General features: G+C 38.6%; 47 protein-coding genes, 2 tRNA genes and 1 pseudogene. 28 read left to right on the top strand and 22 right to left on the bottom strand.

Features of this window, described 5'->3' with window-relative positions:
* A partial coding sequence (locus tag ABJN95_RS05635; protein WP_348369127.1) for a DUF5018 domain-containing protein occupies positions 1-3,100 on the top strand: 3,100 nt, incomplete at its 5' end.
* Positions 3,101-3,171: 71 nt separating this feature from the next.
* Here the strand turns inward: ABJN95_RS05635 and ABJN95_RS05640 are convergent.
* The 4 genes from ABJN95_RS05640 to gcvT all read right to left on the bottom strand — a co-directional run bounded on the left by ABJN95_RS05640 (position 3,172) and on the right by gcvT (position 6,292).
* Complete coding sequence (locus ABJN95_RS05640) at positions 3,172-3,882, bottom strand: YebC/PmpR family DNA-binding transcriptional regulator (RefSeq protein WP_348369129.1); 711 nt, start codon at positions 3,880-3,882, stop codon at positions 3,172-3,174.
* A gap of 110 nt (positions 3,883-3,992) precedes the next feature.
* Positions 3,993-4,280 (bottom strand): 4a-hydroxytetrahydrobiopterin dehydratase, encoded by a 288-nt coding sequence (locus tag ABJN95_RS05645; protein WP_348369131.1) that lies wholly within the window; start codon positions 4,278-4,280, stop codon positions 3,993-3,995.
* Between the two features lie 71 nt (positions 4,281-4,351).
* Entirely contained in the window at positions 4,352-5,200 is an 849-nt protein-coding gene (locus ABJN95_RS05650; protein ID WP_348369133.1) for a sugar nucleotide-binding protein, read from the bottom strand.
* A gap of 6 nt (positions 5,201-5,206) precedes the next feature.
* On the bottom strand, positions 5,207-6,292 hold the full coding sequence (gcvT, locus tag ABJN95_RS05655; RefSeq protein WP_348369135.1) for a glycine cleavage system aminomethyltransferase GcvT: 1,086 nt from the start codon (positions 6,290-6,292) through the stop codon (positions 5,207-5,209).
* Between the two features lie 134 nt (positions 6,293-6,426).
* On the opposite strand from gcvT, the gene ABJN95_RS05660 reads away from it, so the two are divergent.
* A complete protein-coding gene (locus ABJN95_RS05660) occupies positions 6,427-8,043 on the top strand; it encodes an aminopeptidase P N-terminal domain-containing protein (protein WP_348369137.1) in 1,617 nt (538 codons plus the stop codon).
* Here the strand turns inward: ABJN95_RS05660 and thrC are convergent.
* From thrC to thrA, 3 genes are all read right to left on the bottom strand, one after another.
* A complete protein-coding gene (gene thrC, locus ABJN95_RS05665; RefSeq protein WP_348369139.1) occupies positions 8,040-9,335 on the bottom strand; it encodes a threonine synthase in 1,296 nt (431 codons plus the stop codon). The two genes, ABJN95_RS05660 and thrC, sit on opposite strands and share 4 nt — an antisense overlap.
* The gene (locus tag ABJN95_RS05670; protein ID WP_348369141.1) at positions 9,336-10,259 is read right to left on the bottom strand and encodes a homoserine kinase; all 924 of its coding nucleotides are present in this window, start codon (positions 10,257-10,259) and stop codon (positions 9,336-9,338) included.
* Positions 10,260-10,391: 132 nt separating this feature from the next.
* Entirely contained in the window at positions 10,392-12,836 is a 2,445-nt protein-coding gene (gene thrA, locus ABJN95_RS05675; RefSeq protein WP_348369143.1) for a bifunctional aspartate kinase/homoserine dehydrogenase I, read from the bottom strand.
* Positions 12,837-13,142: 306 nt separating this feature from the next.
* On the opposite strand from thrA, the gene ABJN95_RS05680 reads away from it, so the two are divergent.
* Positions 13,143-14,687 (top strand): NAD(P)H-hydrate dehydratase, encoded by a 1,545-nt coding sequence (locus ABJN95_RS05680; RefSeq protein ID WP_348369145.1) that lies wholly within the window; start codon positions 13,143-13,145, stop codon positions 14,685-14,687.
* A gap of 87 nt (positions 14,688-14,774) precedes the next feature.
* Here the strand turns inward: ABJN95_RS05680 and ABJN95_RS05685 are convergent, their stop codons facing one another.
* Entirely contained in the window at positions 14,775-15,176 is a 402-nt protein-coding gene (locus ABJN95_RS05685; protein ID WP_348369146.1) for an STAS/SEC14 domain-containing protein, read from the bottom strand.
* 200 nt (positions 15,177-15,376) lie between these two features.
* On the bottom strand, positions 15,377-17,926 hold the full coding sequence (locus tag ABJN95_RS05690) for an ATP-dependent Clp protease ATP-binding subunit (RefSeq protein ID WP_348369148.1): 2,550 nt from the start codon (positions 17,924-17,926) through the stop codon (positions 15,377-15,379).
* Positions 17,927-18,186: 260 nt separating this feature from the next.
* On the opposite strand from ABJN95_RS05690, the gene gyrA reads away from it, so the two are divergent.
* Both gyrA and ABJN95_RS05700 read left to right on the top strand, forming a co-directional pair.
* Positions 18,187-20,736: a DNA gyrase subunit A gene (gene gyrA / locus ABJN95_RS05695; protein ID WP_348369150.1), complete on the top strand. Its 2,550-nt coding sequence runs from the start codon at positions 18,187-18,189 to the stop codon at positions 20,734-20,736.
* A gap of 41 nt (positions 20,737-20,777) precedes the next feature.
* Positions 20,778-22,040: a tetratricopeptide repeat protein gene (locus ABJN95_RS05700; protein ID WP_348369152.1), complete on the top strand. Its 1,263-nt coding sequence runs from the start codon at positions 20,778-20,780 to the stop codon at positions 22,038-22,040.
* Between the two features lie 54 nt (positions 22,041-22,094).
* On the opposite strand, the gene ABJN95_RS05705 is transcribed toward ABJN95_RS05700, so the two are convergent.
* Together ABJN95_RS05705 and ABJN95_RS05710 are read right to left on the bottom strand one after the other, a co-directional pair.
* Positions 22,095-22,847 (bottom strand): NlpC/P60 family protein, encoded by a 753-nt coding sequence (locus tag ABJN95_RS05705; RefSeq protein WP_348369154.1) that lies wholly within the window; start codon positions 22,845-22,847, stop codon positions 22,095-22,097.
* A gap of 17 nt (positions 22,848-22,864) precedes the next feature.
* On the bottom strand, positions 22,865-24,040 hold the full coding sequence (locus ABJN95_RS05710; protein ID WP_348369156.1) for an acetyl-CoA C-acyltransferase: 1,176 nt from the start codon (positions 24,038-24,040) through the stop codon (positions 22,865-22,867).
* A gap of 180 nt (positions 24,041-24,220) precedes the next feature.
* Between ABJN95_RS05710 and ABJN95_RS05715 the strand changes: the two genes are divergently transcribed.
* The 3 genes from ABJN95_RS05715 (at position 24,221) to ABJN95_RS05725 (ending at position 26,675) form a co-directional block, all read left to right on the top strand.
* Positions 24,221-26,269, top strand: coding sequence for an HDIG domain-containing metalloprotein (locus tag ABJN95_RS05715; RefSeq protein WP_348369158.1), 2,049 nt, complete (start codon positions 24,221-24,223; stop codon positions 26,267-26,269).
* 164 nt (positions 26,270-26,433) lie between these two features.
* Positions 26,434-26,522, top strand: a tRNA-Ser gene (locus ABJN95_RS05720).
* A 78-nt stretch (positions 26,523-26,600) separates the two neighbouring features.
* A tRNA-Pro gene (locus ABJN95_RS05725) sits at positions 26,601-26,675 on the top strand.
* A 623-nt stretch (positions 26,676-27,298) separates the two neighbouring features.
* Here the strand turns inward: ABJN95_RS05725 and ABJN95_RS05730 are convergent.
* Positions 27,299-27,625: a family 16 glycoside hydrolase gene (locus ABJN95_RS05730; protein WP_348369160.1), complete on the bottom strand. Its 327-nt coding sequence runs from the start codon at positions 27,623-27,625 to the stop codon at positions 27,299-27,301.
* 147 nt (positions 27,626-27,772) lie between these two features.
* On the bottom strand, positions 27,773-28,213 hold the full coding sequence (locus ABJN95_RS05735) for a family 16 glycoside hydrolase (protein ID WP_348369162.1): 441 nt from the start codon (positions 28,211-28,213) through the stop codon (positions 27,773-27,775).
* A gap of 649 nt (positions 28,214-28,862) precedes the next feature.
* On the opposite strand from ABJN95_RS05735, the gene ABJN95_RS05740 reads away from it, so the two are divergent.
* The 11 genes from ABJN95_RS05740 to ABJN95_RS05790 all read left to right on the top strand — a co-directional run bounded on the left by ABJN95_RS05740 (position 28,863) and on the right by ABJN95_RS05790 (position 37,603).
* Positions 28,863-29,705, top strand: coding sequence for an AraC family transcriptional regulator (locus ABJN95_RS05740; protein WP_348369164.1), 843 nt, complete (start codon positions 28,863-28,865; stop codon positions 29,703-29,705).
* Between the two features lie 134 nt (positions 29,706-29,839).
* A complete protein-coding gene (locus ABJN95_RS05745; protein WP_348369166.1) occupies positions 29,840-30,373 on the top strand; it encodes an NAD(P)H-dependent oxidoreductase in 534 nt (177 codons plus the stop codon).
* Positions 30,374-30,417: 44 nt separating this feature from the next.
* The gene (locus ABJN95_RS05750) at positions 30,418-30,930 is read left to right on the top strand and encodes a hypothetical protein (RefSeq protein ID WP_348369168.1); all 513 of its coding nucleotides are present in this window, start codon (positions 30,418-30,420) and stop codon (positions 30,928-30,930) included.
* Between the two features lie 18 nt (positions 30,931-30,948).
* Positions 30,949-31,353 (top strand): nuclear transport factor 2 family protein, encoded by a 405-nt coding sequence (locus ABJN95_RS05755; RefSeq protein WP_348369169.1) that lies wholly within the window; start codon positions 30,949-30,951, stop codon positions 31,351-31,353.
* Between the two features lie 124 nt (positions 31,354-31,477).
* Positions 31,478-32,566 (top strand): NADH:flavin oxidoreductase, encoded by a 1,089-nt coding sequence (locus tag ABJN95_RS05760; RefSeq protein ID WP_348369171.1) that lies wholly within the window; start codon positions 31,478-31,480, stop codon positions 32,564-32,566.
* Between the two features lie 24 nt (positions 32,567-32,590).
* Positions 32,591-33,013 carry a nuclear transport factor 2 family protein gene (locus tag ABJN95_RS05765; RefSeq protein WP_348369173.1) on the top strand — a complete coding sequence of 141 codons (423 nt, stop codon included), beginning with the start codon at positions 32,591-32,593 and terminating at the stop codon, positions 33,011-33,013.
* Between the two features lie 21 nt (positions 33,014-33,034).
* A complete protein-coding gene (locus tag ABJN95_RS05770; protein ID WP_348369175.1) occupies positions 33,035-34,039 on the top strand; it encodes an NAD(P)-dependent alcohol dehydrogenase in 1,005 nt (334 codons plus the stop codon).
* A 24-nt stretch (positions 34,040-34,063) separates the two neighbouring features.
* Positions 34,064-34,558 (top strand): hypothetical protein, encoded by a 495-nt coding sequence (locus tag ABJN95_RS05775; protein WP_348369177.1) that lies wholly within the window; start codon positions 34,064-34,066, stop codon positions 34,556-34,558.
* 275 nt (positions 34,559-34,833) lie between these two features.
* The gene (locus ABJN95_RS05780) at positions 34,834-35,904 is read left to right on the top strand and encodes an alkene reductase (RefSeq protein ID WP_348369178.1); all 1,071 of its coding nucleotides are present in this window, start codon (positions 34,834-34,836) and stop codon (positions 35,902-35,904) included.
* Positions 35,905-36,212: 308 nt separating this feature from the next.
* Complete coding sequence (locus tag ABJN95_RS05785; protein WP_348369180.1) at positions 36,213-36,764, top strand: carboxymuconolactone decarboxylase family protein; 552 nt, start codon at positions 36,213-36,215, stop codon at positions 36,762-36,764.
* A 371-nt stretch (positions 36,765-37,135) separates the two neighbouring features.
* Positions 37,136-37,603, top strand: a complete 468-nt coding sequence (locus ABJN95_RS05790) for a DUF3237 family protein (RefSeq protein ID WP_348369182.1) — start codon at positions 37,136-37,138, stop codon at positions 37,601-37,603.
* Positions 37,604-37,669: 66 nt separating this feature from the next.
* On the opposite strand, the pseudogene ABJN95_RS05795 reads toward ABJN95_RS05790, so the two are convergent.
* Together ABJN95_RS05795 and ABJN95_RS05800 are read right to left on the bottom strand one after the other, a co-directional pair.
* Positions 37,670-38,455 (bottom strand): annotated as a pseudogene (locus ABJN95_RS05795) (aminotransferase class I/II-fold pyridoxal phosphate-dependent enzyme); the annotation flags it as partial.
* Positions 38,456-38,536: 81 nt separating this feature from the next.
* Complete coding sequence (locus tag ABJN95_RS05800; protein ID WP_348369184.1) at positions 38,537-38,794, bottom strand: hypothetical protein; 258 nt, start codon at positions 38,792-38,794, stop codon at positions 38,537-38,539.
* Between the two features lie 932 nt (positions 38,795-39,726).
* On the opposite strand from ABJN95_RS05800, the gene ABJN95_RS05805 reads away from it, so the two are divergent.
* Complete coding sequence (locus ABJN95_RS05805) at positions 39,727-41,154, top strand: nucleoside hydrolase-like domain-containing protein (RefSeq protein ID WP_348369186.1); 1,428 nt, start codon at positions 39,727-39,729, stop codon at positions 41,152-41,154.
* Positions 41,155-41,504: 350 nt separating this feature from the next.
* On the top strand, positions 41,505-42,911 hold the full coding sequence (gene cls, locus ABJN95_RS05810; protein WP_348369188.1) for a cardiolipin synthase: 1,407 nt from the start codon (positions 41,505-41,507) through the stop codon (positions 42,909-42,911).
* Here cls and ABJN95_RS05815 read toward each other — a convergent pair.
* From ABJN95_RS05815 to ABJN95_RS05840, 6 genes are all read right to left on the bottom strand, one after another.
* Positions 42,906-43,913 (bottom strand): 2-hydroxyacid dehydrogenase, encoded by a 1,008-nt coding sequence (locus ABJN95_RS05815; RefSeq protein WP_348369190.1) that lies wholly within the window; start codon positions 43,911-43,913, stop codon positions 42,906-42,908. The two genes, cls and ABJN95_RS05815, sit on opposite strands and share 6 nt — an antisense overlap.
* Positions 43,894-44,550 carry a hypothetical protein gene (locus ABJN95_RS05820; protein WP_348369192.1) on the bottom strand — a complete coding sequence of 219 codons (657 nt, stop codon included), beginning with the start codon at positions 44,548-44,550 and terminating at the stop codon, positions 43,894-43,896. The genes ABJN95_RS05815 and ABJN95_RS05820 overlap by 20 nt, the downstream gene beginning before the upstream one ends.
* Positions 44,551-44,754: 204 nt before the next feature.
* Positions 44,755-45,189, bottom strand: coding sequence for a hypothetical protein (locus tag ABJN95_RS05825; RefSeq protein WP_348369194.1), 435 nt, complete (start codon positions 45,187-45,189; stop codon positions 44,755-44,757).
* 405 nt (positions 45,190-45,594) lie between these two features.
* A complete protein-coding gene (locus ABJN95_RS05830; RefSeq protein WP_348369196.1) occupies positions 45,595-45,954 on the bottom strand; it encodes a hypothetical protein in 360 nt (119 codons plus the stop codon).
* A gap of 240 nt (positions 45,955-46,194) precedes the next feature.
* Positions 46,195-46,701, bottom strand: a complete 507-nt coding sequence (locus tag ABJN95_RS05835) for a ClbS/DfsB family four-helix bundle protein (RefSeq protein WP_348369197.1) — start codon at positions 46,699-46,701, stop codon at positions 46,195-46,197.
* Positions 46,702-46,732: 31 nt separating this feature from the next.
* The gene (locus ABJN95_RS05840) at positions 46,733-47,572 is read right to left on the bottom strand and encodes a universal stress protein (RefSeq protein WP_348369199.1); all 840 of its coding nucleotides are present in this window, start codon (positions 47,570-47,572) and stop codon (positions 46,733-46,735) included.
* A gap of 335 nt (positions 47,573-47,907) precedes the next feature.
* Between ABJN95_RS05840 and ABJN95_RS05845 the strand changes: the two genes are divergently transcribed.
* From ABJN95_RS05845 to ABJN95_RS05870, 6 genes are all read left to right on the top strand, one after another.
* The gene (locus ABJN95_RS05845) at positions 47,908-48,993 is read left to right on the top strand and encodes an efflux RND transporter periplasmic adaptor subunit (protein ID WP_348369201.1); all 1,086 of its coding nucleotides are present in this window, start codon (positions 47,908-47,910) and stop codon (positions 48,991-48,993) included.
* Positions 48,990-50,252: an FtsX-like permease family protein gene (locus ABJN95_RS05850; RefSeq protein ID WP_348369203.1), complete on the top strand. Its 1,263-nt coding sequence runs from the start codon at positions 48,990-48,992 to the stop codon at positions 50,250-50,252. Before ABJN95_RS05845 ends, ABJN95_RS05850 begins: the two co-directional genes overlap by 4 nt.
* Positions 50,253-50,254: 2 nt before the next feature.
* Positions 50,255-50,938, top strand: a complete 684-nt coding sequence (locus tag ABJN95_RS05855) for an ABC transporter ATP-binding protein (protein WP_348369205.1) — start codon at positions 50,255-50,257, stop codon at positions 50,936-50,938.
* The gene (locus tag ABJN95_RS05860) at positions 50,916-51,515 is read left to right on the top strand and encodes a hypothetical protein (RefSeq protein WP_348369207.1); all 600 of its coding nucleotides are present in this window, start codon (positions 50,916-50,918) and stop codon (positions 51,513-51,515) included. Before ABJN95_RS05855 ends, ABJN95_RS05860 begins: the two co-directional genes overlap by 23 nt.
* 81 nt (positions 51,516-51,596) lie before the next feature.
* Complete coding sequence (gene pta, locus ABJN95_RS05865) at positions 51,597-53,684, top strand: phosphate acetyltransferase (RefSeq protein ID WP_348369209.1); 2,088 nt, start codon at positions 51,597-51,599, stop codon at positions 53,682-53,684.
* Positions 53,685-53,690: 6 nt separating this feature from the next.
* Complete coding sequence (locus ABJN95_RS05870; RefSeq protein ID WP_348369211.1) at positions 53,691-54,878, top strand: acetate kinase; 1,188 nt, start codon at positions 53,691-53,693, stop codon at positions 54,876-54,878.
* A 5-nt stretch (positions 54,879-54,883) separates the two neighbouring features.
* On the opposite strand, the gene ABJN95_RS05875 is transcribed toward ABJN95_RS05870, so the two are convergent.
* Positions 54,884-55,873 (bottom strand): ROK family protein, encoded by a 990-nt coding sequence (locus ABJN95_RS05875; RefSeq protein WP_348369213.1) that lies wholly within the window; start codon positions 55,871-55,873, stop codon positions 54,884-54,886.
* A gap of 112 nt (positions 55,874-55,985) precedes the next feature.
* Here ABJN95_RS05875 and ABJN95_RS05880 point away from each other — a divergent pair, with 112 nt between their 5' ends.
* On the top strand, positions 55,986-56,255 hold the full coding sequence (locus ABJN95_RS05880) for a hypothetical protein (protein WP_348369214.1): 270 nt from the start codon (positions 55,986-55,988) through the stop codon (positions 56,253-56,255).
* Positions 56,256-57,021 lie beyond the last annotated feature (766 nt).

A 57,021-nucleotide genomic window follows, 5' to 3' on the forward strand; every position in this document is an offset into this window, starting at 1 on the left:
GAATAACAACAACAACATAGAGCTGCGTGTAGAATCAGCTGGGGCCTCAACGGCTGCTAACCAAATACAACTCGCCTTGGGAGCTTCGGGTCAAGATGTTGTTCTAGAGCTTGTTTTAGATCCGATCAATCTTACAGTGACTGCCTATCATACAATCGGGGGTTCTGCGAGAACATTATTAGGTACTTTGCCTGTACCTGCTAATTATTTTATCGGTAGGTCTATTGATGGTACGAACATGAACTTTGGGGGAGTTTATGCCACCCACAGAGGAGGGACGCAATTTACGGCTAGCTTCGATGACTTTAGTGTGCAGCCCGTCTTGAATATCGCGAATGATATTGTTGATTTTACGGTAGCAGGCCAAATAGGCAGTAGTGTAATCGATGCTACTGCACATACGGTTAGTGCTGAGCTTCCTTCGGGAAGTGATTTGACCGATGTTTCACCTGCGGTTACGGTCTCTAGTGGTGCCGCGGTAAGTCCCTTATCGGGAGTATCTCAAGACTTCAGCAATCCAGTAATTTATACAGTTACGGCTGAAGATGGTATCACAATGCAAGATTGGGTTGTTACCATTACCGATGAAGCCGTGCTAAGTACTTCCAATGATATACTTGACTTTACTATAGCTGGGCAAATAGGCAGTAGTGTGATCAATGCAACCGCACATACGGTAAGTGTTGAATTCGCTGAAGGAACCGATTTGACAAATCTATCACCAACAGTTACTATTTCTGACGGTGCCACGGTAAACCCGGCATCGGGTGCCTCTCAAGACTTCAGCAATCCAGTAGTTTATACTGTTACGGCTGAAGATGGAACTCCTCAGCAATGGACGGTTACAACAGATATTATAATAGGTAATGATTCTGTCGATTTAGTTTTAATAAATGCAATTACAGATACGGAAATTGGTCCACTAGTTGATGGTCAAATACTTGATGCAGATGTATTACCTACTTTAGATTTAAATATTAGAGCAATCATAACTTCCCCTGAAGTTAATAGCCTGACATTTTCACTTTCTGGTCCGATAGGAAAGTTCACATTTGAAAATTCTGAACCGCTTACCGTTTTTAATACAGTTGGTAATGATTACCTTCCTCAAAGGTTCGCAGTTGGTGATTATACTTTGACCGTAAATGCCTATAGCGGAATGAATTATAATGAGTCTTTGGTTGAGTCGATAGATTTCAATTTTTCTGTAATTAAAAGTAGCAATACGTGTTGGACCAATTTAGCAAGTTCTAGTTTCGCACGTACTGAAAGTCAAAGTGCTAAAGTAGGTGATAATTTATACGTGTTTAGTGGCTTCACAAGTACCTTCGCATTTGGACCGGAAACGGAAATATATCATGTGCCAACAGACACTTGGAGCTTAGGAACACCTATTCCTTTTCCCGGTAATCATATGGGACTTGTTGTTGTGGGTACTGACGTATGGTTATTAGGCGGTTTTTTAGGGGCAAATTGGCCCGGCTTGGCGACTACAAAAGTCCAAATTTATCATACGTTGACAGACACTTGGTCTGCAGGTCCTGATTTACCAGGTGCTCGAGCGGCAGGAGCTGCAGTTCTTAACGATAACAAAATACATTTTTTCGGAGGCTTACTTGCCGATCGAACTACAGATGTTGGTGATCATTTTGTACTTGATCTTGCTGCTCAAGGAAATGGATGGACTACGGCGGCTGACATGCCGATTCCAAGAAATCATTTGAGTGGTGCAAATGTGAATGGTTTACTATATGCGATAGGAGGACAAATCGGACACGATACAGCACCTCAAGATCAGACATTGGTTCATGCCTACAACCCTGTAACTGATACTTGGTCAAGTGTAGCTGATCTGCCCTACCCACGTTCGCATTTTGAACCCGGTACAGATGTTTATGATGGAAAAATACTAATAGCCGGTGGTAAACAGTGGCCTGGGCCATTTTACGATACGGTTACCGTATATGACCCCGTGCTGGATGAATGGTCAGAACTATGTAAACTGCCTGAACAGTTATTTGCTCCAGCGGCTAAGGTTTTTGGCAATACTTTGATAGTGACTAATGGTGGCCTTAGCGGTACCGATTTTCCAACAAGAGGAACTAGATCTATGATTCTAGATATGGGGGGTACAATGACCTATGACTTGATTGTTAATAATGGTACAGGAGATGGATCTTACGAAGCTGGTGAGGTTGTAGGTATTTTTGCTGATGCTGCAGCTCCTGGTGAGGAGTTTTCTGAATGGACAGGAGATGTAGGAGGCATAACTGATGTTAATAGTCCGAGCACCACCATTATCCTAGGAGCATCGAATACTACGATAACCGCTACCTATTCTCCAATATCAGGGGGTAATGATTTGCCATGGTTGGAGGATTTCGATGATCTTGCGAACGGTACCATCGTTGATAATGGCGATACTGCTTGGAGCTCTACTGTTACCAACGGTCAGTTCCACGTGACTAACGGGGTTTTTAGAACTCATGATGGTCTCAACAGGCCAAGTGGAACGGGCGCCTTTGGAGTTTGGAGTTCAGAAGTAATAAATTTAAATGGTAGTGTGGTTTCGATAACCATAGATATTGATGATATGGACGACAATAAAGAACCGTCAGATTACATCAAGGTTTCTTATGTAATTGACGGTGGAACACCAATAGATTTTGGACAACTACAAGGTAATATTGACCCTCAGACTTTTAACGTTTCTAATATCAGCGGAAATACGCTTCAGATTTTGGTTGAGTCTCAGGTTAGTTATTTTACCGAGAGTTATGTGTTTGATAATGTAAATATATCTCAACAAGGTGGTACAACGGCTAGAAGTTTTGGAGATGCCAAAACCTTGAATGATTTATCGTTAGTCCCTAATCCATCTTCAATAGAAACCAACCTAGTTTTTGACCAGCCAATACAAGTCGCTACAATTCAAGTTTTTGATGTGACAGGAAAGTTGGTTCAAACGATTAATGGTGGTATGATAGATCGTTTAGGAAGGCCACTTGAACTTCTTGAGTATCCTGATGGAGTTTATTTCGTGAAGATTACGAGCAGTTCAGGGGAGCAATTTCAAAAACGGTTGCTTATTAAAAAATAACTCATTTTTGCTTAGATATATTAAAAAAGCCTCGTGAATTCACGAGGCTTTTTTAATTTTTTTCTAACACCTCATTCCTGCATCGTATGATATACATTCTGCACATCATCGTCTTCTTCAATCTTTTCTAGTAATTTTTCCACATCGGCAGCTTCCGCTTCGGAAAGTTGCTTGGTGACTTGCGGGATGCGTTCAAAACCTGAAGAAAGAATGGCTATCTCACGGTTTTCCAGTTCTTTTTGAATGGCTCCGAAACTCTCAAAGGGCGCGTAGATCAAAATTCCGTCGTCATCAACAAAAACTTCTTCGGCCCCGAAATCGATCATTTCGAACTCCAGTTCTTCGGGGTCTATGCCCTCTGCCGGAATTCTAAAATTACAGGTATGGTCGAACATAAATTCTACAGAACCTGAAGTGCCAAGGTTGCCGTTACATTTATTAAAATAACTTCGTACATTGGCCACGGTACGGGTGTTGTTATCTGTTGCAGTTTCGATAAGGATGGCAATGCCATGAGGCGCATAGCCTTCAAAAAGAACCTCTTTATAATCACCCTGACTTTTATCACTGGCTCTTTTGATCGCCCGCTCGATATTGTCTTTGGGCATGTTAACCGATTTCGCGTTCTGAATTACAGCGCGAAGACGTGAATTGGAATCTGGGTCAGGTCCTCCTTCTTTTACAGCAATGACAATATCTTTGCCAATACGTGTAAAGGCCTTAGACATAGCCGACCAACGTTTCATTTTTCGTGCTTTTCTAAATTCAAAAGCTCTTCCCATAGGTTTATTTTAACTATAAATCAAAATTACTAAAATCAAATACAAACCCAAATACCCTAGCATTACAGCTTGAGTTTTCGTTTCTTTTTTGAATTTGTAGTTGAAATCTTCTATTCTCCTTCAATTATTTCTTCAATGGTATGTGCCAATTTGAAATCCTTTTCGGTAACGCCACCAGCGTCATGCGTGTTTAATCTAATATGCAAATTTTTATATACATTGCTCCAATCGGGGTGATGTCCTTGAACTTCGCACTCAAATGCAATTCTGGTCATTGTTGCAAAGGCTTCTTTGAAATTTGCAAACTCAAAAGAAGTTTCAATGGCACCGTCTACATATTCCCAACCATCTAGTTTTCCTAAATATTCATGTATTTGTTGATCTGATAATTTTTCCATCGGTATATATTCGTTTTATCCCCGCGAAGTAGGGAACATTTATTTTGCTTTAAATTAAGGTTTTTCAAACATTAACTCAAAATATGGTGGTCAATGATCTCCTGGTAACTCATTTGTAGGTTTTTGGGAAGTTTGTGGTCTTTGGGGAGTACGGCCAGATATCTATCCTCATTCGTGGTAAATACCCGTTTATAAATAGGATTGAAACTGCCAATGCGTTCCACAACTTCCTTTATAAAATCTTCATGATGTACCAAATCCTTACTTCCTAAATGAAAGATTCCGGTTTTATTTCTATTGATGAGATAGTGAACTTGCTGTGTCAATTTATCATCGTTGGTCACATTCAAAATGAGGTTAGGAAATACTTCAACCGGTTCATTTTCTAGTATAAATTTTTTGATTTCCTTGATTCGGGGAGAACCATTTCCGAAAACCATGGGAACTCTTAAAATTGCTGTTTTTTCTTTCGGAAGGCGCAATAGCATATTCTCTATTCGAATTTTCAATCTACCATAGACACTTTCCGAAAGTGTTTTGTCGTTCTCGTAGGAAGGATATTTACTGTAGGCATCAAATACGTTTGCCGAAGAAATAAAATACAAGGTACAATCGTGCTGAGCCAGATATTCCGCAATGTGCTGATGCGCTTGAATCTGAGCCGCAAAATTTCCACGAACTGCTGATACAATGATACGAGGTTGAATTTTTTCCAATAAAGGAAAAATGTCATCTTCGGTCATATCATACCTAAAAAATTGCTGGTTTTTTTCAAAAGACTTTCTAGCAGTATAGTATGTTCCATAGGTATCAAAATAATTGCAAAGCTCCTTATAGATTGCGTTTCCAATAAATCCGCTTCCTCCTAGGATAAGTATTTTTTTTCCACTGTCATAGTGCTTCCCCCCTTTTTTACTCATGCAGTCCTAAGCTTTATAAAAAGGAAGTTTTACAACTGTTGCTGGCACTGCTTTTTTACGAATCTGAATTTGAATCTTGCTTCCCACTTCTGAGAAGATAATGGGAACATAACCCAGTCCAATACCTTTGCCCATAGATGGAGACATCGTACCTGAGGTTACGATACCGATCTTTTTTCCCTGTCCGTCTACGATATCGTAATCGTGTCTAGGAATTCCCCGCTCATCCAATTCAAAGGCTATCAATTTTCGCTCCGGACCATGCGCTTTTTCTTTGGCAAGCGATTCACAATTAACAAAATCTTTGGTGAACTTGGTAATCCAGCTCAAACCGGCTTCAAACGGCGAAGTTTCATCGTTGATATCATTGCCATAGAGGCAATATCCCATTTCCAAACGCAAAGTATCTCTAGCCGCTAGACCTATGGGTTTGATACCCAAGTCAGCTCCGGCTTCTAAAACCTTGTCCCATACCTGTTGTACTTCTTCGTTTTTACAATAGATTTCGAAACCACCTGAACCCGTATAACCTGTGGCTGAGATGATAACATGTTCAATTCCCGCGAAATCTCCCACCACGAAATTATAGAACTTGATCGCTGACAAATCCTCGGAAGTCAAACTTTGCATGGCTTCAACGGCTTTAGGCCCCTGAATAGCCAAAAGGGAATAATTTTCCGAAATATCACGCATATCCGCCTTGAATTCGCTATTGTATTTTGAAATATGATTCCAATCTTTTTCAATATTTGAAGCGTTCACTACCAATAGATATTGTTCCTCTTTAACCCTATAAACGATGAGGTCATCTACAATACCTCCAGTTTCATTTGGTAAACAACTATATTGTGCTTTGCCAATGGTCAATTTACTTGCATCGTTAGAGGTGACTTTTTGAATTAGATCCAAAGCATTTGGACCGCCAATTAAGAACTCCCCCATATGGGAAACATCAAAGACCCCCACGCCATTTCGCACGGTTTCATGCTCCGCATTTACACCTTCGTACGATACGGGCATATTATAGCCAGCAAAGGGAACTATTTTTGCACCTAAGGCCTCATGGGTTTTTGTAAGGGCAGTATTTTTCATCCTGTCTCATTTTAGATGAGCAAATTTATTGAATTAATTTCCCAAAAAGTCGCTTAGAGTTTGAATAATTTTTATGACTTTATTTTCTACGATGTTCCCCAAAAAGAACTATTTTTCACTTTTAATACATTCCTATGTTACGAAAGATTTTGATTTTTACGGTTTTGATGCTGATAACAGTGCCACTGAGTGGCCAAGGTACACCTACCGATTTTCTATCTGCTGATTTTCACAAAGACAGAAGGCAAGCAGTTAGACAAATGCTGCCATCGAACAGCGTTGCTGTATATTTTGCAAATGCCGAACGAAATCGCGCCAATGATGTAGACTATATTTACCATCAAGATCCTGATTTTTATTATTTAACGGGTTATAAAGAACCCAATGCGGTGTTGCTGGTTTTTTCAGAAGATCAAGTTGACCCTTCGGGTAAGAAATACAATGAAATGCTTTATGTTCAGGAACGCGATCCTAAAGCGGAGCAATGGAATGGCAAACGATTAGGAACTGAAGGGGCCATGAAAGAGCTCGGTTTTGAAATGGCATTTAACGGTAATGAGTTTGCAGATATACCCGTTGATTTTACATCTTTTGACAAGGTCACTTTCTTCGATTTTAAAAATGACTACAGAAATAAAAGAGGAGATGCCGACCTTTTTGACCTGATTAGAAATTTCAAGGAAAAAACCAATTACCCTTCGGATTATAACGCCACAAAGCAGCAATTGTACAGCATGATAAACTCTGCTGACGATGAGAATAGAGCCAATGTGGTTACCACCGTTGGTCGATATCTCGACTACTACGATGAATTGAAAGATGACGAGTTACTACAGAATTTTGTCAAAACCAAGGACGATGGATTGCTAAGTGATATTAAAGAAAAAGTATCTCTTAAATTGGAAGCCAATAACCTTGACTCTAATTTAATTTCTGAAATTATGAGCACTTTACGAGAGACTAAATCGGAGGAAGAGATGCTGCTCTTGAAAAAGGCGGTTGAGATTTCAGCAGTCGGACAGAATGAGGTTATGAAAGCAATGCATCCGAACATGTCGGAAACTGAGATTCAGGGCGTTCATGAGTATGTATATAAAAAATATGGAGCGGAGTATGAAGGATATCCTTCTATTGTTGGAGGCGGAAACAATGGTTGTATTCTACATTACATCGAAAATAACAAAACCAAAGTGGGGAATGATTTGGTGTTGATGGATTTAGGTGCGGAGTATCATGGTTATACTGCAGATGTTACCCGTACTATTCCAGCTAATGGTAAATTTACGCCAGAGCAAAAACAAATTTATGATATCGTATACAACGCCCAAGAAGCGGGGATAAAGGCCAGTGTTGTCGGAGCACCCTTTAGAGCACCTGGAGAAGCCTCCAGCAAAGTGGTTGCCGAAGGCTTAATGGCCTTAGGCATTATCAAGAATACGGCAGAAGCTAGAACTTATTTTCCGCATGGAACAAGTCATTATTTAGGTTTAGATGTACACGATAAGGGTACCTATGGGCCTTTCAAGGCGAATACGGTAATTACTGTAGAACCCGGAATCTATATTCCTGAAGGAAGTGACTGCGACAAAAAATGGTGGGGTATTGCGGTGCGAATCGAAGACGATATTTTGATCACCGACAACGGGCCAGTAAATCTTTCCGATATGGCTCCCAGAACAACTGAAGCCATTGAGGCGATGATGAAACAACCCAGTCCTTTAGATGACTTTAGCTTACCGTCATTAGATTAAGAATCAAGCAAAAATTGCTTTAATTCCTGATATGTTTTAATAGGGGTGGATTTTTTCTCTTTCAGCAACACCTTTTGAATCTGAGGAGGAATCTCCAATTTTTCAGGTATTGTTTCTTCAACAACATCTAGAAACTTCACAGGATGCGCCGTTTCCAAGAAAATGCCATAGGTTTCAGGGTGCGACTCTTGGTATTTCTTCAATCCCAAATAGCCAACAGCGCCATGCGGGTCGGCAATGTAGTTCGAATCGCTGTAAATAAGCTTCATGGCTTCTCTGGTTTCAGCGTCAGAGTAGGTGTATGAAGATAGATTTTTCGACAGGGTTTCAAAGTCATTGTTAAATAAATGTCGTATTCGAATAAAGTTACTCGGATCGCCAACATCCATAGCATTTGAAATGGTAGCCGTTGACGGTTTTGGATTGTATTCACCGGTTTTCATGAATTCTGGAACCGTATCATTAACATTCGTAGCCGCAACAAAATGCGTTACGGGCATTCCTAGTTTTTGAGCAACCATACCAGCACAGATGTTTCCGAAGTTACCGCTGGGCACCGAAAAAACGATTTGCTTTCCTTGAGGTTTTACCTGTTTGTATGCAAATAGGAAATAGAATAATTGGGGCAACCAGCGCGCGACGTTGATAGAATTTGCCGAAGTTAATTGAATATGGCTTTGCAGTTCTTCGTCTAGGAAGGCGTTCTTCACCATTTTTTGACAATCGTCAAAGGTGCCATCTACTTGAAGTGCTGAAATGTTTTGCCCTAGGGTTGTGAGTTGGCGCTCTTGAATATCGCTCACTTTTCCGCTGGGGTAGAGGATTACCACTTTTACTCCCTTAACGCCCAAGAATCCATTGGCTACAGCGCCACCGGTATCTCCTGAAGTGGCTACTAAAACGGTAACTTCTTTCGATTCGCCTTCGGAAAAATACCCAAGGCAATTTGCCATAAAACGGGCACCAACATCCTTAAATGCCATGGTCGGGCCATGGAACAATTCTAAGGTGGCAACATTTTCCTCTATTTTAACCACAGGAAATTCAAAGTCGAGCACATGCGCCAAAATTTCCCGCAATTTTTCATTGGGAATTTCTTCACTTACGAATTGATGAATCGCATTGAACGCGATCTCTTGGTTTGATAAATCTTCAATTCCCTCAAAAAAAGAATCGGGTAGGGGGGTAATACGCTTTGGGAAGTACAACCCTTTATCGGGTGCTATTCCTTTAATTACAGCGTTTTTAAAAGATACTTCCGGCGCCTGTTTATGGAGACTGTAATAGTTCATTTACTCTAAAATCTTAATTCCTAAAGGATTTATTTTTGAAACATGAATTTCATAATCGATTCCTATGTTTTGATATACTTCTCTCATAGCTTGTGCAACTTTCTCTGCTATTTCCTCGCCTTTACTAAATGCAAAAATCGATGGGCCGGAACCTGAAATTCCACATCCTAATGCGCCTGACGCAACTGCTTTTGATTTGACCTTGTCGAATGCCGGGATCAATATAGAACGAATAGGTTCAACAATATGGTCGACCAAGGAGCGACCGATAAGCTCATAATCGTCTGTGAAAAGCCCAGCAACTAATCCACCAACATTACCCCATTGTTGAATACCTTCTTTTAAGGTGATGTTTGTTTTCAATATTTTGCGCGAATCTGAGGTCTTCACTTCAATCTGAGGATGAATAATGGTTGCATATAATTCTCTAGGGCTGGGTATAGGAATAATATCTAAAGGAGCGCAACTACGTACCAAAGTGAAACCGCCAAATAGGGCAGGGGCCACATTGTCAGCATGGGCCACGCCACTTGCTAGACGCTCACCTTCCATAGCGAATTTTACCAATTCTTGAGTTGTAAAGGGCTTGCCTAGCAATTCGTTCATGGCCCAAACGGCTCCTGCGGAACTTGCAGCGCTACTACCGATTCCGCTACCTGCTTTTATCTTTTTGTAGATTTCCATTTCGAACCCACCGTCGTAGTCACTCTTTTCTAAAAGCGCCAAACCGGCTACTCCAGCAACGTTTTTGAGTGTTGCCGTGGGTAAATCTTGTCCCTCTAATTTTGTGATTCGAATACCTTTTTCTGGTGTCTTTCGTACGGTCATTTCATCTCCAACAGCGTCTAAGGCAACACCAAGCACATCGAACCCACAAGAGACGTTGGCAATAGTGGCGGGGCAAAATATTTTGATTTCGTTCATATGTACAATTTCATCGTCTTTGAGATAAACTCATTGAGACAAAGCAATCTGTTGAATAGCTGTTGTTAAGTTACCGATTGCTTCTCCCGTTTGCGATCTGCATCACAATGATGTTATTATCAATTTTTCTCCTTAAAAATTCCCTATTCTAATAATATCTGCAAAGATACCCGAAGCGGTTACATCCGCTCCTGCACCGGCACCTTTTATGATCATGGGTTGATCGGGGTAGCGTTCGGTATAAAACAATACAATGTTGTCACTTCCCTCAAGATTGTAAAAGTCATGCCCTTTTGGTATCTCTTGTAAACCTACACTTGCATTACCTTTCTCAAATTGGGCTACGTACTTCAATTTACTGCTTTTGGCAACAGCATCGCTATACAATTGTTGAAAATCAGACTCGTATTTTACAAGCGAGCTAAAGAAGTCATCATTGTTATCGGTATCCAAACTTTCCTGTGGAAGGAATGACTTATTTTCAATGTCACTGATTTCCAATTGATTGCCACTTTCACGAGCTAATATCAAAATTTTTCGCATCACGTCAACCCCACTCAAATCAATTTTTGGGTCTGGTTCAGTGTAGCCCTGTTCCTGGGCTTGTTTCACTACCTCATGAAAGCTCAGCTCATCGTTAAAATTGTTAAAAACGAAGTTTAAGCTACCTGATAATACCGCTTGAATTTTTAAAATTTTGTCTCCTGAGGCGATTAAATGTTTTAAGGTGTCGATAATGGGTAAACCGGCTCCAACATTAGTTTCAAATAGAAACGGTGCGTTATAGGTTCTTGCTAAATTCTTTAATTCTTGGTAGTTCGAATATGCCGAAGAACATGCAATCTTGTTGCAGGTTACCACTGCAATACTATTACCTAAATAAGAATTGTAAGAGGCAGCCACTTCTGCACTAGCCGTATTGTCAACAAAAATACTGTTGCGGTAATTGAGCTGGTTTACTTTTTCAAAGAAGCGATCTGAATTGGCTTTTTCCCCTGTAGCCAAGTTAGCTTTCCATTCCTTAAGAGGAATTCCATCTTCGGCAAAGACCATTTTCTTTGAATTCGATAAACCAATGATACGAATATTGAGTTTTAAATTTTCGTTTAGATATTTCTTTTGTTGGTCAACCTGGTTTAGAAATTTAGCACCTACATTACCAACGCCCATTACAAATAAATTGAGCTGCTTAATGTTTTCCTCAAAAAACTCCTCATGTAGGGCATTTAGGGCCTTCTTTACATCCTCTTTTTTGATAACGGCCGATATGTTGCGTTCTGACGCTCCTTGGGCAATTACTCGAATATTGACATTATTCTTGCCGAGGGTACTAAACATCTTACCGCTGAGTCCTTGGTGACTTTTCATATTGTCACCTACAAGTGCTATAATGGCCAGATTTTTCTCAGCGATTACGGGTTTTATCTTGCCACGATCTACTTCATACTCGAATGCGGTGTTCACAATTTGAACCGCTTTGTCAATATCATCTTCGGAGATGCCAACACAGATCGAATGTTCTGAAGAAGCTTGTGTAATCAAAACTACGCTTATTTCAGCCTGTGAAAGAACTTCGAAAAAACGTTTTGAGATTCCTGGTATACCAACCATTCCAGGGCCTTCTAATGATAGAAGTGCAATGTTTTCGACATGACTGATGCCACGTACCGTCTTCCCTTGATCGTTCTGATTTTTAGTTATTAAGGTTCCTGCATCTTCAGGATTAAAAGTATTTTTAATTAAGATAGAAATTCCTTTGGCCAATACAGGTTGAATGGTTGGTGGATATAAAACCTTTGCTCCAAAATGAGATAATTCCATTGCCTCTTCGTATGAAATATGCGGTATCGCCTTAGCTTGTTTTACCAGCTTCGGATTAGCGGTATACATGCCGCTGACATCCGTCCAAATCTGCAAGGTTTCCGCATTGATCGCAGCTGCAATGATGGCAGCAGTATAATCTGATCCACCGCGGCCTAGGGTAGTAGGGTTTCCATTCTCGGAGGAGGCGATGAAACCCGCAGCTACGATAACCTTATGTGCGGTGTTGGAAAAAAACGTTTGGCAATTCGTATTTGTAATGTCGAAGTTCACCGTGGCTTTGCCATTTATTTCGTTGGTGATAATGAGTTCTCGGCTATCTACATGTACCGCATCAAGCTGTTGCTGTTGGAAAAACACACTGATGATGTATGAGGCAAGCATTTCCCCATAACTGACAATTTTGTCTGATAGCTGGGCTGTAATCTCCCCGATTAAAAAAGCGCCTTCCAATAAATCTTCAAGTGTATTTAATTCACTTTTGGTTTTACTTAGCACCTCGCTTTGTGCCTGTATCGCAATCAGACTTTTTATGGTTTCCAAGTGGCGCGATTCGATTTTTTTTACTACGGTCTTGTACGCACTATCTTGTTTTGCAGCAAGATGCGCGGCATGTAGCAACGTATCAGTAATACCTCCTAAGGCTGAAACAACGACTATGGTCTTATCAGAATCACTGTTCGCAACGATATTCTTTACTAAAGTTATATTTTGGGAGTTGGCTACAGAAGTGCCGCCGAATTTTAAGACTTGCATGTCATTGAATTAGAAATGGATTTTTTGAAAAGGGCCTAAAAAGGCGGAACGGATGAGAATATAGCAAATTACCCCAAAGGGGTTGTAGTGGCAGTAGTGAAGATAAAGCCATTTGTGCTAGAAAAATTTAACGCTATGTCTGATATAGTATAAAGCATAAGCCTAATAGAGTGGTAAATGTAGTATTTTTGACTTCTCAATCAAATCTTCCGTTGCATTTTTACGGATTCGCTAGCAAAATCGATATTCGATTATTAATTATTAGATTTCAGCTTTAATTGCTAATCAAAACGCAAGAAAAATACCATGAAACTTTTTAGTGGAGAACAAATATATGCTGCCGATAAATTTACTATTGCAAAACAGCAAATTTCAAGCGATATACTAATGGAACGTGCTGCTGTTCAGATTTTTAACTGGATTCACACCCGAATGCAGGGTGCTCCTGTTAAGATTCATTTGTTCTGCGGAATAGGAAACAATGGTGGAGATGGCATTGCGTTGGCTAGGCATTTGCAAGAACACGGATACGACATTGCGGTGTATGTAGTGAACTATAGTAAGACGAGATCCAAAGATTTTCTTATCAATCTAGAGCGATTAAAAGACCGGAAAATTTGGCCTGAGTTTTTAGATGCTGACTCCCCACTTCCCACTATTGGAAAAGATGATATTATTGTTGATGCCATTTTCGGAATAGGACTGAATCGATCTCCTGATCCTTGGGTTGTAAATCTTATGGGGCATCTACACAAAACCGAAGCGTTTATTCTTTCGGTTGATATTCCATCGGGCTTGTTTACAGATAGAGCGCCTTCAGATGAAAACGCGATTATCAAAGCGAATTTTGTGCTCAGTTTTCAAACGCCGAAGTTGGTTTTTTTTCTTCCTGATACAGGAAGCTATATAGATCAATGGGAAGTCTTGGATATCGGACTAGATCCTGAATATTTGATGACTACCGAAACGGCCTATGATTTAATAGGGAAACATGATGTGCTGCCGTTTTACATCCCTCGAAAAAAATATTCGCACAAGGGTACCTACGGGCACGCTATGGTGGTTGGTGGAAGTAAGGGAAAAATAGGCGCGGTGATTTTAGCTTCAAAAGCCTGCCTAAAGTCTGGAGCCGGACTGGTAACGGCATATGTTCCAGACTGTGGATATGTTCCATTACAAACTGCTCTGCCCGAAGCCATGGTTTTGACTGAGGGGGAGGAGGTGATTTCCAGCATAGATTTTGAGATGGTTCCGTCGGTTATTGGAATAGGTGTGGGCTTAGGAACACATGACAATACCACCAAGGCATTTTCTGATTTTCTTGAGAAAAATCAAAAACCCTTGGTAATAGATGCAGATGGAGTGAACATCTTGGGAAAAAATAAAGACCTTTTAAAGAAATTACCATCGCAGACCATTCTCACACCCCACCCAAAAGAATTGGAGCGTTTGATAGGAAAATGGAAAGATGATTTTGATAAACTGAAGAAAACCAAAACTTTTTCGAAAAAATACAATTGCATTGTTGTTATAAAAGGTGCGCATTCGATTACCGTATATGATGATAAAGGTTATATTAACACAACCGGAAATCCGGGTATGGCAACGGCCGGGAGTGGCGACGCACTTACTGGTATTATCACAGGATTAATTGCTCAGGGTTATGCACCTTTAAAAGCTGCCATTTTTGGAGTTTATCTTCACGGGAAGGCTGGTGACATTGCTGTTGAAGAAACAGCGTATCAGGCATTGACAGCTTCCGATATTGTAGGTGGCATTGGTAAGGCGTTTATTGATTTGTTTAAGATGCCAGAGCCACAAGCAACCGCACAAGAGGAAGAAACGGCGTGAAAGACATCAAGAAGTGAGTCAAATACTAAAAAAAGCCCCAAGATTTCTAATCTTGGGGCTTGATGTTGTTCGCCATTCACAACCTTGTTATTTTCCTTTTACCCTTCGTTTTACCCAGGCCAGAGCATTTTCATATTGAATAAAAAACTTCATTGGCTTCTTATAAAAAAGTTTCTCGATTTTAAAATTGTGCATGTCAATCTCCTTCACCGAAACAATTGCGAAAGCTTTTAAATTATCAAGTCCTCTTAAATAGGTATAGACAGTTGGGTCAATTGCATAGGAGTTTTTGCGCAGGCTTATATACCCAAAATCTTTATCTCTAAAGTGTATTTCTGCAATTCCTAAAATTTGGTATGCTCTTTCAAGCGTAAGCGTAGCCCCGTCTTCAAAAACGGATACCATGTAGTTTTCAAAGACCTGTATCTTTCCAACTTCCAACTGGTATTCCCTGACAACAACGGTCTTTTTTGATTGTCCTAACTTCATTTCAATTCGTATTATAGTGTGTCTTACACGAAAGTAGAGTTACCAACCTCTTTTGGGAAAAATAATAGACCAATAGCCCAAATATCGTTCATACTGCTTATTACTGCAGATTAGTTTGTTTTATTTCTTACTTCCGTACTGATTGGGTATAAAAAAAGGAGCCATTTTATGACTCCTTGTGTACTATATTATTGCCTATACTAAGCTTTGGAAGATTTCTTTGCTTTCTTAATCTTTATGGTAAGCTCATCTTTCTTTTTGTCTAAATCCATAAAAATACTATCGCCTTCTTCTAGCTTCGAGTTTACTATTTCCTCAGCTAGTGAATCTTCGATATACTTTTGAATGGCTCGTTTTAAGGGTCTAGCTCCATATTGCTTATCAAAGCCTTTTTCGGCAATATAATCTTTGGCTGCTTCCGTGAGATTTAAATCATAACCGATGTCTTTAATTCTTGCAAATAACTTCGCAAGCTCGATATCGATAATTTGATGAATATCTGCTCTTTCTAGCGGATTAAATACGATTACGTCATCAATTCTATTCAAGAATTCAGGAGCAAAGGCTTTTTTCAAAGCGTTTTCGATAACACCTTTTTGATGCGCGTCTGCTTGCGATTTTTTCGCCGCAGTGCCAAAGCCTACGCCTTGTCCGAAATCTTTCAACTGGCGTGCGCCAATATTAGATGTCATAATGATAATCGTGTTCCTAAAATCAATTTTTCTTCCAAGACTATCGGTCAAATAACCATCATCTAAGACTTGAAGTAACATATTGAACACATCAGGATGTGCCTTTTCAACTTCATCTAAAAGGATGACAGAATAGGGTTTGCGACGCACCTTTTCGGTAAGCTGTCCGCCTTCTTCATAACCTACATACCCTGGAGGTGCACCTACCAATCGTGAAATGGCAAATTTCTCCATGTATTCGCTCATGTCAATTCTGATCAGTGCATCTTCCGAGTCAAACAACTCTTTTGCAAGTACTTTGGCTAACTGTGTTTTACCAACACCGGTTTGGCCCAAGAAGATGAATGAACCAATAGGTTTGTTAGGATCTTTTAATCCTGCTCTATTGCGTTGGATCGCTTTGGCAACCTTAGCTACCGCCTCGTCTTGACCGATAACGTTGGCTTTGATCAAATCAGGCAATTCAGCCAATTTATTACTCTCTGTTTGAGCAATTCGATTGACCGGAATTCCGCTCATCATAGAAACAACATCCGCCACATTATCTTCGCTTACGGTTTCTTTATGCAGTTTACTATCGTCTTCCCACTTCTCTTGGGCAACGGCCAATTCTTTCTCCAGACGTTTTTCATCATCACGAAGCTTTGCAGCCTCCTCGTATTTCTGCTTTTTGACGACACTGTTCTTTAATTCACGAACATCTTCAAGCTGTTTTTCAAGCTCAACGATTTGTTTGGGCACATCCATATTTACAATATGTACCCGCGAACCTGCTTCATCAAGGGCATCAATGGCCTTGTCTGGCAAAAACCTATCGGTCATATATCTATTCGTCAACTTTACACAGGCAACAATGGCCTCGTCTGTATAGTGGACATTATGATGATCTTCGTATTTTCCCTTAATGTTCTCCAGTATTTCGATGGTTTCCTCCACGGAGGTGGGCTCAACAATTACTTTCTGAAAACGACGCTCTAGGGCACCATCTTTTTCAATGTATTGTCTGTACTCGTCAAGTGTGGTTGCACCAATACATTGAATTTCACCTCTGGCCAATGCGGGTTTGAACATATTGGAAGCATCTAAACTTCCAGTAGCCCCACCGGCGCCTACAATGGTATGTATTTCATCAATAAAGAGAATGACATCGTCATTCTTTTCCAATTCGTTCATGACCGCTTTCATGCGTTCTTCGAATTGACCACGGTATTTAGTGCCCGCTACCAGAGAAGCAAGGTCTAAGGTAACAACACGCTTACCATAAAGTATTCGAGATACTTTCTTATTGATAATTCGAAGTGCAAGTCCTTCAGCTATTGCGCTTTTGCCAACTCCTGGCTCACCTATTAACAAAGGATTGTTTTTCTTTCTTCTACTTAAAATTTGAGAAACTCGCTCAATTTCCTTTTCGCGACCAACAACGGGGTCAAGTTTGTTCTCTTCGGCTAGAGCCGTAAGGTCACGTCCGAAATTGTCAAGAACCGGAGTTTTTGATTTCTTGTTTCCCTTTTGACTCGAAGTGGCTCCAAAAGTTCCTTCTTTTCCTTCGTTCGCATCATCATTGTCACTTGGGAAAGATTCTGAAGTGGGTGCATCTACAATATCATCATCACTTGTGATCATAAACTTGAACTGTTCCTTTACGCCATCGTAATCCACTTTTAGTTTGTGAAGTAATTTGGTGGTAGGATCGTTCTCGTTTCTCAAAATACAGAGTAGTAAATGCGCTGTATTGATCGAAGAACTTTGAAACAGTTTGGCCTCTAAAAAAGTAGTTTTTAAAGCGCGTTCTGCTTGCCTGGTGAGGTGCAGGTTTTTTTTGTCTTTTTGTACCCCACTTTGGTTTGGATTCGAAGGACTGAGAATTTCGACCTTACGTCGCAAATGATCTAAGTCAACATCGAGGGCATCGAGAATGCTAATTGCCTTTCCATTTCCATCACGCAGCAAACCAAGCATTAAGTGTTCGGTACCTATGAAGTCGTGACCGAGCCTTAGCGCCTCCTCTTTGCTATAAGCAATTACATCTTTTACTCTTGGGGAAAAATTATCGTCCATATAATTCTGCGTATCAGCATTAAAATTAATAAATCTCAGGCAATCTAAGGCAAATACTATACCTCAATTCGATAAAGTTGTTCGAAATGACGAAAAAAGGTGCTAATTACAAAATAATTAACATTGTAATTGTCAACTAATCACAACGCAAAAAGTGTTAATAAATTGTTGAAGAAAGGTTTTGATGTATGCTTTGAAGGCATCGATTTTCCGTATATTGGCATACTTTTTTAACCTATAAAATATAGCAAAATTTAAAAATGGCAGAAGGCGAAAAATTGATACCGATTAACATCGAAGATGAAATGAAATCTGCCTACATTGATTATTCAATGTCGGTCATTGTGTCACGTGCTCTTCCAGATGTCAGGGACGGCTTTAAACCAGTGCACAGAAGGGTACTTTATGGCATGTATGAACTTGGGGTTCGATCTTCAAGTGCACATAAGAAATCTGCTCGTATTGTTGGGGAAGTCTTAGGTAAGTACCATCCTCATGGTGATACCTCGGTGTATGATTCAATGGTTCGGATGGCTCAAGAATGGAGTTTGCGCTATATGATGGTCGATGGGCAAGGTAATTTTGGTTCAATAGATGGAGATAGTCCCGCAGCGATGCGATATACAGAGGCGCGCATGCGGAAGATCGCGGATGACATGTTGGCTGATATCGATAAAGATACCGTAGATCACCAACTAAATTTCGATGATTCCTTAGAAGAGCCTACCGTGCTTCCGGCAAGGGTTCCTAACTTATTGGTAAATGGTGCATCAGGTATAGCGGTGGGTATGGCAACCAATATGCCTCCTCATAATCTTTCTGAAGTTATTGATGGTACCGTAGCTTATATCGATAATAACGATATTGAAATAGATGAACTTATCACCCATATTAAGGCTCCTGATTTTCCTACTGGAGGAGTTATTTATGGCTATGATGGGGTAAAGGAAGCATTTCATACTGGGCGCGGTCGAGTGGTTATGCGTGCCAAGGCCACTTTTGAAGAAGTTCAAGGACGCGAGTGCATAATCGTTACAGAAATCCCTTATCAGGTCAATAAGGCAGACATGATCAAGAAGACTGCTGATTTGGTCAATGATAAGAAGATTGAAGGAATATCTAGTATTCGAGACGAATCTGACAGAAAAGGGATGCGTATCGTATATATCTTGAAAAGAGATGCTATTCCAAATATTGTATTGAATACGCTTTACAAGTATACAGCGCTGCAATCGTCCTTCAGTGTAAACAATATTGCCCTGGTTAATGGTAGACCACAGTTGTTGAACGTAAAGGAGATGATCCATTATTTTGTGGAACATCGTCATGAGGTTGTTGTTCGTCGTACTAAATTCGAATTGAAGAAAGCCGAAGACCGCGCACATATCCTAGAAGGGCTTATCATCGCCTCTGACAATATAGACGAGGTGATTAAGATTATTCGTGCGTCATCGAATGCCGATGAGGCCAGAGAAAGCCTGATGGAACGCTTTAAGTTGTCTGAAATTCAGGCCAAGGCCATTGTTGAAATGCGATTGCGTCAGTTGACAGGTCTGGAGCAAGACAAATTGCGTTCAGAGTATGACGAGATTATCAAAACCATTGCCGACTTGAAGGATATCTTAGATCGCAAGGATCGAAGAATGAGTATAATCAAGGATGAATTGCTTGAGGTAAAGGATAAATATGGTGATGAGCGTCGTTCTGAAATCAATTTTGCGGGTGGTGACTTGAGCATGGAAGATATGATTCCGAATGAGCAAGTTGTAATCACCATTTCACATGCCGGATATATAAAAAGAACTCCGCTTACCGAATATAAAACCCAAAATAGAGGTGGCGTTGGGCAAAAAGCATCCTCTACACGAAATGAAGATTTCTTAGAACATCTATTTGTGGGTACCAACCACCAATACATGTTGTTCTTTACCCAAAAAGGAAAATGTTTTTGGATGCGGGTCTATGAAATTCCCGAAGGAAGCAAGACGTCAAAAGGTAGAGCAATTCAAAATTTGATCAATATCGAGAATGATGATAAGGTAAAAGCTTTCATTTGTACTCAAGATCTTAAAGATGAGGAATACGTAAATAGTCACTATGTGATTATGGCGACTAAAAAAGGTACCGTCAAAAAGACTTCGCTTGAGCAGTACTCAAGACCGCGCCAAAACGGTATTAATGCCATTGGTATAAGAGAAGGCGATGAGTTGCTTGAGGCAAAACTTACTACAGGAACGAGTCAAATATTCTTAGGATTAAAATCAGGGAAGGCCATTCGTTTTGAAGAAAGTAAAACGAGACCCATGGGTCGTAATGCTTCCGGTGTTAGAGGAATTAGGCTGGCTCATGAAAATGACGAGGTAATTGGAATGGTTTCGGTACACAATTTCGAAGATGAACTTTTGGTAGTTTCGGAGAACGGTTACGGAAAAAGATCTAGTATTGAAGACTACCGTATCACCAATAGAGGTGGAAAAGGTGTAAAAACAATTTCAATAACTGACAAGACCGGCAACCTTGTGGCGATTAAAAACGTATCTGATTCTGACGATCTTATGATTATCAATCGATCAGGTATTGCCATTCGCATGAGTGTAGAAGATCTTCGAGTGATGGGTAGAGCTACCCAAGGAGTGAAACTTATCAATATAAAAGGAGATGATTCCATAGCAGCTGTAGCGAAGGTGATGAAAGATGATGATGATCTTGAAGAGGTAGATATCCTTGATATTGAGGTAACTACCGAAGATGGCACGGCTATTGATAATGGAAGCACGGATGCTACAGAAAGTAGTTCCGAAGAAGAATAAATTAATAATCATTAAACTCTAATTTCTTAATTAATATCGAAATGAAAACTAAATTCTTAATACTGGCGGCCATGTCATTTGCAATGGTTGGCTTTGCCCAAAAAAACGAAATTAAGGCGGCAGATAAGGCCTTAAAAGGTGGTGATGCGATGGCTGCAAAAACCTCTTTAGAAGCTGCTGCTGGTGCTATATCGGGAGCTGATGCCAAAGTGCAGGCGCAATACCATTTCTTAAGAGGTAAGGCGTATGCTGAATTGGCTAAGGCTGGAGATAATGCGGCTTTTGCTGAATCTGTATCGTCTTTTCAAAAGGTTGTGGATATCGAAGCACAAAGTGGTAAAGCAAAATATACCGATGAAACGAATCAAAGGTTAGCGGCAATTACTGCAGATTTGGTTAACTCTGCTGTAGAAGATAACGGCAATAAGAAGTTTAAGGAAGCTGCTGAAAAATTATACATGAGTTACAAGATTAGCCCTAAAGACACTTCTTATCTGTATTTTGCGGCTAGTAGTGCCGTAAATGGTGCACACTATGATCAAGCGTTGACTTATTACAATGAGTTGCAAGAAGTAGGTTATGATGGTAGTGGTGTTGTTTATAAGGCTACCAATAATGAAACCGGTGAGGTTGAAATTATGGATAAAGTACAAAGAGACCTTATGGTTAAATCAGGTACTTACAAAGATCCGTTAGATGAAAAAACACCATCTAAAAGAGCGGAGATCGTAAAGAATACGGCTTTGATTTATTCTCAACTAGGTCAAGATGACAAGGCGCTTGAAGCCTATACTATAGCTCGTGCAAGTAATCCTGATGACGTAAACTTGATTTTGCAAGAGGCAAATCTTCACTACAAATTGGGTGACAAAGACAAGTTTAAAACCTTGATGGCAGAAGCATCTGCAATGGAGCCTGACAATGCTGATTTGCATTACAATATCGGTGTTATTAATATGGAGCAGGGTAATCTTGCCGAGGCTAGAGCTTCTTACCGAAAAGCACTAGAAGTGAACCCGAGTTACACCAATGCGCAGCTAAACCTTTCTACTACCTATGTGAATGAAGGTAATGGCTTGATTGATGAGATGAATACTTTAGGGAATTCAAGAAAAGATATTGCACGCTATGACGAATTGAAGCAGCAAAAAGATGATTTGTTTATGGAGGGGGCTAAAATTTTAGAAGATGCTTTGAAATCGAATCCTGACAACCAGGGTGTTCTTTCACAACTTAAGAACATTTACGGTGCGATGGGAGATAATGAGAACTTCATGCGCGTTAAAAAGTTATTGGGAGAGTAACGAATTTTTTCTCAATTGATATTGACCTCCGTTGTGTATGCAAGGGAGGTTTTTTTATATAATCTTTTTAATTACCCTAAGCGAGTGGGTATAGCTTCTGGTTTCGGCATTGAAAATACCAGTATGGTCTATTCGATCAATACGTACTTTGCCAAAAGCGTGAATAATGTAATTGTCTTTCATAATGATGCCCACGTGATTGATAAGGCCTTCATTGTCGTCAAAAAATGCCAAATCTCCAGGCTCACTTTCTTCTATAAAGCTCAGCGCATCGCCTTGAAGTGATTGTTCCGATGCTTTCCTTTTCAAGGCATAGCCATTGATTTTATATACCATTTGGGTAAATCCTGAGCTGTCTATTCCAAAGGGTGTTCTTCCTCCAGATAAGAAGGGAGCATTCAGATATAATAAAGCCGTTTTTAAAAGATTTGATTTTTCCTTTTTAACGTTTACTGAATTACCTTCAAAAGTATGTGGCAGCACTTTATTTTCACAAACCGTTGAACCGAGAATAATGGGCAGTAAAGCACCTGAATTTCCCGAAACAAAGGATACCAGATCGGCAGCATAGCTGGTGTTTTTTAAGTGCTCTATTTGCGTGTACGCTTCTTCATCAATAAGGCTGATTTGGAGATTGTTTACCCATCCCTCCAAATCATCAAATGCGACCCGAATACGACTCCAGAACTTTCGTTGTTCCAAGATTTTGAAATGTTCTCCATACAAAAGCTGCGAGGTCAGCGCTCCAGCATTATCTGCAACAGACCGAATAGGAATGACACTCAGGGGGCAAATACCGTATTGCATGCTTAGTTGGGAAAGTATTAGTTTCTTTCTACTACAATTGCAGATGCACCACCACCGCCATTACAAATGGCTGCAGCGCCAATTTTTGCGTTGTTTTGGTCTAAAACATGTAGTAGTGTAACTAATATTCGTGCCCCGGAGCATCCCAGCGGATGCCCTAAAGAAACGGCACCTCCATTCACGTTTACATTTTTATCTTTTAACCCTAATAACTTCATGTTGGCAAGGCCAACAACGGCAAAGGCTTCATTGAACTCAAAATAGTCTACATCATCAATTGAGATATTTGCTTTGTCTAAGGCCTTTGGAAGGGCTTTAGCGGGGGCAGTGGTGAACCACTCAGGTTCTTGAGCTGCGTCTGCATAGCTTTTAATGGTAGCCAAGGGTTTTAGATTTAGTTCTTGGGCTTTTTCGCTGCTCATTAGTACCAATGCGGCAGCGCCGTCATTGATGGTAGATGCGTTGGCCGCAGTTACGGTACCCTCTTTTGTAAAAGCGGGTCGCAAAGCCGGAATTTTTTCAAGCTTTACGTTTTTAAATTCTTCATCTTCCGAAACTATAATAGGTTCTCCTCTTCGTTGCGGTACTTCAACGGGAACAATCTCATTTTTAAATTTGCCGCTATTTGACGCGTTGGCAGATCTTTGATAAGATTGAATGGCAAAGCCGTCTTGGTTTTCCCTGCTAAAATCATATTTGGTGGCGCAGGCATCGGCACATACGCCCATGGCGTTTTGGTCGTATACGTCAACCAGGCCGTCTTTTTGCATTCCATCTATTAAGGTGGCTGGTCCAAATTTTTGTGCTGTTCGCATGTGAACGTAGTGCGGAATCAAACTCATGCTCTCCATGCCTCCTGCAACTACTATAGACGCATCACCCAAGGCAATGGCCTGAGCTGCCTGCATAACTGTTTTCATTCCCGAGGCACAAACTTTATTAACCGTCGTGCATGGAACACTATCGGGAATACCTGCAAAAATTGCAGCCTGTCTTGCTGGAGCTTGACCAGTTCCTGCCTGTACAACATTACCCATAAGTACTTCCTCAACCATATCAGGCGCCAGCCCAATTTTATCTAAAGCACCTTTAATCGCAATTGCCCCCAATTTTGGAGCCGGAATCGTTGACAAGGCGCCCATAAAACTTCCGATTGGGGTACGCACAGCCGATACAATTACTACTTCCTTCATACTATAATTTCATTTAAGCTACGGCTGCAAAACTACGAATTTTAAGTCGAACTAGGGCCTAAGGAAAGCATGCTTTTTGGGTCTTCAAATGGTAGTAATGAAGTCCATATTCAAATTGAACAGCTATCGAAAGTCGCCTTAGCTTATTATTTTCTATTTTTGAAAACAGATATCTTCCCTATGAGCAAATCATTGGATACGTTGTACAAAAACCAATCCCGCATTTATAAATATTTTTTATACGGCGTATCGTTATTTCTTATTGTGTTTTTCTTTCCCAAGGGCGGACAGTTCAAATATGAATTCCAAAAAGGGAAACCATGGCAATATGAAAATCTCTATGCTCCTTTTGATTTTTCTATTCGCAAAGATAGAGCCGAAATTTTAGAAGAAGAGGAACGCATTAAGAGCAATGGCATCGATTATTACCAATACGATGCTGAAATAGCGGCCAAGGTATATGCACAATTCGATTCGAATTTTCCTTCTACATTTCCTTCAAATAGCTATAGTTCAAATCAACTGCAGATGCTACGTCAAGCAGGGCAATCCTTACTAGATGAACTTTATGAAAATGGGATAGTAAAAAAGACAATTTCCCAGAATGCTAGCAATAAGGTATATGTCATAAAGAATAATGAGGCTAGGGAAATAGCTGCAAATGCATTTTACAAGGTGCGAGATGTTGAACGCGTTGTCGACCAGGTCTTAAGGAAAAAAGGATTGATAACCTTCAGGGCCGCTTTCCAAGAGTTGTTTTTTAAGCTCACTGCAGCAAACGTTTCCTACGACGCCAACCTTTCTGCCAAAGCCTTAAATGATGAGCTTTCTAAAATTTCGTACACGCGTGGAACCATAGATGAAGGCAAATTGATTATTGCTAGGGGTGAAGTAGTAGAAGCTGAAAATTTTAAAGTGCTGAATTCTTTGAAAGGAGAGTATGAGTCTGAACTATGGACAGCTACAAATCAATATTTTATTCTTTTTGGATATGCGGTTTTGGTGGCTCTTGTTCTAATGATGCTACTGCTTTTTCTAAAAAAGTACAGACCAGAGATTTATGGTAACAACACGAAGGTTACTTTTATCTTTTTCAACGTTTTGTTGATGGTTTTTATCACCACCGTCGTTGTAAAATTCGATGAAGCCTATGTATTTGTAGTGCCACTTTGTATCCTCCCATTATTACTCAAAACCTTTTTTGACGCGCGATTAGGGCTCTTTGTGCATGTACTAACCGTTTTGATTCTCGGTTTTGTGGTACCCAATAGTTTCGAATATATATTTCTTCAGATCATAGCCGGTATAGTTACTATTCTCACGGTTTCAGAATTGTATAAGAGGGCGAATCTTTTTATCTCGGTAGGTCAAATTACCCTGATTTATATAGTAGGATATCTGGCCTTCCATATCATTCATGAAGGTAATTTGGAAAACATAGTGTGGTTTACTTTAGGCTTGTTTTTGTTGAATGGAATGATTACCCTTTTCGTTCAACCCTTGATTTATATTTATGAGAAGGTTTTTGGATTAGTTTCTGATGTGTCCTTATTAGAATTATCTGATACGAATTCCAAATTGTTAAAAGAACTTTCGAACAAGGCACCTGGAACTTTTCATCATTCGCTACAAGTTTCGAATTTGGCTGAAGCGGCAGCCAATGAAATAGGAGCCAATGCCATGTTAGTACGAGTAGGAGCCCTGTATCATGATATTGGAAAGATGTTGCACCCTACTTACTTTACAGAGAATCAAATAACGAATGTGAACCCACATGATGAACTATCACCTAGTGATAGTGCAAAAATTATCGTCGATCATATTATCGATGGTATTGAATTGGCACGAAGGAACAATTTGCCCGATCGGGTTATAGACTTCATTAGATCACATCATGGTACCACCTTGGTATATTATTTTTTCAAAAAGCAGCAAGAAATTGACCCGGAAGCTGATGCTGATGATTTTAGATATCCTGGTCCAATACCTTTTTCCAAGGAAACGGCAATTTTGATGATGGCCGATGCTGTTGAGGCGGCCTCCAAGAGTTTAAAGAACCCTACATTTTTGATTATCGATGAATTTGTGGATAAAATCATAGCGGGTCAGATGACCGCGAATCAATTTCTGAATGCCAATATTACTTTCAAGGAGATTGAAACTATAAAGAAAATTTTTAAGCAAAAGCTTACTAACATTTACCATTTACGTGTTGAATACCCTGAATAGGGCATTAACCAAAAGGCACAGATTTGATTATAAATCAATGCACTGGCTGCAGTAAAGGTCATTAGGTAAATAGGAATAAAAAAATCCGTTTTTTTTTGTGTAATAGCAAGGGAAAAATGTACATTTGCATCCGCATTTTATGCTATAGTTCATTAACAAAATTAGGAGAGGTGCCTGAGTGGCCGAAAGGAGCGGTTTGCTAAATCGTCGTACCCTAACAAGGGTACCCAGGGTTCGAATCCCTGTCTCTCCGCAAGAGTCTGTGTGAGATGGCAGACATTCCAATTTCCCTTTTTTGGAATTTGGATTTTTTTATGAGTTTAATATGCTACGGGGTGTAGCGTAGCCCGGTTATCGCGCCGCGTTTGGGACGCGGAGGTCGCAGGTTCGAATCCTGCCACCCCGACAAACCACTTTTCAGGTGGTATTAAAGCACTGTCTACTATCTGGTTGACAGTGCTTTTTGTTTTTAGTGTGTATGCCAATTGACATTTAGCACTGTATATTAAAAATATAAACAGGCGGAGGCCTGAATAGGATGTTCTTGAGCAACGACCAGACTTCCGGTTTAACTAAGTTATCCCTAACTGCCCTTTCCAATTGTTTTTTGGACCTTGTAAATTCATTATTAGTATGCTTTCTTGAACTAGGATTGTGTTTTGGCAGAAAAATATCAAGATAAAATTGACTAACTCATATTTCTCTTTTACAAAAATCATAATTCAACCTAAGTAGTTAGAAAACTATACACTTAAACTTTGATTGTGGCTTATTTAAAAGAGGAAGAATACACTGTAAGTAGTCAGAATTCTACACGATTGTTCAACTATTAAAATGTATCTAGATTTTTATCTGGTGTAATGCTGTAAATTGAGTTCATTTTTAAAGAAATAAAGATGATTCTAGAAAACTACTAGTAATACCATACGGAACTTAAGATTGAATTGGTAAAATTGCATAAATGACAGTTTGTTTTGTATTTCGGATAAACGTTTTTTAGTGGAAACCTCTTAAATTAATTCAATCGTGCTAGAAATAATTAATGTATTCATTTGAAAGACTTTTAATGGGCTTGATTCTAATGCCTTTAAAAAATAATTCTACGGCTTCACTTTGTAACTGTATCTTGCCTTTGGTCAAAGGAATTTCTTCGCCGTTTTCATTTATATACCTTGAATTTTTTAAGACCATTACGACTTCTCCATTAACAATATGTAGACTTTTTCCATTAAAGCAAATTAAATCCAAGGTGTTCCATTCATCCGGTTTCTTTTCATAATTATTCCTGCGTAAACAATACTTTCCGGCTTCACCTCTTTCCCCAAAACTTAAAAAATATTGACTTTCGTGTGCCATTGGATTCAATCCAGATTCTGAAGCGTAGGCACGAATATCAATTGCTGAAGTGGCCTAACTCCAAAAATCTCCAGTATGTGCTTCCATTATTGGAAATTCCTGTGACATCATCCATGAACGCCAATGTTCTGCTCCAAAAGGACCTATTCAATGGTATAAAATACCAGAATCTTTTAGACGGTCTAATCTTGGGGGCCACTTTTTATCTCCCCACTTAAACTGTAATTGGAAATGATAATTTTCATATTCGTCCTTACTAGCCAAACAACCATAATATTCGCCACTTACCTTAATAACTAACTCATCATCCTCGAATAAAGTTGAGAATACATCAAAATTGGGTTTATTCAAACCAATCGGTTCTATTTGATTCCCTGAGTCATCTCTAGGTGGAGTACCATCGTATCCAGGTTGGTGTTTAAAACTTAGATAGGTATCCCAAGCCGAGAGATTTTTATCAATCAAATAAGACCATTCTGAATCTTCAGTTTGAATCTGCCCTTTTTCATCGGAACAAGAAGAGAAGCATGAAAAAACAAAGACGAATAGAATTGTTCTACTCATCTGGGTTTTAATTATATTTTCCATAAGAATCTAATTTATTTTTAATTGTATTATCAACCTCACTCTATAAAGCATAGGATGCAGATGGGTACCATGATTTTATAGGTAGCATCGCAACTAGCTTTCAAAGGTAAGCGTCTTAAGAATATTATTTTCTTTTTTTTGTGGGATTAATTTTCCGTCAATTCCGTCAATTCCGTCAAAGAATTTTGTTCTTTTCCTAGTTGAATAATTTACAGGAGCATCAGGGCCGCAGCATAGTACTATTTACTTTCATGGATGTTTAAACCCCCGTTGTATCAATAGTATCTTTTTTTAACTTGAATTGTAATTCGATAGATTAGTCTACGACTGTTCTAGAATTAAGATAAAGAAGTAAGTATGCACTGAGTTTTAGAGACTAGAATAAAGATTTTGATTCAATAAGCCGATTATAAGGTTGGTTCCTGGGAGTTTTTAAAAGATACAAACCCCGGTGATTTGAAATATTGCTATTCTTGGTATGAAAATTAAATAGCTATAAAATAAATTTGCACAAGAATTTATCGGTTCTTCTTCTTATTAGTAAACTCGTTCTTTTGAACGGTATGAGGGTCAAGGTAAAGTATGAATTTTACAGGTTTAGCGAGTTGTACTCAGACATTAAGCCTTATGCCTCGAAAAGGGAAAAGAAATGATTTTAGATAGACAAACATTTGAATACGACGGAAGAGTCTTAGTTGAAAAGATAAAAATAGGCACACCTTTTAAGTATGAGGCTATTTTTGAAAACAGTGGTTGTTTTATTTACTACAAAGACAGAGCGCCCAAACTTTTGTCCGCAGACCAAAACATTCAAGTAAATAGTCAAGAAGCGGTATTATTAAAATGCGGGAGTCATTTTTTGGAAATTTTAAAAGAAACTGAAGATGAGGAAGTGGAAGCTATGATAGTTCATTTGTATCCTGAGATTCTCAAAAAATTGTATGCCAAAGAGCTTCCCAAAAACATAGAAAAAAACAATTATAATGAACAAAGTGAAATTGTAGTTTCAAAAGAGGTTATTTCAAGATTTATAGAGTCATTGGAGTTTTATTTCCAAAATCCAGTTCTTATAAATGATGACCTTTTAGAGCTAAAGGTCAAAGAATTGATTTTATTATTAATGCAGTCTAAAAATGTTAGTTCAATACAAGAATTGATATCTGATTTGTATTCAACGCGAAGTGTACAGGTAAAAAAGGTTATTGAATTACATCGGTATTCAAATTTGGGACTTGATGAGTTGGCAAAATTATGCAACCTTAGTTTGTCTTCTTTTAAGCGAGAATTTAAAAAAGAATTCAATGATACCCCCAATAATTATATCACCGACCAAAAACTGAAAAGGGCCAAAGAACTTCTTCGTATAACAGAAATGCCTGTTAGTGAAATTGCCTATGGCGTAGGGTTCAATGACCCGCTGTATTTTACAAGAACCTTTAAAAAGAAAATTGGTCTTTCTCCTACCGTATATCGTCAACGCGAAACCACCTGAACCTATAATCCATATTTAAGAACTTTTACTCCATTTGCAAGGTATTTCTTCGCTATACTTTTGTATCAGAAATATTTTGTAGAACAAATAATATGCTAATAAAACATTTTTAGCATATTGAAATAATAGTACAAATGGAGAATACATTGGTTATAGTAACACATCCAAAACTGGGGTGCTCTAGAATTAATAAACGTTGGATTGAAGAGCTGAACAAACACTCAGAAAGTATTACTGTTCATGATTTACACGCCGCCTATCCTTCTTGGGAAATAGATGTTCAAAAAGAACAAAAATTACTAGAAGCTGCAGATAAAGTAATACTTCAATTCCCTTTTTACTGGTTTAACTGTCCACCTTTTTTAAAGAAATGGATTGATGATGTTTTGGCACATGGTTGGGCTTACGGTAAAAACAGTGGGTACAAACTTGCAGGTAAGAAATTTGCATTGGCAATCACAGCGGGAATCAAAGATGAGGATTATACGGCTACAGGAAGGTATGATTATACTCTTGAAGAATTAACAAGGCCGTTTGCAACAACTTTCAAATATGTAAAAGCAGATTATAGACCACTCTATGCATTCTATGGAGAAGAACACAATCCTACAGAAGAAGACATCAATACAAATGCCAAAAACTATATCGATTTTATAGAAAAATTATAACAAGTTCAATAGTAATATAAATTAATCAGTAAAACAAAAACAAAATGAAGAGAATATTTTTAATAGCATTAACAGGAGTATTAGTAGCATCTTGCTCAAACGAAAAAAAGTCAGAAAAACAAGGAAAAGAGATTGCAGCTCTAACATTGACTGACACAAAACAAGAGTTAGCAAGTTTAATGGAAGCCAATCGTAAATGGGCAAAAGCTGCCAGTCCTGAAGATTTTTTCAGTTTTATAAGCAAAGATGCTTTAATGATGCCACCAGATAAAGGTGTAATCAAAGGTCATGAAGGTATTGGAAAAACATTACAAGAATTTCAATCATTGCCAGGTTTCAAAATCACGTGGGAACCACAAGAAGGCTTTGTTTCAAAGGCCGGTGATTTAGGATATACCGTAGATCGAATATTGGTAAATTTTGATGGAGAAGATGGAAAACAAGTCGACGTATTTGAGAAAGGAGTGACCGTCTGGAAAAAGAATGAAAGTAACGAGTGGAAAATGGTTGTCGACATCTGGAATGTTGATCCAACTATCAAGTCAATATTTAAGTAATAATTAAAAAAAGAGAAAATGGAAACAATAACAAAAGAAACAGCACAGGACGAAATTCAAAATTTCAATGCTTATAACGAAGTAGAAAAAGCACTTCAACCATATATTGATAGTGCACGTTTAGGCGACGGAGAATTAACAAGAACTGCTTTCTATGACCATGCGCATATTGTAGGTTCTATAGAAGGTACCTTTTATAACGTTGATGCCGATACTTTTAAAGGAATAGTACAATCTGGTGGTCCAGCCGAAAATGTTGAAAGTCGTATTGCATGGATTGATATTTCGGGTCCTGCTGCCGCCGCTAAAGTAGAATTTCTAGATTGGAACGGATTTCGCTATACTGACTTTTTCGTGCTTTACAAAAAGGACGGGGAATGGAAGATTAGTGGTAAGGTGTATGATGCACACGCCAGGAATTAAGTGTTATTAATAACAGTAGAGCTAAATGCTGCTAACTTTTCAGCATCTAAGCTTCTTTGTAAAACACATGTCTAAAAGCATCAATTCCCCAGCTCGATAGTCTTGAATAAGCACATTTTACATAATGAAAATCAATCTAAGTAAGCCCCATAAAGCGCTACGTTTTCCTTCAGGTAAGGAAATGAAAAATCGTTTTATGTTGGCTCCGCTCACCAACAAGCAAAGTCATGCTGACGGAAAACTGTCAGACAATGAATTTAACTGGTTGGCCATGAGAGCAAGAGGACAATTTGGATTGATAATGACCTGTGCTTCACATGTTCAAGCTAAAGGTAAAACATGGGAAGGACAGTTAGGCATTTTTTCAGACGCACAGATTTCAGGGCATCAAAGGTTAACGAATGAAATTCAGAATAACGGTGGTCTTGCAGTAGTTCAACTTTTTCATGGAGGCATGCGTGCGGCAAGAGAATTCATAGATGAGCAACCCGTTTCTCCTTCTGATAACGAGGAATATGAATCAAGGGCTTTGTCATTAACTGAGGTTCATGAAATTAGAGATGATTTTATCGATGCGGCACAACGAGCAAAAAAAGCTGGTTATGACGGCGTAGAAGTACATGGTGCATTTGGTTATTTAGTTGCACAGTTCCTAAGTATTGAGTTTAATCAACGAAATGATGCATACGGGGGGACTTTAAAAAATAGATCACGATTATTATTCGAAATTGTTGAAGGTATTCGAGAAGCATGTGGTGACCAATTTCTTGTGGGAGTTCGCTTATGTCCAGAACGTTACGGTATGGTATTAAGTGAAATCAAACAACTAGCTAAATGGCTAATAGCTTCTGATAAAATTGATTTTCTTGACTTAGCACTTTGGGATGTATTTAAAATTCCAGAAGAAAAGACCGAAACTGAAAAAAAACTACTAGAACATTTTTTAGAACTCGATTATAAAAATGTAAAACTGACTGTTTCAGGAAATATCAGAGGAGGTAAAGAAGTGCTTCAAGTTTTGAAGTCAGGAGTTGACTTTGTCACTATAGGAAAATCGGCAATACTGCACCATGATTTCCCTATTAAGGTTATTGAAAATGAATACTTTATACCGTCTGAAACACCAGTATCGGTTAACTATTTAAAAAATCAAGGACTTAGTTCAAACTTCATAGAAATGATGAAATCATGGCCCGAATTTGTCAAAGATTAAAACAATTATCAAAATTATAAACGTATGAAAAATATTGTATTGACCTTAACACTATTAACTATGGGTATATCAACGGAAATGAAAGCACAACAAACAGATGTACAAGCTATTGAAAAAACCTTAAACTATTACCTCACAGGGTTTAAAAACAATGATGCGGTAACACTTTCAAAAGCATTTCACCCTACCGCTACTATGAAATGGTCTGGAGAAAACTATAAAGAAGTAAATGCAATTGAAGCCTTGACAAAAGGAATGGACGGCACTCCTAAAAAGGAAAAGATATTCACTAGAGTAGTTTCAATAAATGCGACCCGAAATGCTGCTAGTGCTCAATTAGAGATTGAGTTTCCAACCTTCACGTACATTGACTTTATGCATGTTTTAAAGATTGACGGTAATTGGAAGATTGTGAGTAAAATATTTACAAAAAGAGAAAAAGAATAAAAATTATTAAAAGATAAAACCATGAAAGTAAATGCATATGCAATTCAAGAACCCAAAGGAAAATTAATGCCATACACCTATGAACTAGGTGAAATTGGCGCGGAAGATGTAGATATTAAAGTAACCTATTGCGGTATTTGTCATTCAGATTTAAGCATGATGAATAATGAGTGGGGAATGACATCATACCCTCTGGTTCCTGGTCATGAGGTTGTAGGAGAAGTTGTAGCAGTTGGTAGCGCAGTAAAGAATGTGAAAGTAGGTCAAACCGTTGGTATGGGCTGGTTTTCATCTTCATGTATGAGCTGTTCAAACTGTATGGATGGTGATCATAACATGTGTGACAATGCGGAGGCCACTATTGTTGGAAGGCATGGCGGGTTTTCGGATCATGTTCGCGGACACTGGTCATGGGCAATACCTATTCCTGAAGAAATGGATTCTAGTAAAGTTGGACCATTGTTTTGTGGTGGTGCAACTGTTTTTAGTCCTATTGTAATTGCAGGTGTTCAACCTACAGATTCTGTTGGAGTCGTTGGTATAGGAGGTCTAGGGCATTTAGCGCTTAAGTTTTTAAAAGCTTGGGGTTGTGAGGTTATTGCTTTTTCTTCAAATCCTGATAAAAAAGAAGAAATTCTAGCTATGGGAGCGTCTAAAGTAATTAATTCTAGAGACCCAGAAGAATTGGCATCTGTTCAAGGAAAACTCAAGCTTATTATTAATACGACCAATGTAACTTTAGATTGGGATGCCTATTTGTCTGCACTTTCAAAAAAAGGAAAATTTCATACCGTTGGAGCAGTATTGGAACCGATGGGAATTCCAGCCTTTAGCTTAATCGCTGGAAACAAAACAGTTGGTGGTAGTAGCGTGGGAAGTCCCGAATTGACAAAAACAATGCTCGATTTTTGTGCAAGACATGATATCTATCCTACAGTAGAAGAATTTCCAATGGAGAAAGTAAACGAAGCTATGCAACATCTTGAAGAAGGTAAAGCTCGTTTTAGAATTGTTCTTAAAAATTAGTATTTAATCATTCAACGATAAAAAATGAAAAAATCAATCTTCATACTAATTTTAGCCGCTTTTAATTTTTTATCAGGACAAGAGAGTTTGTCTAATATTAAAAGAAATTTGACGACAGAGATCGGAAATTCCCCAAAAGATACGGAAGCGATAAAAGCAATTTATACGACAATGACTAACGGCTTTAAAGTCGATGACTTGTCAGGTTTTTATAATGCTTTGCATGAAAATGCAATTGTCATTGACGGTGACGGCAATGAAATCTATGACAAAATCAATATCGTCAATCATTTCAAGACTCGTTTGGCAACAAAAGACATAAAGTTAACCGGTTGGAAATTGCATGAACTCATTCTCGCTGATAGTTTGGCATTGGGTAAATCCGAATACCAAATCACCTATTTAGAGAATGGAAAAGTAATCGGTGACACGGACTCGAATTGGCATGTTGTATGGAAAAAAAATCAAAAGGGAACATGGCAAATACTAAGAGAAATCTTTAATGAAAGAGAAGATTAAAACTAAAAGCTATTTGAAATGTAAATCCTTTTCGTAAACAGATGGACTGCTAAACACTAACCATTTATTAATCAATAGATTATATGGCGGTTTGGAATTTTATGAACCGTTTTCTATTGCTATATACCTGAGTGAAATTATGATATATTTAGCAGTTTTTCCTGTTAATGATTTCCTTTCTTAGAGACTATTAGACCATCAAAAAAAGATTTTTTTAGGGGTAAAAAACCATTCTTAAAACAATCAGATTTTAAAGAAGAAATAAAGAGACAATAATGAAAACATTTGAAAAATTCTCCTTAGGAGATATAGAGTTGAGCAATAGAATTGTAATGGCCCCTCTAACGAGAAGTCGTGCTATAAATAATATACCCAATGCATTAATGCGTGAGTACTATTCACAAAGGGCAACAGCAGGTTTGATAATTACTGAAGGTACATCTCCTTCACCGAACGGTCTTGGATACGCTAGGATTCCAGGAGCGTATTCCGACGCCCAAATTGAAGGATGGAAAACTGTAGCTGAAGGGGTTCATAAAAATAACGGAAAAATATTCGTTCAACTCATGCACACTGGGCGTGTGACATCTTCTTTAAACCTTCCTGAAGGAGCGCAGGTTGTCGCACCTTCATCTTTAATACTTAGGGGAGAAATGTATACAGACAGCAAAGGTATGCAGCCCCATAACGAGCCTGCAGAAATGACTCTTGACGATTTAATAGAAAGTAGAAACGAGTTTGTCAACAGCGCAAAAAAATTGGTAGAAGCTGGAGTTGACGGTGTAGAACTCCATGCTGCCAATGGGTATTTGTTAGAACAGTTTATCAACCCGAAAACAAATATTCGAACTGATGCATACGGCGGAAATTATAAAAATAGACTTCGTTTTGTCCTTGAAGTGGCAAAAGAGGTTTCCGAATCTATAGGAGGTAATAAGGTAGGCATGCGAGTTTCTCCTTATGGCGCCTTTAATGATATGCAAAGTGACTACGATGAGTTAGTCGATACGTATACGTATTTGGCTCAAGAGCTAAAAAAACTAAACTTTGCATACATGCACATTGTAGACCAGCGAGTAGCTTTTGGTGCTCCGGATTTTACAAGTGATATCAAACGCATCATTAAAAATGCTTTTGAGGGAAGTATTATTGTCGGTGGTAATGTGCATAGTGTTGAACAGGCAGAGGAAATGCTCAATGAAGGGTACGATTTGGTTTATATTGGTCGCCCATTTATTTCTAATCCGACCCTAGTTGAAAAGCTTAAAAACAATCAAGCCCTCACGGACCCCAACCCAGATACATTTTACACTCCTGATGAAGTTGGTTATACAGACTACGTTTAGGTAATAGAATACCCCTTTTCAATAGTAAGACATAAATCATTCACTATTTAGAAGGGGTATTCTGTATTTAGATAGTACCATATGGTGCGGTTTAAAATTCTATATAAATTTCAAAAATCAAAACAATCCTTCCCGTGTTTTAACTGCAGTTTAAACGCTAATCTGAATTAAAAGTTAAAGAATACTCATTTGAATTTCTCTGACCTTATTCTCCATAATAATGACCGTTTACTCCTTTTGAACTAGCCTTTAAATAGGGAGATTTGTGACAGTTAAAACATTTTGAAAATCATTAAAAAATTGAATTTATGAATACATTTAAACTTCACACAATAGAATCTGCGCCAGAGCCATCCAAGTCAATGTTAGAAGAATCGGTAAAAACTTTCGGATTATTGCCAAACCTTCATGCTGTAATGGCAGAGTCTCCGGCAATGTTAGAGGCCTACAAAGCAATTCATAATACATTCGCTACAAAAACGTCTTTCAACGCTGAAGAATTGACCGTAGTTTGGCAAACCATAAATGTGGAAAACGAATGTCACTATTGTGTTCCTGCTCATACCGGAATTGCTCACTCTATGAAAGTAGATGCTTCAATTACGGAAGCATTGCGTAACAAGACTGCACTACCAAATGCAAAATTACAAGCCTTACATGATATGATTTTGTCAATTGTAAGAGATAGAGGGAATATTTCTGAAGAAAAAATGCAAGTCTTTTTTGATGCCGGATATTCCACTAAACATTACTTGGATATCTTGATTGGATATGCTCAAAAAATCATGAGCAATTATACCAACCATGCAGCAAAAACTGAAGTGGATGCCCCCTTTCAAAAATTTGCATGGAATAGTTAATCTGTAATTTCAGCACAAAGTCTGCTGAGGTTGTGTAGAGCATTGGTTTTACCGTAAAAATACTGTAAAACGAATGCTCTTTTTTTGCGTAAATATTTTATTAGCAGAATATATCAATTCTATATAGGAAAAATCTACATACAACAAACCTGTCTATATGAGTAAAAAAAGAGTTATGGTGAAGGATTTTTTCTGAGTGTTACATCCAAACGTATTATTCTAAAAAAACGGTTAGAAAATCAAATTGAACGTATCCTCTATATATCTGACCTCTTCCTCCATTTACATGCTGTAGATGCCACATATCTTTGTTTAATAATTACAAAATGAAACTTATAAAGCTTATTTAATACAATTAAAAACAAAAAATTATGGAAAATGTAGTGCACTCAGAAACACAGACAATCCTTTACAAAATGGATTTAAGCTTAACAGGACTAACATCATTTGGTTCAGATTTCGATAAAATTATGGATGGTGAAGCTTCTATACCCTCAGAGGGAGCGAGGTTTGATATTGATTTCGAAGGAACATTGGAAGGTCCAAAATTGAAAGGAAAAGTTGTTGGAATTGATTATATGAATATGAGAGCCGATGGTCGAAGCAATTTGAATATCTATTTAAAGGTTGAAACAGAAGATGGTGAAAATATATCTGCACAAGTAACTGGAGTGGCAACCGCGAGAACAGATGATTCAAAAATAATCGACATACGAGAAAATGGAGCATTATTTACTTCGGCAGAAAAATATAAGTGGGTAAACGGGCTCCAAGTATGGGCTACGGGAACAGTAGATCGTAATACAGGAAAAATTGAGCTTACAGCATACGCTGATTAGTTTGACACAATTTCAATTGTAAATCAATTAGAATCCTAGATAGTTTTTATTGCTATTTAGGATTTTTTATTTTGCAGCTAGGTTTTCGACAACAAAAGATTCAAATTGTTGTAATGCTTCAGATATTTTTAACCGACCGAAACCTATTCTGAAGTAGCCCTTGAAATCATAAATACTACCCGGAAGCAATAATACACTGCTTCTTTTCAATACATCCTCAGCGAAACGCATATCATCGTAATCAAATTTCATTTTCACCAAACTTATAGGTCCGGCGTGGGGTTTGTACCATGAAAACAAGTCCGCATACTTTTTAAAAAAGGTATCGTATTGCGATAGATTATTTTGAATGATTTGCAGGTTTCGTTTTAAAATGACATCTCTATTTCGCAGTGCTACGCCAGCTAGGAATTCACTGGGGCCAGCATTACAGTTGGTGGTATATTCCTTTAGAATAGCAATCTTTTCTAAAATTTCTTGATTCTGAGTTGCTAACCAACCAATTCTTAATCCTGGTAGACCGTAGGCTTTAGACATAACGCCAACTGAAATGCCATTTTCATAAGCGTCTGCAAAAGCGGGAATAGCGTATGACGCATCATGCTCTAATTCTCTATATACTTCGTCGCAAAAAATGATGATATTGTTGGCCCTCGCTAACGATATAACCGCCTGTTGTTGTTCTTTCGTAAAAAGAAAGCCCGTGGGGTTGTGGGGTGCATTTAAGAAAATAACCTTGGTTTTACTGGTAATCATTTCTTTTAGCACATCGATATCAAAATGAGGGGTACTATCTTCATAGTGAACATTCCAGTAAAGTACCTTACAACCGATACTTTCGGGAACGGATTGTAAAGATTGATATCAAGGGGTTTGCACGATAACTTCATCGCTGGAATCTAGAATTGCATTGGCAAACAAAAAGATGGGTTCTTATGCACCGGTACAGACCATCAACTCTTTACTAATTACTTTATTATATATGGCGGAAATATCTTGTCTTAATTTAGGGCTTCCCTGTGTGTGGGTATACCCTAGCCAAGTTGCGTTAAATGTATCTTTTGCCCCATCCTCTAACGCAAGTAAATCAGAAATGGTCATCGCTTCACAATCAGAATTACAAAGTGAATGCTCAGATGAATGCTCGTATAGTGTGTAGTATCTTTCTAACTTGAACGGTTTTATCTTCATAGTACATCAAATTAACGATTTTAAAAGAGATGATTTTCTTCTTACGTTTGATTCTCCAGCTACCTATTATTTTCTCTTATACTTCAAAAGAGTAATTAACAACACACTAGTCCAAACTCCTTCGAGTATTACAAACGTATAAGACTCGATAAAGAAGAGGACGAACTTGAAGTTGGAAGTTTGAGGTTCTAAGTTTTAAATCAGGCTAAATTTAAATGATTTCATTTGTGTTAATTTATTCCTTAACTTAGTTATGCAAAAGACGCATAAAATTCGCATCAATTTATGCCATTTTGAACCGAGTTTAGAGTTCGGTTAATCATTTAAAAATGAGAGGTTTAAAACCTTGATAGTTAACATATTGTGGAGGTATGTTTGGTTCTGCCACCCCGACCAACCACTTTTTAAGTGGTATTAAAGCACTGTCTACTATCTGGTTGACAGTGCTTTTTGTTTTTTATGATTTCATCCAATATCACCTAATATAATGTGTAGAGTTCGATGAAGGGCATGGTTTTGTATATGCCATCAAAAAGTATTTGAGAAAGCTGGTCTTTTTCTCAGAGATATCGATGTAAGGGAATGCAATGAAGCCTTTCCAACACTTGCTTTGGCTGCCATTGGCCCGGAATGATTCAAGACGAGCGTTTAACAGCATACAAGTTACAAACTGACACTTAATTTTGGGCCTCGAAAGCTATTTTCCAGGTCTTTTTTCTAAAACAGCTCCCCTAGATTACATCTTAAAAAGGCAGTCATCTAAAACCTTTTAGAACATTTAAACTTGTAACTCGTAGACAGCGCACAACCCTAATTTGTATATGTTGATTCGGTTTTGTTTAACTTTAGGTCCATTTTATTAATCGAGATCAAGAATAAACAATGCTGCTACGGAGTACATCTTCATATACTGCAGCGGTATACTTAATTATATGAAGACATTTTTGTGGTTAATTTTATTTTGTGCCGTAAGCTATACTCAATCCTTGGCCCAAACGAATCAAAAAAATAGGGTAATTATACTGACAGATATTGAAGCTGATCCTGATGACACCCAGTCCTTGGTGCGTTTGCTTTTATATTCCAACCAAATCGATATCAAAGGACTTGTCGCAACAACTTCTTGTTGGCTACAGAACAAAATAAATCCTGAGTCCATTGCGCGGGTTATTCGAGCTTATGCAAAAGTACAGCCCAACCTTTTAAAGCATGAATCAGGGTATCCAGAATCGCAAGAACTACTATCCGTAATTAAAAATGGACTTCCTGTATACGGTATGACGGGTGTAGGCGACGATAAAGATTCTGAGGGTTCCGAATGGATTATCAAGGTCTTAGAGGAAAAAGATGATCGCCCCTTGTGGATTTCTGTTTGGGGAGGTGTAAATACCTTGGCACAATCTCTCCATAAAATAAAACAAACGAAAAGTAAGCGGGAAGCCACTAGGCTAATCTCCAAACTACGGGTCTATACGATTTCCGATCAAGATGACAGCGGCCTTTGGATTCGAAATAACTTTCCTGAGCTGTTTTATATCGTTTCTCCGGGCGATTATTATGCCACAGCTACCTGGACAGGAATCAATAGTTATGTAAAGGGTATTGACAACAGTACGATAAGTAATGATTGGATTGCCGAAAACATACAGCAGCATCACGGACCGTTAGGCGCCGAATACCCTGATGTGGCCTGGGGAGTTGAAGGAGATACACCTGCTTTTTTGTCATTAATACCCAACGGACTTAATGAATCTGAACATCCCGATTGGGGTAGCTGGGGTGGTCGATATGCCCTCTATAGGCCAGAATTTGATAAGACTAAAAAGGGGGGTTCGATTGTAACCATTGCTCCTGAAACAAGGGCAATTTGGACTAACGCCGTTGATGCTTACACCCCTTATGTGGCCAAAGCGTATGGTCGTGCTGTAAAATTAGATACGATTAGCTTTACCGACAATAAGACCACCTTATGGCGTTGGAGAGATGATTTTCAACATGATTTTGCCGCCCGTATGGACTGGTGTCTGATGGCGTATGAAGATGCCAATCATCCACCGGTTCCAACATTGACACATCCTGAGGAACTTACAGTAAAGTCAGGCGAAGCTTTTGTTTTGGATGCTTTTAAATCTACTGATCCAGATGGTGATAATCTTAGTTATTTATGGTTTCACTATCCTGAGGAAAGTTCATACAAAAAAAAGATATCACTGGGTGCTGAGAACGTACATATCGTAAACCTTAAGGCTCCAGTAGTTGAAAAGAAGGAGACTCTTCATTTTGTTTTGAAGTTGTCGGACAAAGGCACCCCTTTGTTAACAAGATACAAGCGCGTTATTGTTACCGTTTTGCCTAAATAGGGAATTTTTCGACATAAATAATAAAATTAAGGCCTAAAAGATTTTGATTTCCTATACGCAATGGCATTGGAATCGGTATGAACTATTTTGGTATAACTTTGCTATCTTTAAGGAGGAAACCGTCAAAACCTTATTCTATTGTCCTTACGGTTACCAATGTTGAAAAGTTAATCGCAATATATGGGTCATTGACTAGATAAGACAGGGGTTTTAGCAGTCTCATCTCGGTTTTAGTCAGTGCATTTGATAGACTGCGTATTTTGTTTTTTAAACTTAGATTATGACCTTGGTCATATCCTTTCCACACGGGTTTTAATAGTTTCGAACCGATACCAATAGTTCAAAGTGCTATGTTTGCTATCCTTTTGATTGTTTTGTACGCGGTGATTGCGGTTAGTATTGTACTCAGATTGCTAATAAACGGGGTACGCCCTTCCAAAACCTTGGCATGGCTACTCGCCATTTTTACGATTCCTGTTGGAGGCGTTTTATTGTACTTGTTGGTAGGTAGGAACCGACGGAAAAACAAGTTGCTTCGATTGAAAAGCATGAGCCAAACTGAAGCTGCAATACCTACGCATCTGCCTTCCAATAAAGTAGCGCAAAGACATCAAAAAATAATAAGACTGGTTCAAAAGAATAATAGTTTTAATCCTTCAAACGACAATGAAGTAGTTTTCTTAAAGGATGGAGGAGCTACCTTCAATTCCATTTTCAGTGCTTTAGACAAGGCTTCAGATTTTATACATATTCAGTACTATATTTTTGAGGAAGGGCAATTGGCTGATAGGTTGTTGCAAATTTTTTACCGAAAAATAAAGCAGGGGGTAAAAATACGTCTGGTCTATGATGGTATAGGGAGTTTTTCACTAAGTAGATCGTATTTAAAAAAGTTAAAAGAGATCGGTGTTGAGGTTTTCCCGTTTTTACCATTTCGATTTGGTCGTTTCTTACGTTCTGTCAACTACCGCAACCATCGCAAAATAATTGTTATCGACGGGAAAGTAGCTTTTACAGGTGGTATTAACATATCTGATAAATATCTCAAAGGTGATAAGACCTTGGGTAAATGGCATGATATGCATTTACGTATAGCGGGTGCTGCGGTCGAAGACCTGAACGCTGTTTTTTTGCAAGATTGGCAGCTGGTAAGTGAACAAGAAATTCAATCTTCAAAAAATACGACCTCAAAAAGCGGTGGTGATGGCTCCTCCATAGTACAAATCGTATCGTCTGGTCCAGATGATGATTTTCCGGTGATCGAACAGGTTTATTTTTCTATTATCAATGGTGCCAAAGACTACCTTTATATTGTCAATCCGTATATAATTCCGAGTCCGGCAATACTTACTGCTCTGGACACTGCGGCCATGAGCGGAGTAGACGTTCGCTTACTAGTATCTGAAAATAACGATAGTCAATTGGTAAATTGGAGTGTGCGTTCTTATTTCGAAAATTTCCTCATGGCGGGAGTAAAGATATATCTCTTTCCTAAAGGATTCTTACATAGTAAGATAATGATCAGTGATGATGAAATCGCTTCCGTTGGAACGGCCAATATTGATGTTAGAAGCTTTGAGCAGAACTATGAGGTTAACGCAATTGTTTACGATGCCAATTTTGTAAAAGCATTAAAAGCTGATTTTTTAACTGATAGCGGTCGTAGCAATCAACTGAATTTCGAGACGCATTTAAAACGACCCTGGTTAGACAAGCTCAAAGAAGGGGTTGCAAAAATATTTAGCCCTATTTTATGAGATAATCCGCTCATACCCCAATTCATTTTTACAAACCATTCCTTCGCCCCAACTATCTATATTTTCAAAGGTTGTTCGAGCGATATTAGTTAAGGCTTCAGGAGTCATAAAAGCCTGGTGCGGGGTCAATAATACGTTCGTTAGTGAAAGTAACTGTTTTAGCGGTTCGTCTTCAATACCGCTTTTAGATCGGTCCTTGAAAAAGACACCTTTTTCTTTTTCGTAAACGTCGGAGCAATAGCCCCCAATTTTCTTTTTTTCTAAAGTGTCTATTAAGGCTTTGGTATCGACAATTGCGCCCCGAGAGGTGTTAATTAAAATGGCATCTTGTTTCATCAGGGCTAGCTTTGTCTTGTCGATCAGATAATAGTTGTCATAGTTCAGGGGAATATGCAAGCTAATAATATCTGATTTTCTGCAAATCTGGTCTAAAGTGGTATAGGTAACGTCACAAAGCTCTACCAAGTCATCATCGGGTTCTAGATCACACCCGAGAATTTTACAGCCGAAGCCGTGCATGATTTTGACCATGATGCTTCCAATCTTTCCTGTACCTACAATACCTACAGTCTTACCATGGAGGTTGAACCCCATTAAACCTTCTTGTGAAAAATTGAATTGACGTACCTGAGCATCGGCCAATACTAGTTTTCTATTGAACGAAAGTAAGAGCGCTGCAGCATGCTCGGCAATGGCGTGCGGAGAATAATCGGGTACATTGGCTACCTTGAAACCGAAGCGTTTTGCGGCCTTAATATGAATGTTGTTATAGCCTGAAGAGCGCAAGGTTATGTAACGTACGCCTAAATCCCACAGTTTTTCAAGTACAACCATAGAAGCATCATCACCAGAGAAGATAGAAATTGTCTTATATCCCATCGATTGAATGGCGGTATGCGTATCTAGAGCGTCTTTGGTATATGTAACTTTATGCCTATTACTGTTTGCCTTACCTAAAAAAGGAATTTCATAATCTTTGGCACTATAGATGAGTAACTTCATTTTTGTTGTCCTTTGTAAAAATTAAGTCCTGTTCTTCCATAGCTACAACGATTAAGCGCACATAATCCTTGATCGTTTTTTGGACGTTGTCAGGGTCTAAAATATCAATATTGCCTCTCCAAATAAGCGAACGTTCCTTTCCCTCACAGATACAGTATAAGGAGGTCTCCGCGTTATAAACGGTATAGGTCTCATAGTATTCATCTTGGTAATAAATATCTTGATGTCTTCTATAGTCTTCACTAAAACCATCACGAGTAGAATACAGGTCGTTAATAGACTTTCTAAAAGACTGTCTACTTTCTGATCCAATAATCTTAGTCAACAAGATGGCATCAAAACCTTTGTCTAGCAGACTTTGCTCAAAGGCATCGAGTTCTTTTTCCGTTCGCTTCGCATTGGTGAAATTGGCATCAAATACATCAATACTCCGCATAGCATCAACCTTACGAATTTCAAACTCTTTCTGTAGCTTACTTTCAAAATCTTCCCGAGCTTCCACATCACCACTTATGCCCACAAGAAGTACTTTGTTGGCATAAAAGATTTCGATATCAGGATTTTTCCAGTTCTCGACCATTTCCGCAGAGGAGCACCCCATTAGGGCAATCAACAAAACAAGGAGTAGTTTTTTCATCTTTTCTTATTTAATTATGTAATGTTTCTTAGTAATTGCTAAGATCGAAGGCTTGAAGTACCTTACTTATTTCTATGCTAAAGTATTAGACGGTAAACGGGTAATCTATGATTTTGGTCAGGTTTGGAAATTAATTCAAGTTTAAACCACAGTAGGAAGTACGTGGTCAAAGCGTTTAGGAATAGTTTGCATCTGAACCGCTAATTATTTTGCTTTGGGTTTCTTTTTTTTTAAAATTCCACCTGCATAGTTGAAAATTTCTGACTTTAATTCCTGAAAAGTTTGTGTACATCCTGCAATTTCTGCCTTTATAGCATTGTGTTTTTGGTAGTATTGTAAGTCACAATTCTCGTCGGTACATTCTAACATGCCGCCTAAATCGTTTTCATGCATACCAATTAACTTTACGTATGCCGCTCGCTTTTCCTTGGCCTTTTTTAGACGATATAGGTAATCTTGTATGCGTTCGAATAGGTTTGGCGTATTGGGTTGAAAAGCATAGGAGTTGAGAAGACGATCAATGAAAATTATTTCATCTAGCATAAAATACAGATTTGACTGCCATTCTCTCAATTCGAGATGTAATCGATCTAATTTTTTAGATTGCTCAGCTGAGGTATGATTATTAGGAATTTTCATAGGCTAAATTTTATTAAATTCCCTGTACAGGGTAACTATTGGTTGTATGATGTTATCCACCTTAACTGCCATTTATTTATTATAAATGGAAGGCGTATCGTATGGCATTCAATACATTTTTTGAAAATAGGTAGGCTATAAAATCCGCTTTCCATGACATCGTATGTTATATTATGTCATAAAAATAGATGCTCAAAAGAAGCTTTACTATGACAAAGGTCAGTCTTGAAAAAAATGACTAAAAAGTGAAGATCGCTATGAAGGGCGTTTTGTAAAGGAATGTCATAGTAAGTGCTTTCAAATCATATTTGGCACTATGTTTGAAAAATCGACGCTATCTTCTATCAACTGACCATTGCATTGGAGTGATTTAAAAGAACAGGTAAACGTTATCACCTTACCAAATTATAATACATTTAGTTCACCTGATTCGAGCGCATTTTTCAAATCAACCGAGACCAGCGTATGGCTATTGAAAAACTTTCCTCCATCGGCCCTTTTGATTTTGATTTGTAAGGTTCCGTCTTTTTTTTCCTCTACAGAGGTTACCACCACCTTTTTTCCCCTCATTCTTTTGTAATTGGCTATGCCACCTTTTTTGATAATGAAATTGGGTCTTGGAAAATAAATGTGTTTGTACCTTGGGGCATCGGGGCTCCCTATTTCAAGTACATCACCTACTTGTACCAACGGTGTCTGTGCGTCTTGGGCATTCATACTTAGTATGGTGAACACCGCTAGTATTGCTAAAAAATATCGTTTCATAACTGTATATTTAAGATGAATACTAATTTTCATTGAACTATGTTCTAAAAATCGGTTCTGAACACGGACCGGACGATAATTGTTGTTACTTCTCGACTTCGATAATCTTCAAGGTTTTGACGTTTAACAATTCCCTTTTGCATACTATCATTGACAGTTATCCTTGCCAAATTTATTCCTAAGATACGTATTAACGGTATCATATTATTTTTGATCTTTTTCTCCCATTGCGGTAACAATTTAAAGATTTTGCTTGCGGCACTTTTTAATTAATTTTAAAGCCCAATCGTAATGACTGGAGGTCGCAGAGATCAAATAGGCAGCCAGAGATGTGCTTCCGGTCCAATTGTATTTTTTCTTTTCGAATAGATCCTTTTCCGAATGAGTTTTAATTATGTTTTGTATTCTATTAAACGATTCATCTACCAGTATCTCAACACTCATCAGATCAACATTCTCATAAGTCTCTCGTATTTTTCGATTTAAATCGGGTAAGGTTTTCCAAGTATATCCTTTTGCCGGCATGTCTGGTTTTGCACCTGTCATTCCCACATCATACCATGCTAAAAGTAAGATATGCCAATGATGTAAATGAGCCAAAACATCTCTTATGTTTCTATTGAGATATCCTTTGGGAAATTCATTTTGAAGTTCCTTCTTAGGAATCAAATCAATATAGTTGATAAGCTTGGTGTAGTTGTTTTGACTCAATAGTAGCAATGCTTCCTTAGTTTTGGGCCTTGGCATTTGATTCGATATTTAATGGGTTTTACTCAAATTATTCATGCAATACCAAAAAAGGTACCTTGGTGTGATAACTGATTTCCTCTACAGCGGGGCGGAACAAAATCCGCTGGAAAAAGTTCAGATTTTTAGCTACCATTGCTATCATATCTACCGCCCTACTTTCGGTAAAGCATTGTACCGCGGTTTCTAATTTCGTTCCTGTTAGCCTATGAAAGCTGTGTTTCACATCAATCAGATAATCATGTAAGAAGTCTTTCTTTATACGTTGTTCGTTACTTAATTCTTCCCCTTTTTTGGCTATGTGCAAGATTCGAATAATGGCATCGTTCATTGTTGCCATAGCTATTAGGGTATCAAGCACTTTTACATCATAACCAATATGATAATCTGTTGGAAAGGCTATTTCTTTGGGGCTTGAAAAAACGGCATCTTCAGGAACCGCCAGTAACGGCTGTTTCACCTTGGTAATCACATCACTTGTGTTGCTACCTATAGCGACTTTTTTCAATCCTGATGCTCCTTTGGTACCCATGATGATGAGGTCGATTTTGTTTTTTTCGGCTTCTCTTTTTATGGCGTCTACAAAGTAGTCGTGTATGGCGTTGGTTGAAAAGGTGTGTTTCGAACTTAGTGGAAGCTTTTCAATACGTTTGAGCAAGGTTTGAAGTTCTTTTTTACTTTCCTTTAAAACATGTGCTTCAAAGTTATCCGCCGCTGCTCGTATGGCCGTTCCTGCTCCTGAATAAGGCGGAATGGGGTTAATGTTGAGCAAGTGAAAAGTACATTTCGAGGCTTTAAACAATTCAAGCCCATAGCGAATGGCGTTCCAGGAATTTTCTGAAAAATCAGTGGGAATAAGAATTTGTTTCATGCCGGTCTTATTTAAGATTCACGACCTAAAATTAAAACCTTCATTAACTATAGAAAATGACGATAATCATATTTTTAAAGCGATAGTTGATATCTTCAAAATTACTTCGCTATTCAAAACTTATGACGCCGGCCAGCCACTTCTGAAAACCGATTGAAATTAAGAACTAAAAGCAGTGGCAGTAGGAAAGCAAAACATATGATAAAAGTCATTTTGGTTGTGGCTTTCCAAAGTTACTTTTGAGGAAAATTGGAATGCAGGTATTGAAAGAAATAATCCGAATCGGAAAGATAATCTTGTAACTGTTTTGTATTTTTAAAACATAAGTAATTGGTATGCTACAAAAGACAATGATCTTTTTCATAGTTTTCATTGTTATTTCCTGCGGGTCCGGTAATGAAGGAATAACTCCACAAAAAAGAACCTTAATAGAATCGGTCTATGCTTCTGCACTTGTGCAGCCAGATAGCCTTTATGAGGTATACGCCTCGGTAGCGGGAATTCTTGACGTTCAATTTGTTGAAGAGGGGGATGTTATCTCTAATGGTAGACCACTTTTTCAGATCTTCAACAAAACTCCTGAACTAAATAAGGACAATGCAAAATTAAATTTACAGAAAACACGAGAAGACTATGACGGAAGTGCGGCCATTTTAGGTGGGTTAGAAAAAGAAATTCAGACGGCGACCTTAAAATTCAAAAATGATTCGGTGAACTATATGCGGCAGAAACGACTATGGGAGCAGAAAATAGGTTCAGAATCACAATTTGACAATATCAAATTGAATTATGAGTCATCTGCAAATGCCTTGCAGGTTCTACAAAACAGGTATAGCCGCACCAAGGGCGAATTACAAAATCGAGTTCAGCAGGCCAAGAACACCTACGAGTCTGCTCTCACGAATACTAATGATTTTACGATACGTAGTAAGATTGACGGTAGGGTATACGCTATTTACAAAAATGAAGGTGAGCTAGTTACCGCACAACAACCGTTGGCGAGTATAGGAAGCTCTGATGTATTTATAGTAGAATTACTCGTTGATGAGGTAGACATCGTAAAACTAAAACTAAAGCAACCTGTGTTAATCACATTAGACGCCTATTCTGATGAAGTATTCGAAGCCCAAGTTGCCAAAATCTATCCGAAAAAAGATGAACGAACCCAAACTTTTAAGATTGAGGCCGTTTTTGACCAAGCTCCAAACGTACTGTATCCTGGTCTGGCAGGCGAAGCCAATATTCTGGTTTCAGAAAAGGAAAATGTACTCACAATTCCACTAGAATATTTGATTGATGGCAATTCAGTACAAACCGATGACGGCTTAAAAGCAATAGAAGTCGGAAACAAAAACCTCAGTGAGGTTGAAATTCTATCAGGAATCGACGAACAAACCAGAATCTACAAACCCGAGGGATGATAAACTGGAGGGTCATATTTAGTATTTCAAAAACGCACTTATTATCACGTATAAAGCAGACGTCCATTGCCGCCCTCGGGGTAACTTTTGGTATAGGCACCTTTATTATCCTCGTCAGTTTCATGACCGGCCTTAACGGACTCTTAGATGGCCTCATTCTCGATCGAACTCCTCATGTGCACATCTATAACGAAATAAAGCCCTCTGAAAAGCAACCTATTGATTTATACACCAAGGTGAAAGATGCGTTTACGACAATTGCATCTATAAAACCAAAATTCGTGCAGGCTAAAATTCACAATGCCCTTCCGTTAATGGAAGAATTGAATACTAACCCCAATGTAAAGGGTGCTATTCCCCAGCTTAATGCTCAAATTTTCTACATATCAGGATCTATTGAATTGGGTGGAAACTTAGTAGGTATTGATATATTAGAAGAGGTACGGTTATTCAATTTCGAGCAGTATATAGTAGAAGGTAGTCCTCAGGCATTGAAGAACAATGACAATGGTATTCTTATTGGAGCAGGAGTGGCAAAAAAAATGTCATTACATGTTGGCAACACGGTACAAATTAGCACCGTCAGAGGAGATTTGTTTCCTTTAAAAATCGTGGGAATTTATCAAAGTGGGCTTGCTGAAATAGACAATATTCAAAGTTTCGTAAACCTAAAAACAGTACAACGAATTTTAGGCAAACCGCAAAACTATATTACCGATATTAATGTAAAACTTTTTGATATAGAAGAAGCGGTGCCTATGTCTAAACGTATAGAAGAGCAGTTTAAGCTAACTGCCGTTGATATTAAAACGGCAAATGCCCAATTTGAAACCGGAACTTCTATTCGAAATCTAATTACCTATGCGGTTTCAATAACCTTATTGATCGTCGCAGGTTTTGGTATCTACAACATTTTGAATATGCTCATTTATGAGAAAATGAATGACATTGCCATCCTAAAAGCGACGGGTTTTTCAGGAAGAGACGTAAAGTATATTTTCATTGTGCAAGCCATTCTTATTGGTATTGTTGGCGGTATTTTGGGTTTGATTATCGGCTATTCCATATCCGTACTTATTGATAGCCTTCCCTTTGAAACAGAAGCTTTGCCAACCATAAAAACCTATCCTGTAAACTACAATATTTGGTATTATGTCATCGGAATCTCATTTGCTATGGTGTCTACTTTTTTAGCGGGATATCTACCTGCCAGAAAAGCTCAGAAAATTGATCCGGTGGAAATTATAAGAGGGCAATAGGCATGGGAAGCGGATCAATTCTAGAGGCAAGAAATATAAACAAGTACTTTACCGAACCCGTACTTTTTCACGTCTTAAAGGATATCAATTTTAGCGTAAAAAATGGGGAGTTTGTTTCGATCATGGGGAAGTCGGGCTGCGGTAAATCAACCTTACTTTATATACTCTCCACTATGGATACTGACTATGAAGGAGAATTGTTTTTCAAAGGGGAGCGAATATCTGGTAAAGCGGCCGAAGCGTTGGCACGATTTCGCAATGAACATATCGGTTTCGTTTTTCAATTCCACTACCTGCTATCAGAATTTACGGTACTGGAAAACGTAATGCTCCCGGCCAAAAAATTGGGCATTAAATCCTTGGAAGAAATCAGGCATGATGCCATGGACAAGTTAAAACTTTTACACATTGACGACCAGGCAAATAAATTGGCCTCACGTATTTCTGGCGGTCAAAAACAAAGAGTTGCTATTGCCCGCGCATTGATTAACGACCCTGCTATAATTATGGGCGATGAGCCAACAGGTAATCTCGATAGTCATAATGCACAGAACGTATTAAATATATTCAAAGACCTAGTGCAAAAAAGAGATCTTTCCCTTTTAATTGTAACGCACGATTCTGATTTTGCAGCCCAAACCGATCGCATTATTGAGATGGGCGATGGAAACATTATCAGCCAATAACGTGTTACAGTTACCGCTTTATCATAACAAAAATCATGGTTTGAAGTTGACAGACCGACTACTTTTGGAAGGCCTAAGAAAGTTTCAAAATAAAGATCATGGAAGACTTCAGAAGCAGACGTGGAGAAAGCTTAATACAACAAACAGTGTGGCAGGAGTTGTAAGCCCTAACAGCGCATTGGAAATCAGATCTTTTGTTTACCGTGATGATTTAGAATTTTTACAACATCTTTTAGATAATTATTTAATATGGATTACCACAGAGGAAAATGTTGAAGCTGTGCAAACGGTTGGAATTAAAATTTTAGCCGATACCAAAATCTGCAAAAGCCTATTAAAAAAGGTAAACAAACAGCTGTCATACCTAGTAAGTATACTAGATGAACCCTATAAGTACGATTCAAAAATATCAAGAAAAGAACACCAGGTATTAGAGGATGAAATTAATATGTTTATAAGAGCTATCCGTTACGATAGAAAACAGCTATTCGCGGTTACTAAACATTTTACGGATAGTGAACAATACTATCCATGCAGCAATAATCCTACGTTAAAGAGCGCCTTACGGAAACTTTAATTTACCAAAACTTCAACTATTTTTATTCATATCTGAAAAGTAAACCCTTATCTTCATCAGATAAAAAAGGATTGCCCAATTATGACAAAAGCACTTTATGTTTCCACTTTAGAATCGCACAGTGGTAAATCTTTGGTTGTACTCGGCTTGATGCAATTATTGCTCGGTAAAATGGCCAAAGTAGGTTATTTTAGGCCTGTTATTGACGATGTTAAGTCAGGAGAAATTGACAATCATATCAATACCGTTCTATCACATTTTGGGTTGCCCCTCAAGCCTGAAGAGGCATCAGCGCTTACACAAAGCCAGGTTGTAGATTTGTTCAACGATGGCAAGCAAGGCGATATTTTAGATATCATTATCGCCAAGTACAAGCAACTTGAAGAACGATTCGATTTTATTTTGGTTGAGGGTAGCGATTTTTCTAGTGACGGAAGCATCATTGAATTTGATTTGAATATTGACATTGCGAAGAATCTAGGTATTCCCGCCATTTTGGTGGATAATGGCAAAGGAAAAACACTTGAGGAGTTTTGTGGTAATTTAGAATCTGCAGTAAACACCTATAAACAAAAAGAGATTAATGTTCTTGGCGTTGTCGCGAACAAAGTGCGACCTGAAAATATAGCATTGGTTAAAGACCGTTTGCAATCGGAATTAAATCATTCAACGATTTCATTTGCGGTACCCAGGGTCAAGAATTTATCGCACCCTACCCTAAAAGAAATTATGGAGTCGCTTCAAGGTAAAGTTCTTTTTGGTAAGGAAAACCTCAATAATCAAACGGGAAGTTTCGGAGTAGGGGCAATGCAGCTTAATAATTACCTCACCCATTTGCGTGAAAACAGCTTGGTGATTACGCCCGGTGATCGTTCTGATATTATTCTTGGTGCCCTTCATGCCAATCTTTCCGACAATTATCCGGCAATATCTGGTATCGTGCTAACGGGCGGATTACTTCCTGAAAAGTCCATTCTGAAGCTATTGGAAGGTTTCGAAACCCATGTTCCAATAATATCAGTACAGCACGGTACTTTTGATGCGGCCAATGCTGTTGGAAACATCAAGTCAAAGATTTATGCCCAAAGCAAACAAAAAATCGCAACCTCAATATCACTCTTTAACACCTATGTCGACGGTGAATTGCTGTTAAAACGTTTGCAGACTTTTGAGCCGAAAGGAATAACACCAAGAATGTTTCAATACAATCTGCTACAGCGCGCTAAGAAGCAGAAAAAGCACATTGTCTTACCCGAAGGCGAAGATGCAAGAATTCTGGAAGCTGCGAGTGAACTTAGTAGGTTGGGTATTGTAGCTATTACGGTTTTGGGTAAGCGAAATAAAATTGAAAAAAACGCAATGCAATTGGCAATTGATATTTCAGACCTTAAAATTGTTGATCCTGAGAATTCACCAAATTCTGAAAGCTACGCTGAAAAGTTTTATGCGTTGCGCAAACACAAGGGTGTGAATATGGATGTAGCCAGAGATACCATGCTCGATGTTTCCTATTTTGGTACCATGATGGTATATCAAGGAGATGCCGATGGAATGGTTTCAGGTGCCATTCATACAACGCAGCATACTATTCGACCTGCATTGCAGTTTGTTAAAACCAAACCCGGAATTAAAGTGGTATCCTCGGTTTTCTTTATGTGTTTGGAAAATCGGGTTTCGGTCTTTGGTGATTGTGCTATCAATCCCAACCCTACTGCTGAGCAATTGGCGGAGATAGCGATTTCTTCTGCGGCTTCTGCCGAAGCTTTTGGAATAAAGGCCAAAATAGCAATGCTCTCTTACTCCTCAGGAAGCTCTGGTAAAGGAGAAGAGGTAGACAAAGTAAGACGGGCTACTGAATTGGTAAAAAGCAAACATCCAGATCTTGAAATAGAAGGACCTATTCAATATGATGCTGCAGTAGATCCCTTGGTAGGGAAAAGTAAACTACCCGATTCTGATGTAGCTGGGCAGGCTTCCGTCTTGATATTCCCAGATTTAAATACAGGAAATAATACCTATAAGGCTGTACAAAGAGAAACAGGTGCATTGGCCATTGGCCCAATGCTACAAGGCCTCAACAAACCAGTTAATGATCTGAGTAGAGGTTGTACAGTTGATGATGTTTTTAATACGGTTATCGTAACCGCTATTCAAGCACAAGAAAGTTAGTGACTTATGCGCATACTTGTTATCAATTCAGGAAGTTCCTCGATAAAATTTCAACTTATTGAAATGCCATCGGAAACCGTCTTATGTAAAGGACTTGCCGAACGTATCGGATTGCCAAATTCAAAACTACAGCTCGAATCAGGAGCATTCTCAAAATCTGATATCCTCCAGATTTCGAATCATTACAATGGATTAAAAAAGATAACCGATTGGTTGTTGGATGAAGAATTTGGGGTCTTGAAAGACCCAGATGAAATTACCATCGTGGGGCACCGGGTAGTACACGGTGGAAGTCGATTTGATAAACCAACGAAGATTGACGCTACGGTTTTAGCGGAAATCGAAAACTTGGCCTCATTGGCGCCCCTCCACAATCCTGCCAATCTTACGGGAATAGAAGTTGCAAAGGAGATTTTTAATAAGGCAATTCAGATTGCGATTTTTGATACGGCCTTTCATCAAACGCTTCCAGAAAAAGCATATCGCTATGCCATCCCAAAAGCCCTTGCCGACGAACATCATATTCGGGTGTATGGCTTTCACGGTACAAGTCATAAGTATGTCACAGAAATAGCAATGGATTACCTAGGCAATTCTTCTGCCAAATTAATCAGTATTCATTTAGGGAATGGCTGTAGTATGACAGCGGTCAAAAGTGGAAAGAGTATTGATCATTCCCTGGGGTTTGGTCCTGCTAATGGACTCATCATGGGAACAAGGAGTGGTGACATCGACCAATCCGTTATTTTTCACTTAATGGATACGCTGCAGCTGACTTCAACGGAGGTGAACCAGATGCTGAATAAAAAGAGCGGACTCTTAGGCCTAACTGGGTACTCTGATCTAAGGGAAATTCAAAAGGAATCTGAAAATGGAAATAAAGCATGTCAATTGGCTTTGGCAATGATTTCCTACCGTATCAAAAAATACATCGGAGGGTATTTCGCAACCCTAAACGGTGCAGATGCGTTAATTTTTACCGCGGGTATAGGTGAAAATTCTAGTCTCTTACGTGAAATGGTATGCCTTGAGATGGAGGCTTTGGGTATTGTAATTGATCTTGCAAAGAACCAGGAACGGAGATCAACTACGCTAGAAATACAGCATAAAGATTCGAAGGTGAAAATACTGGTAATACCGACTAATGAAGAACTTGAGATTGCCCGACAGGCATTTGATTTGGTTGCTCGCTAACCAGCCTAAACCATATGTGGTTCTTTTGATTTTCCTGTAAACATACGCCAGGCCAAAGCAGCGGGCCCCAACACCGTATGCTCTCCAGGGCCGTCTGAAATCAGTACCTTCACTTTGTTTTTATAAGCTACAAAAAGATGATTCTCCATGCTTTCGATGGTAGGTCTCACGAGAATATCACCAGCCTTGCTCAGTCCGCCCAAGAGTATAAAAGCTTCAGGGTCAAAATGTGCTGCCGTATCCGCCATTTGTATACCCAGAATTTCTGCCGTGTATTCAAAAGCTTTTAGGGCAATAGCGTCATTTTGAAGAGCCGCCTCAGAAATGATTTCCCCGGTCATGGCTTCAAAGCTTATGCTGCGCAAAGGCGAATCATCTCGCATTTCGGCGATAAGCTCAAAAATGGTCCTGCGCATGCCGGTAACAGAAACATAGGTTTCTAAACATCCTAACAAACCGCAATTACATTGTCTGGCATTAAGGGAAGAATTCACATTGACATGACCAATTTCGCCAGCCATGCCGTTTTGCCCCAGCACCAGTGCCCCGTCTGAAATAATACCGCTACCTAATCCTGTGCCCAGAGTAAGCACAACAAAGTTTTTCATTCCTTTCCCCATACCAAATTCCAATTCACCAACTGCCGCGGCATTGGCATCATTGGCAATGATGATAGGTAGACCAAATAGCTCCTTAAGAGAATGGGCTACCGGTATGGTATTACCCCATTTAAAGTTAGGTGGGTTCTCCATCGCTCCGGTATGGGTGTTCGCATTTGGTGCTCCAACACCTATTCCCAGGAGTTGATGATTTGATTGCAAACCAGATTTTAGCGCATTGATTTCAGTTTTCAGTCGCCCTAAAAAAGTGGTATAAGGTTGCTTGGCCTCCGTTGCGAATTGTTTAGTTTGAAAGATGTTTCCTAAAGCATCCACCAACCCAATTTTGGTATAAGTACCACCTATATCGATACCCAATACAAGTTCTTTGTCCATAGGATTTGGAATATGCACAAATCAAGAAAGAATTAACGACATTCATTATGACATATATCATTTTTTAAGACAGTTTCACTTTCTAATTTTGGCTCATACAAAATCTACGATTATGAAAGCAAGTGCTAAAATTGATAGTTTAAAATCCGCAGCCTCGAAAAGCTGTATTGTTCGTAACCTGAGTCGGATTCTTGACCTGCGTATTTTGGATATTGATCTTGAAAAGAAAACGATACATTTTGTGTATGATAGCCTACTGGCATTTGAAAATGCCAAACGGGAGCTCTTGAGGATTGGTTACCCTATTTCACAATGTAACTATCAGGTGCCAACCAATCATGCTAAAAGGGGGAAGGACCATACGATGGCGTTACCGTATTAGTTGTTGAATGCGGAGTTACCCAACGCAAGAATCGGTAACGAACATCATCAAAGATTAAATAAACTGTTTTATGCGTTCACCTCTGCTTCTATACGATGTACACTAGTAAATTATCTTGGGATAGTTGGAGTGCTAGTTATTAGGAAAATCATTAAAATTTATGGCAGGCCGCCACATGTGTATTTCTTAAATGCCGATTCAAAGAAAGTGATAAATTAGGGTTTAGTTGCATATAAAAAAAGGGATACATTGATGAAGTGTATCCCTTTTTAGTGTTTGTCATAGCCCTATTGAAGACTATAATTCTGTTCTGCACCTCTAAATCGCTTACTCTCGACAAGTTTTTTTAGAAATACAAACTTTTTCGATGCTGTTGGGTATTGATTGATAAATGATTTCATGACGTTGTTCGTTTGATGATGATGTACTCCAAGACCGTGATTAGCGGTTAAAGTTTCTGTACTGAGCCCATTGTGCTCTTTTGCTACTTCTCAAGGATGAAAAAAACTGTCCTGATTTTGCTTCTGTTGCTGTTCTGTTGATTGATGCTTTCATAATTTCTATGTTTTTAAAATTGTTTGTTGTTTAATGTTGGTACAAAAATGCTTTGATTTGTTTGGGAAATGAAATTGAAATTACTGAGTTGTGGTTTTTAAAGACTCAATTGTAATTATTTTCTTTCCAATAGGTTTTAGCGATTAAAATTTCTGTACTGAGCCCACTGTGCTCTTTTGCTGTTTCTTAAGGATGAAAAAAACTGTCCTGA

It is taken from the genome of Maribacter sp. (genome assembly GCF_039974175.1).
Lineage (GTDB): Bacteria > Bacteroidota > Bacteroidia > Flavobacteriales > Flavobacteriaceae > Maribacter_C.

What these genes read in the sequence shown, in the direction of transcription:
- ABJN95_RS05640 (WP_348369129.1), bottom strand. Translation starts at nt 3,882, where the DNA reads ATGGGAAGAGCTTTTGAATTTAGAAAAGCACGAAAAATGAAACGTTGG.
- ABJN95_RS05645 (WP_348369131.1), bottom strand. Translation starts at nt 4,280, where the DNA reads ATGGAAAAATTATCAGATCAACAAATACATGAATATTTAGGAAAACTA.
- ABJN95_RS05650 (WP_348369133.1), bottom strand. Translation starts at nt 5,200, where the DNA reads ATGAGTAAAAAAGGGGGGAAGCACTATGACAGTGGAAAAAAAATACTT.
- gcvT (WP_348369135.1), bottom strand. Translation starts at nt 6,292, where the DNA reads ATGAAAAATACTGCCCTTACAAAAACCCATGAGGCCTTAGGTGCAAAA.
- ABJN95_RS05660 (WP_348369137.1), top strand. Translation starts at nt 6,427, where the DNA reads ATGTTACGAAAGATTTTGATTTTTACGGTTTTGATGCTGATAACAGTG.
- thrC (WP_348369139.1), bottom strand. Translation starts at nt 9,335, where the DNA reads ATGAACTATTACAGTCTCCATAAACAGGCGCCGGAAGTATCTTTTAAA.
- ABJN95_RS05670 (WP_348369141.1), bottom strand. Translation starts at nt 10,259, where the DNA reads ATGAACGAAATCAAAATATTTTGCCCCGCCACTATTGCCAACGTCTCT.
- thrA (WP_348369143.1), bottom strand. Translation starts at nt 12,836, where the DNA reads ATGCAAGTCTTAAAATTCGGCGGCACTTCTGTAGCCAACTCCCAAAAT.
- ABJN95_RS05680 (WP_348369145.1), top strand. Translation starts at nt 13,143, where the DNA reads ATGAAACTTTTTAGTGGAGAACAAATATATGCTGCCGATAAATTTACT.
- ABJN95_RS05685 (WP_348369146.1), bottom strand. Translation starts at nt 15,176, where the DNA reads ATGAAGTTAGGACAATCAAAAAAGACCGTTGTTGTCAGGGAATACCAG.
- ABJN95_RS05690 (WP_348369148.1), bottom strand. Translation starts at nt 17,926, where the DNA reads ATGGACGATAATTTTTCCCCAAGAGTAAAAGATGTAATTGCTTATAGC.
- gyrA (WP_348369150.1), top strand. Translation starts at nt 18,187, where the DNA reads ATGGCAGAAGGCGAAAAATTGATACCGATTAACATCGAAGATGAAATG.
- ABJN95_RS05700 (WP_348369152.1), top strand. Translation starts at nt 20,778, where the DNA reads ATGAAAACTAAATTCTTAATACTGGCGGCCATGTCATTTGCAATGGTT.
- ABJN95_RS05705 (WP_348369154.1), bottom strand. Translation starts at nt 22,847, where the DNA reads ATGCAATACGGTATTTGCCCCCTGAGTGTCATTCCTATTCGGTCTGTT.
- ABJN95_RS05710 (WP_348369156.1), bottom strand. Translation starts at nt 24,040, where the DNA reads ATGAAGGAAGTAGTAATTGTATCGGCTGTGCGTACCCCAATCGGAAGT.
- ABJN95_RS05715 (WP_348369158.1), top strand. Translation starts at nt 24,221, where the DNA reads ATGAGCAAATCATTGGATACGTTGTACAAAAACCAATCCCGCATTTAT.
- ABJN95_RS05730 (WP_348369160.1), bottom strand. Translation starts at nt 27,625, where the DNA reads ATGGCACACGAAAGTCAATATTTTTTAAGTTTTGGGGAAAGAGGTGAA.
- ABJN95_RS05735 (WP_348369162.1), bottom strand. Translation starts at nt 28,213, where the DNA reads ATGGAAAATATAATTAAAACCCAGATGAGTAGAACAATTCTATTCGTC.
- ABJN95_RS05740 (WP_348369164.1), top strand. Translation starts at nt 28,863, where the DNA reads ATGATTTTAGATAGACAAACATTTGAATACGACGGAAGAGTCTTAGTT.
- ABJN95_RS05745 (WP_348369166.1), top strand. Translation starts at nt 29,840, where the DNA reads ATGGAGAATACATTGGTTATAGTAACACATCCAAAACTGGGGTGCTCT.
- ABJN95_RS05750 (WP_348369168.1), top strand. Translation starts at nt 30,418, where the DNA reads ATGAAGAGAATATTTTTAATAGCATTAACAGGAGTATTAGTAGCATCT.
- ABJN95_RS05755 (WP_348369169.1), top strand. Translation starts at nt 30,949, where the DNA reads ATGGAAACAATAACAAAAGAAACAGCACAGGACGAAATTCAAAATTTC.
- ABJN95_RS05760 (WP_348369171.1), top strand. Translation starts at nt 31,478, where the DNA reads ATGAAAATCAATCTAAGTAAGCCCCATAAAGCGCTACGTTTTCCTTCA.
- ABJN95_RS05765 (WP_348369173.1), top strand. Translation starts at nt 32,591, where the DNA reads ATGAAAAATATTGTATTGACCTTAACACTATTAACTATGGGTATATCA.
- ABJN95_RS05770 (WP_348369175.1), top strand. Translation starts at nt 33,035, where the DNA reads ATGAAAGTAAATGCATATGCAATTCAAGAACCCAAAGGAAAATTAATG.
- ABJN95_RS05775 (WP_348369177.1), top strand. Translation starts at nt 34,064, where the DNA reads ATGAAAAAATCAATCTTCATACTAATTTTAGCCGCTTTTAATTTTTTA.
- ABJN95_RS05780 (WP_348369178.1), top strand. Translation starts at nt 34,834, where the DNA reads ATGAAAACATTTGAAAAATTCTCCTTAGGAGATATAGAGTTGAGCAAT.
- ABJN95_RS05785 (WP_348369180.1), top strand. Translation starts at nt 36,213, where the DNA reads ATGAATACATTTAAACTTCACACAATAGAATCTGCGCCAGAGCCATCC.
- ABJN95_RS05790 (WP_348369182.1), top strand. Translation starts at nt 37,136, where the DNA reads ATGGAAAATGTAGTGCACTCAGAAACACAGACAATCCTTTACAAAATG.
- ABJN95_RS05800 (WP_348369184.1), bottom strand. Translation starts at nt 38,794, where the DNA reads ATGAAGATAAAACCGTTCAAGTTAGAAAGATACTACACACTATACGAG.
- ABJN95_RS05805 (WP_348369186.1), top strand. Translation starts at nt 39,727, where the DNA reads ATGAAGACATTTTTGTGGTTAATTTTATTTTGTGCCGTAAGCTATACT.
- cls (WP_348369188.1), top strand. Translation starts at nt 41,505, where the DNA reads ATGTTTGCTATCCTTTTGATTGTTTTGTACGCGGTGATTGCGGTTAGT.
- ABJN95_RS05815 (WP_348369190.1), bottom strand. Translation starts at nt 43,913, where the DNA reads ATGAAGTTACTCATCTATAGTGCCAAAGATTATGAAATTCCTTTTTTA.
- ABJN95_RS05820 (WP_348369192.1), bottom strand. Translation starts at nt 44,550, where the DNA reads ATGAAAAAACTACTCCTTGTTTTGTTGATTGCCCTAATGGGGTGCTCC.
- ABJN95_RS05825 (WP_348369194.1), bottom strand. Translation starts at nt 45,189, where the DNA reads ATGAAAATTCCTAATAATCATACCTCAGCTGAGCAATCTAAAAAATTA.
- ABJN95_RS05830 (WP_348369196.1), bottom strand. Translation starts at nt 45,954, where the DNA reads ATGAAACGATATTTTTTAGCAATACTAGCGGTGTTCACCATACTAAGT.
- ABJN95_RS05835 (WP_348369197.1), bottom strand. Translation starts at nt 46,701, where the DNA reads ATGCCAAGGCCCAAAACTAAGGAAGCATTGCTACTATTGAGTCAAAAC.
- ABJN95_RS05840 (WP_348369199.1), bottom strand. Translation starts at nt 47,572, where the DNA reads ATGAAACAAATTCTTATTCCCACTGATTTTTCAGAAAATTCCTGGAAC.
- ABJN95_RS05845 (WP_348369201.1), top strand. Translation starts at nt 47,908, where the DNA reads ATGCTACAAAAGACAATGATCTTTTTCATAGTTTTCATTGTTATTTCC.
- ABJN95_RS05850 (WP_348369203.1), top strand. Translation starts at nt 48,990, where the DNA reads ATGATAAACTGGAGGGTCATATTTAGTATTTCAAAAACGCACTTATTA.
- ABJN95_RS05855 (WP_348369205.1), top strand. Translation starts at nt 50,255, where the DNA reads ATGGGAAGCGGATCAATTCTAGAGGCAAGAAATATAAACAAGTACTTT.
- ABJN95_RS05860 (WP_348369207.1), top strand. Translation starts at nt 50,916, where the DNA reads ATGGAAACATTATCAGCCAATAACGTGTTACAGTTACCGCTTTATCAT.
- pta (WP_348369209.1), top strand. Translation starts at nt 51,597, where the DNA reads ATGACAAAAGCACTTTATGTTTCCACTTTAGAATCGCACAGTGGTAAA.
- ABJN95_RS05870 (WP_348369211.1), top strand. Translation starts at nt 53,691, where the DNA reads ATGCGCATACTTGTTATCAATTCAGGAAGTTCCTCGATAAAATTTCAA.
- ABJN95_RS05875 (WP_348369213.1), bottom strand. Translation starts at nt 55,873, where the DNA reads ATGGACAAAGAACTTGTATTGGGTATCGATATAGGTGGTACTTATACC.
- ABJN95_RS05880 (WP_348369214.1), top strand. Translation starts at nt 55,986, where the DNA reads ATGAAAGCAAGTGCTAAAATTGATAGTTTAAAATCCGCAGCCTCGAAA.